The organism is Rhodopseudomonas palustris, assembly GCF_034479375.1.
GTDB classification, from domain to species: domain Bacteria; phylum Pseudomonadota; class Alphaproteobacteria; order Rhizobiales; family Xanthobacteraceae; genus Rhodopseudomonas; species Rhodopseudomonas palustris_M.
The window spans coordinates 5,209,953-5,266,586 of record NZ_CP140155.1 but is presented as its reverse complement, the minus strand read 5'-3'; the positions used below and the strand labels follow the sequence as shown (position 1 = coordinate 5,266,586).

Annotated in this window: 54 protein-coding genes (2 of these 54 running past the window's edge); 27 read left to right on the top strand and 27 right to left on the bottom strand. The window is 65.0% G+C overall.

What is annotated here, in order from left to right; translation table 11 throughout:
* From SR870_RS23960 to mdlC, 4 genes are all read left to right on the top strand, one after another.
* A protein-coding gene (locus SR870_RS23960; protein WP_322515983.1) for an acyl-CoA dehydrogenase family protein crosses the window boundary here: on the top strand, window positions 1–38 show its final stretch. Its footprint begins 1,138 nt before the window's first position; the window shows 38 of its 1,176 coding nt (coding positions 1,139–1,176); its start codon lies off the left edge, out of view; it ends in the stop codon at window positions 36–38.
* 199 nt (window positions 39–237) lie between these two features.
* A complete protein-coding gene (locus SR870_RS23955; protein ID WP_322515982.1) occupies window positions 238–1,332 on the top strand; it encodes a CaiB/BaiF CoA-transferase family protein in 1,095 nt (364 codons plus the stop codon).
* Window positions 1,333–1,346: 14 nt separating this feature from the next.
* Window positions 1,347–2,204, top strand: coding sequence for an FAS1-like dehydratase domain-containing protein (locus SR870_RS23950; RefSeq protein WP_322515981.1), 858 nt, complete (start codon window positions 1,347–1,349; stop codon window positions 2,202–2,204).
* A gap of 257 nt (window positions 2,205–2,461) precedes the next feature.
* A complete protein-coding gene (mdlC, locus tag SR870_RS23945) occupies window positions 2,462–4,084 on the top strand; it encodes a benzoylformate decarboxylase (RefSeq protein ID WP_322515980.1) in 1,623 nt (540 codons plus the stop codon).
* 184 nt (window positions 4,085–4,268) lie between these two features.
* On the opposite strand, the gene SR870_RS23940 is transcribed toward mdlC, so the two are convergent.
* On the bottom strand, window positions 4,269–5,069 hold the full coding sequence (locus SR870_RS23940; protein ID WP_322515979.1) for an SDR family oxidoreductase: 801 nt from the start codon (window positions 5,067–5,069) through the stop codon (window positions 4,269–4,271).
* Window positions 5,070–5,182: 113 nt separating this feature from the next.
* Complete coding sequence (gene trhA / locus SR870_RS23935; protein WP_322515978.1) at window positions 5,183–5,881, bottom strand: PAQR family membrane homeostasis protein TrhA; 699 nt, start codon at window positions 5,879–5,881, stop codon at window positions 5,183–5,185.
* Window positions 5,882–6,106: 225 nt separating this feature from the next.
* Between trhA and SR870_RS23930 the strand changes: the two genes are divergently transcribed.
* Entirely contained in the window at window positions 6,107–7,576 is a 1,470-nt protein-coding gene (locus SR870_RS23930; protein WP_322515977.1) for a YcjX family protein, read from the top strand.
* Window positions 7,573–8,691, top strand: a complete 1,119-nt coding sequence (locus SR870_RS23925; protein ID WP_322515976.1) for a TIGR01620 family protein — start codon at window positions 7,573–7,575, stop codon at window positions 8,689–8,691. The genes SR870_RS23930 and SR870_RS23925 overlap by 4 nt, the downstream gene beginning before the upstream one ends.
* A 213-nt stretch (window positions 8,692–8,904) precedes the next feature.
* Here the strand turns inward: SR870_RS23925 and SR870_RS23920 are convergent, their stop codons facing one another.
* Window positions 8,905–9,942 (bottom strand): glutamine synthetase beta-grasp domain-containing protein, encoded by a 1,038-nt coding sequence (locus tag SR870_RS23920; protein WP_322515975.1) that lies wholly within the window; start codon window positions 9,940–9,942, stop codon window positions 8,905–8,907.
* A 488-nt stretch (window positions 9,943–10,430) separates the two neighbouring features.
* Between SR870_RS23920 and SR870_RS23915 the strand changes: the two genes are divergently transcribed.
* Window positions 10,431–10,607, top strand: coding sequence for a DUF2735 domain-containing protein (locus SR870_RS23915; protein ID WP_322515974.1), 177 nt, complete (start codon window positions 10,431–10,433; stop codon window positions 10,605–10,607).
* A 115-nt stretch (window positions 10,608–10,722) separates the two neighbouring features.
* On the opposite strand, the gene SR870_RS23910 is transcribed toward SR870_RS23915, so the two are convergent.
* From SR870_RS23910 to cysG, 5 genes are all read right to left on the bottom strand, one after another.
* Window positions 10,723–11,658 carry a glutaminase gene (locus tag SR870_RS23910; protein WP_322515973.1) on the bottom strand — a complete coding sequence of 312 codons (936 nt, stop codon included), beginning with the start codon at window positions 11,656–11,658 and terminating at the stop codon, window positions 10,723–10,725.
* A 308-nt stretch (window positions 11,659–11,966) separates the two neighbouring features.
* Window positions 11,967–12,476 (bottom strand): DUF934 domain-containing protein, encoded by a 510-nt coding sequence (locus tag SR870_RS23905; RefSeq protein ID WP_322515972.1) that lies wholly within the window; start codon window positions 12,474–12,476, stop codon window positions 11,967–11,969.
* Window positions 12,463–14,118, bottom strand: coding sequence for a nitrite/sulfite reductase (locus tag SR870_RS23900; RefSeq protein WP_322515971.1), 1,656 nt, complete (start codon window positions 14,116–14,118; stop codon window positions 12,463–12,465). The genes SR870_RS23905 and SR870_RS23900 overlap by 14 nt, the downstream gene beginning before the upstream one ends.
* 12 nt (window positions 14,119–14,130) lie before the next feature.
* A complete protein-coding gene (locus SR870_RS23895) occupies window positions 14,131–14,445 on the bottom strand; it encodes a DUF2849 domain-containing protein (protein ID WP_322515970.1) in 315 nt (104 codons plus the stop codon).
* A complete protein-coding gene (cysG, locus tag SR870_RS23890; RefSeq protein ID WP_322515969.1) occupies window positions 14,442–15,878 on the bottom strand; it encodes a siroheme synthase CysG in 1,437 nt (478 codons plus the stop codon). The genes SR870_RS23895 and cysG overlap by 4 nt, the downstream gene beginning before the upstream one ends.
* 351 nt (window positions 15,879–16,229) lie before the next feature.
* Here cysG and cysP point away from each other — a divergent pair, with 351 nt between their 5' ends.
* The 5 genes from cysP (at window position 16,230) to SR870_RS23865 (ending at window position 21,898) form a co-directional block, all read left to right on the top strand.
* Window positions 16,230–17,240 carry a thiosulfate ABC transporter substrate-binding protein CysP gene (cysP, locus tag SR870_RS23885; protein ID WP_322515968.1) on the top strand — a complete coding sequence of 337 codons (1,011 nt, stop codon included), beginning with the start codon at window positions 16,230–16,232 and terminating at the stop codon, window positions 17,238–17,240.
* Between the two features lie 268 nt (window positions 17,241–17,508).
* Window positions 17,509–18,336, top strand: coding sequence for a sulfate ABC transporter permease subunit CysT (gene cysT, locus SR870_RS23880; RefSeq protein WP_322515967.1), 828 nt, complete (start codon window positions 17,509–17,511; stop codon window positions 18,334–18,336).
* Window positions 18,333–19,202: a sulfate ABC transporter permease subunit CysW gene (gene cysW / locus SR870_RS23875; protein ID WP_322515966.1), complete on the top strand. Its 870-nt coding sequence runs from the start codon at window positions 18,333–18,335 to the stop codon at window positions 19,200–19,202. Before cysT ends, cysW begins: the two co-directional genes overlap by 4 nt.
* A 145-nt stretch (window positions 19,203–19,347) precedes the next feature.
* Window positions 19,348–21,522: a malate synthase G gene (locus SR870_RS23870; protein WP_322515965.1), complete on the top strand. Its 2,175-nt coding sequence runs from the start codon at window positions 19,348–19,350 to the stop codon at window positions 21,520–21,522.
* Between the two features lie 175 nt (window positions 21,523–21,697).
* Window positions 21,698–21,898 carry a CsbD family protein gene (locus SR870_RS23865; RefSeq protein WP_041798596.1) on the top strand — a complete coding sequence of 67 codons (201 nt, stop codon included), beginning with the start codon at window positions 21,698–21,700 and terminating at the stop codon, window positions 21,896–21,898.
* Between the two features lie 195 nt (window positions 21,899–22,093).
* Here the strand turns inward: SR870_RS23865 and SR870_RS23860 are convergent, their stop codons facing one another.
* From SR870_RS23860 to SR870_RS23850, 3 genes are all read right to left on the bottom strand, one after another.
* Window positions 22,094–22,249 carry a Thivi_2564 family membrane protein gene (locus SR870_RS23860; RefSeq protein ID WP_322515964.1) on the bottom strand — a complete coding sequence of 52 codons (156 nt, stop codon included), beginning with the start codon at window positions 22,247–22,249 and terminating at the stop codon, window positions 22,094–22,096.
* Window positions 22,250–22,460: 211 nt separating this feature from the next.
* A complete protein-coding gene (locus tag SR870_RS23855; protein WP_322515963.1) occupies window positions 22,461–23,108 on the bottom strand; it encodes a DUF2865 domain-containing protein in 648 nt (215 codons plus the stop codon).
* 23 nt (window positions 23,109–23,131) lie between these two features.
* Window positions 23,132–23,887 carry a L,D-transpeptidase gene (locus tag SR870_RS23850; RefSeq protein WP_322518361.1) on the bottom strand — a complete coding sequence of 252 codons (756 nt, stop codon included), beginning with the start codon at window positions 23,885–23,887 and terminating at the stop codon, window positions 23,132–23,134.
* 255 nt (window positions 23,888–24,142) lie between these two features.
* On the opposite strand from SR870_RS23850, the gene SR870_RS23845 reads away from it, so the two are divergent.
* A complete protein-coding gene (locus SR870_RS23845; protein ID WP_322515962.1) occupies window positions 24,143–25,249 on the top strand; it encodes an AI-2E family transporter in 1,107 nt (368 codons plus the stop codon).
* 128 nt (window positions 25,250–25,377) lie between these two features.
* Here SR870_RS23845 and SR870_RS23840 read toward each other — a convergent pair whose 3' ends face one another.
* Together SR870_RS23840 and SR870_RS23835 are read right to left on the bottom strand one after the other, a co-directional pair.
* Window positions 25,378–25,761, bottom strand: coding sequence for a hypothetical protein (locus SR870_RS23840; RefSeq protein WP_322515961.1), 384 nt, complete (start codon window positions 25,759–25,761; stop codon window positions 25,378–25,380).
* A 426-nt stretch (window positions 25,762–26,187) separates the two neighbouring features.
* Window positions 26,188–26,994: a response regulator gene (locus SR870_RS23835; protein WP_322515960.1), complete on the bottom strand. Its 807-nt coding sequence runs from the start codon at window positions 26,992–26,994 to the stop codon at window positions 26,188–26,190.
* 219 nt (window positions 26,995–27,213) lie between these two features.
* Here SR870_RS23835 and SR870_RS23830 point away from each other — a divergent pair, with 219 nt between their 5' ends.
* Together SR870_RS23830 and SR870_RS23825 are read left to right on the top strand one after the other, a co-directional pair.
* Window positions 27,214–27,435, top strand: coding sequence for a NepR family anti-sigma factor (locus SR870_RS23830; RefSeq protein WP_322515959.1), 222 nt, complete (start codon window positions 27,214–27,216; stop codon window positions 27,433–27,435).
* The gene (locus SR870_RS23825; protein ID WP_011440284.1) at window positions 27,435–27,980 is read left to right on the top strand and encodes a sigma-70 family RNA polymerase sigma factor; all 546 of its coding nucleotides are present in this window, start codon (window positions 27,435–27,437) and stop codon (window positions 27,978–27,980) included. The genes SR870_RS23830 and SR870_RS23825 overlap by 1 nt, the downstream gene beginning before the upstream one ends.
* A gap of 142 nt (window positions 27,981–28,122) precedes the next feature.
* Here the strand turns inward: SR870_RS23825 and SR870_RS23820 are convergent, their stop codons facing one another.
* The 3 genes from SR870_RS23820 to SR870_RS23810 form a co-directional block, all read right to left on the bottom strand.
* Complete coding sequence (locus SR870_RS23820; RefSeq protein ID WP_322515958.1) at window positions 28,123–29,778, bottom strand: HWE histidine kinase domain-containing protein; 1,656 nt, start codon at window positions 29,776–29,778, stop codon at window positions 28,123–28,125.
* 194 nt (window positions 29,779–29,972) lie between these two features.
* The gene (gene ureG / locus SR870_RS23815; protein ID WP_322518360.1) at window positions 29,973–30,605 is read right to left on the bottom strand and encodes an urease accessory protein UreG; all 633 of its coding nucleotides are present in this window, start codon (window positions 30,603–30,605) and stop codon (window positions 29,973–29,975) included.
* 145 nt (window positions 30,606–30,750) lie between these two features.
* Window positions 30,751–30,996 (bottom strand): hypothetical protein, encoded by a 246-nt coding sequence (locus tag SR870_RS23810; protein WP_322515957.1) that lies wholly within the window; start codon window positions 30,994–30,996, stop codon window positions 30,751–30,753.
* Between the two features lie 152 nt (window positions 30,997–31,148).
* Here SR870_RS23810 and SR870_RS23805 point away from each other — a divergent pair, with 152 nt between their 5' ends.
* Both SR870_RS23805 and SR870_RS23800 read left to right on the top strand, forming a co-directional pair.
* A complete protein-coding gene (locus tag SR870_RS23805; protein ID WP_322515956.1) occupies window positions 31,149–31,562 on the top strand; it encodes a hypothetical protein in 414 nt (137 codons plus the stop codon).
* A gap of 365 nt (window positions 31,563–31,927) precedes the next feature.
* On the top strand, window positions 31,928–32,209 hold the full coding sequence (locus tag SR870_RS23800; protein ID WP_322515955.1) for a hypothetical protein: 282 nt from the start codon (window positions 31,928–31,930) through the stop codon (window positions 32,207–32,209).
* Between the two features lie 70 nt (window positions 32,210–32,279).
* Here the strand turns inward: SR870_RS23800 and SR870_RS23795 are convergent, their stop codons facing one another.
* The 3 genes from SR870_RS23795 to aadR form a co-directional block, all read right to left on the bottom strand.
* Window positions 32,280–34,391, bottom strand: a complete 2,112-nt coding sequence (locus SR870_RS23795) for a molybdopterin oxidoreductase family protein (protein ID WP_322515954.1) — start codon at window positions 34,389–34,391, stop codon at window positions 32,280–32,282.
* 465 nt (window positions 34,392–34,856) lie between these two features.
* Window positions 34,857–36,113, bottom strand: a complete 1,257-nt coding sequence (locus tag SR870_RS23790) for a cyclic nucleotide-gated ion channel (RefSeq protein WP_322515953.1) — start codon at window positions 36,111–36,113, stop codon at window positions 34,857–34,859.
* Window positions 36,114–36,161: 48 nt separating this feature from the next.
* The gene (aadR, locus tag SR870_RS23785; RefSeq protein WP_322515952.1) at window positions 36,162–36,881 is read right to left on the bottom strand and encodes a transcriptional activatory protein AadR; all 720 of its coding nucleotides are present in this window, start codon (window positions 36,879–36,881) and stop codon (window positions 36,162–36,164) included.
* A 185-nt stretch (window positions 36,882–37,066) separates the two neighbouring features.
* Between aadR and SR870_RS23780 the strand changes: the two genes are divergently transcribed.
* Entirely contained in the window at window positions 37,067–37,381 is a 315-nt protein-coding gene (locus SR870_RS23780) for a cytochrome c (RefSeq protein WP_322515951.1), read from the top strand.
* On the opposite strand, the gene SR870_RS23775 is transcribed toward SR870_RS23780, so the two are convergent.
* The 3 genes from SR870_RS23775 to SR870_RS23765 are packed head-to-tail and all read right to left on the bottom strand — an operon-like array spanning window position 37,344 to window position 40,451.
* The gene (locus SR870_RS23775) at window positions 37,344–38,516 is read right to left on the bottom strand and encodes an ABC-type transport auxiliary lipoprotein family protein (protein ID WP_322515950.1); all 1,173 of its coding nucleotides are present in this window, start codon (window positions 38,514–38,516) and stop codon (window positions 37,344–37,346) included. The two genes, SR870_RS23780 and SR870_RS23775, sit on opposite strands and share 38 nt — an antisense overlap.
* Window positions 38,517–38,523: 7 nt before the next feature.
* Window positions 38,524–39,300, bottom strand: coding sequence for an ABC transporter ATP-binding protein (locus SR870_RS23770; protein ID WP_322515949.1), 777 nt, complete (start codon window positions 39,298–39,300; stop codon window positions 38,524–38,526).
* A 2-nt stretch (window positions 39,301–39,302) separates the two neighbouring features.
* Window positions 39,303–40,451 (bottom strand): ABC transporter permease, encoded by a 1,149-nt coding sequence (locus SR870_RS23765; RefSeq protein ID WP_322515948.1) that lies wholly within the window; start codon window positions 40,449–40,451, stop codon window positions 39,303–39,305.
* A 163-nt stretch (window positions 40,452–40,614) separates the two neighbouring features.
* On the opposite strand from SR870_RS23765, the gene SR870_RS23760 reads away from it, so the two are divergent.
* Window positions 40,615–41,025 (top strand): hypothetical protein, encoded by a 411-nt coding sequence (locus tag SR870_RS23760; protein ID WP_322515947.1) that lies wholly within the window; start codon window positions 40,615–40,617, stop codon window positions 41,023–41,025.
* A 71-nt stretch (window positions 41,026–41,096) separates the two neighbouring features.
* On the opposite strand, the gene SR870_RS23755 is transcribed toward SR870_RS23760, so the two are convergent.
* Both SR870_RS23755 and SR870_RS23750 read right to left on the bottom strand, forming a co-directional pair.
* Entirely contained in the window at window positions 41,097–43,820 is a 2,724-nt protein-coding gene (locus SR870_RS23755) for a bifunctional acetate--CoA ligase family protein/GNAT family N-acetyltransferase (protein WP_322515946.1), read from the bottom strand.
* A gap of 127 nt (window positions 43,821–43,947) precedes the next feature.
* Window positions 43,948–44,379: a CBS domain-containing protein gene (locus SR870_RS23750; RefSeq protein WP_322515945.1), complete on the bottom strand. Its 432-nt coding sequence runs from the start codon at window positions 44,377–44,379 to the stop codon at window positions 43,948–43,950.
* 240 nt (window positions 44,380–44,619) lie between these two features.
* On the opposite strand from SR870_RS23750, the gene SR870_RS23745 reads away from it, so the two are divergent.
* Entirely contained in the window at window positions 44,620–46,185 is a 1,566-nt protein-coding gene (locus SR870_RS23745; protein WP_322515944.1) for an AAA family ATPase, read from the top strand.
* Here SR870_RS23745 and SR870_RS23740 read toward each other — a convergent pair.
* Both SR870_RS23740 and SR870_RS23735 read right to left on the bottom strand, forming a co-directional pair.
* Entirely contained in the window at window positions 46,167–47,936 is a 1,770-nt protein-coding gene (locus SR870_RS23740) for a PHA/PHB synthase family protein (RefSeq protein ID WP_322515943.1), read from the bottom strand. The genes SR870_RS23745 and SR870_RS23740 overlap by 19 nt on opposite strands.
* 256 nt (window positions 47,937–48,192) lie before the next feature.
* Entirely contained in the window at window positions 48,193–49,023 is an 831-nt protein-coding gene (locus SR870_RS23735; protein ID WP_322518359.1) for a universal stress protein, read from the bottom strand.
* A 178-nt stretch (window positions 49,024–49,201) separates the two neighbouring features.
* Between SR870_RS23735 and SR870_RS23730 the strand changes: the two genes are divergently transcribed.
* From SR870_RS23730 to SR870_RS23700, 7 genes are all read left to right on the top strand, one after another.
* Window positions 49,202–50,035 carry a universal stress protein gene (locus SR870_RS23730; protein ID WP_322515942.1) on the top strand — a complete coding sequence of 278 codons (834 nt, stop codon included), beginning with the start codon at window positions 49,202–49,204 and terminating at the stop codon, window positions 50,033–50,035.
* Between the two features lie 73 nt (window positions 50,036–50,108).
* Window positions 50,109–50,840, top strand: a complete 732-nt coding sequence (locus SR870_RS23725) for a CBS domain-containing protein (RefSeq protein ID WP_322515941.1) — start codon at window positions 50,109–50,111, stop codon at window positions 50,838–50,840.
* 149 nt (window positions 50,841–50,989) lie between these two features.
* The gene (gene fixL / locus SR870_RS23720) at window positions 50,990–52,522 is read left to right on the top strand and encodes a sensor protein FixL (RefSeq protein ID WP_416221111.1); all 1,533 of its coding nucleotides are present in this window, start codon (window positions 50,990–50,992) and stop codon (window positions 52,520–52,522) included.
* Window positions 52,512–53,129, top strand: coding sequence for a response regulator FixJ (fixJ, locus tag SR870_RS23715; RefSeq protein ID WP_322515940.1), 618 nt, complete (start codon window positions 52,512–52,514; stop codon window positions 53,127–53,129). The genes fixL and fixJ overlap by 11 nt, the downstream gene beginning before the upstream one ends.
* An 85-nt stretch (window positions 53,130–53,214) precedes the next feature.
* Window positions 53,215–53,607, top strand: a complete 393-nt coding sequence (locus tag SR870_RS23710; RefSeq protein WP_322515939.1) for a response regulator transcription factor — start codon at window positions 53,215–53,217, stop codon at window positions 53,605–53,607.
* A 196-nt stretch (window positions 53,608–53,803) separates the two neighbouring features.
* Window positions 53,804–54,493, top strand: a complete 690-nt coding sequence (locus SR870_RS23705) for a helix-turn-helix domain-containing protein (protein WP_322515938.1) — start codon at window positions 53,804–53,806, stop codon at window positions 54,491–54,493.
* A 349-nt stretch (window positions 54,494–54,842) separates the two neighbouring features.
* Window positions 54,843–56,150, top strand: coding sequence for an O-acetylhomoserine aminocarboxypropyltransferase/cysteine synthase family protein (locus tag SR870_RS23700; RefSeq protein ID WP_322515937.1), 1,308 nt, complete (start codon window positions 54,843–54,845; stop codon window positions 56,148–56,150).
* A 167-nt stretch (window positions 56,151–56,317) separates the two neighbouring features.
* Here SR870_RS23700 and SR870_RS23695 read toward each other — a convergent pair whose 3' ends face one another.
* Window positions 56,318–56,634, bottom strand: partial view of an NADH-quinone oxidoreductase subunit N gene (locus SR870_RS23695; protein ID WP_322515936.1) — the final stretch only. Its footprint extends 1,045 nt past the window's final position; 317 of the gene's 1,362 nt are visible here — the last part of the coding sequence; its start codon lies off the right edge, out of view; the stop codon is at window positions 56,318–56,320.

Here is a 56,634-nt window from a genome sequence, read left to right as displayed (position 1 = left end):
TCGCCGAGCACGTGCTCGGCATGCCGCGGTCGTATTGAGTCTCCTGCGCTGCGTGCAATGCACCCAGCCCGATCGAATCGTCATTCCGGGGCGCCGCGCAGCGGCGAACCCGGAATCCCGAGCTGTTCATCCGGCGGCGGCACGACGCCTCGAGATTCCGGGTTCGCGAGCTATCGCTCGCGCCCCGGAATGACGACAATGGTGCCGCCCACCGATGACCATCCCAAGGATTGAGCAATGCTTCCGCTCGAAGGACTGACCGTCATCGCCGTCGAACAGGCGGTCGCAGCCCCGTTCTGCAGTTCGCGGCTCGCAGACGCCGGCGCCCATGTCATCAAGATCGAACGCCCCGAGGGCGATTTCGCGCGCGGCTATGACCACGCCGCCAAGGGCCAGAGCAGTTACTTCGTCTGGCTCAACCGCGGCAAGGACTCCGCGGTGGTCGACCTCGCCACCAAGGAAGGCCGCGCCGAACTCGAAAGGCTGATCGCCTCGGCCGACGTGCTGCTGCAGAATCTGAAGCCCGGCTCGATGGACAAGCTCGGCTTCACCCGCGAGCGGCTGCGCGCCGACTATCCGAAGCTGATCATCTGCACCATCTCCGGCTATGGCGACGACGGGCCCTATGCGCATCGCAAGGCTTATGACTTGCTGATCCAGGCCGAGAGCGGCCTCGCCTCGATCACCGGCGGGCCGGAAAGCGCCTCGCGCGTCGGCATGTCGATCGTCGACGTCGCCACCGGCGCCACCGCGCATGCGGCGATCCTCGAAGCGCTGATCGGCCGCGGTCGCACCGGCCAGGGCGCCGACATCCGCATTTCGATGTTCGACGTGATGGCCGACTGGCTCACCGTGCCGCTGCTCAACGCCGAAGCCGGCAATCCGCCGAAGCGGCTCGGCCTCGCGCATCCATCGATCGCGCCCTATGGCGTGTTCACCAGCAAGGACGGCAAGGACATCCTGATCTCGATCCAGAGCGAGCGGGAATGGAAGAAGCTCTGCTCGGACGTGCTGCGCCAGCCGGATCTCGCGACCGATCCGCGGCTGTGCAGCGGCGTCGAGCGGGTGAAGAACCGCGCCTACACCGACAAGATCGTCGCCGACATTTTCGGCGCGCTGACGCGCGACGATCTGCTCGAACATCTCGCCACCGCCGACATCGCCTTCGCCGAAGTCAACACGATGGAAGATCTGTCGCAGCATCCGCATCTGCGCCGGATCGAGGTCGACACCCCGAACGGGCCGGTGACCTATCCGGCGCCGGCCGCGATCGTGGTCGGCGACGACCGCCATTACGGCGCCGTGCCGGGCATCGGCGACAAGCGCAAGTAACAAGGGCCAACACCATGACCACCCCGCTCGATATCGATCATCTGCGGCAATGGATCGGCCGCAGCGAACAGGCCACCGACACAGTCACCGCACAGCTCGTCCGTGGCCTGCGCGCGACGCTGTTTCTCGACATCGGCAAGCCCGCGGCGGGCGACGCCGCGCCGTTCACCGCGCATTGGTGCCTGGGCCAGCCGGTGTACCCGATGGATCAGCTCGGCCCCGACGGCCACCCGACCCGCGGCGGCTTCCTGCCGCCGGTGCCGCTGCCGCGGCGGATGTGGGCGGGCGGCGAACTGACCTTCATCGATCCGCTGAAGGTCGGCGATGAAGTCACGCGGACCTCGACGATCGGCGACGTGACGATCAAGCAGGGCTCGACCGGCACGCTGTGCTTCGTCACCGTCAATCACGAGATCACCACGCCGCGCGGGATCGCGATCCGCGACCGCCAGGACATCGTCTATCGCGACGTGCCGCCGCCCTCGTCGGCTCCCGCGGCCCCGGCCAAGCCGGCCGCCGCGCCGCCGGCCGCGCAGCATCGCGAAAGCCACCTCGCCGATCCAGTGCTGCTGTTCCGTTACTCGGCGCTGACCTTCAACGGCCACCGCATCCATTACGACCGCGACTACGTCACCAAGGTCGAGGGCTATCCCGGTCTGATCGTGCACGGCCCGATGCAGGCCGCACTGCTGGTCGAATTCGCCGCCAGGCTGAAAGGCAGTGTGCCGAAGACGTTCAGCTATCGCGGCGTGCAGCCACTGTTCGACGGTGCCGAATTTTCGGTCAACGCCGACGAGACGGCGAGCGGCTTCGAACTTTGGACCGCGAATGCCGACGGCGTGCCGACGATGAAGGCCACCGCGAGCTGGTAGCAGCCTTCGCACGGCGGCCGCGAAACCCCTCCCCCTTGCGGGGAGGGTCGGCCGAGCGAAGCGGAGGCCGGGGTGGGGGTGCCGCGAGCACTGCGCCTGTGTCCACCCCCCACCCGACCGGCCTTACGGCCGGCCACCCTCCCCGCAAGGGGGAGGGAAACTTGGCATCGCGGCTGACGTTGTTGACTCCCCTCGCCTCCTCCTGATTGATCGGCGCAAGCAACAATCACGGCGCGCCGTCGCCGGAGGAAACCGCCTTGCCGAAGAAGCCGAAGCCGCACGCTGCGACGACGACCGTCAAATCCGCCACGCTCGATCTGCTCCGCGCGTTCAAGATAGACAAGGTGTTCGGCAATCCCGGCTCGACCGAGCTGCCGTTCCTCAGCGACTGGCCGGACGACATCGACTACGTGCTGGCGCTCCAGGAGGCGAGCGCGGTGGCGATGGCTGACGGCTATGCGCAGGCGACGCGCAATGCCGGCTTCGTCAATCTGCATTCGGCCGCCGGCGTCGGCAACGCGCTCGGCAACATCTACACCGCGTTCAAGAACCAGACGCCGCTGGTGATCACCGCCGGCCAGCAGGCGCGCAGCCTACTTCCGTTGCAGGCATTTCTCGGCGCCGAGCGCGCCTCCGAATTTCCGCGGCCCTATGTGAAATACAGCGTCGAGCCGGCGCGCGCCGAGGATGTGCCGGCGGCGATCGCGCGCGCCTACTATGTGGCGATGCAGCCGCCATGCGGCCCGACCTTCGTGTCGGTGCCGATCGACGATTGGGCGCGGCCGGCGGCGCCGGTGCCGCCGCGCAGCGTGACGCGCGAGATCGGCCCGGAGCGCGCGGCGATGCAGGCGCTGGCGGATGCGCTTTCGTCGGCGAAGAAGCCAGCGCTGGTGGTCGGGCCGGCGGTCGATCGCGCTGCGGCGGTGGAGCTGATGGTGCAAGTCGCCGAGAAGGCCAAGTCGCCGGTGTTCGTCAGTCCGTTTTCGGCGCGCTGCAGTTTCCCGGAGCGGCATCCGCTGTTCGCCGGCTTCCTGCACGCCTCGCCAGGGCAGCTCTCCGAAACTCTCGTTCCCCACGACGTCGTGGTGGTGATCGGCGCGCCGGTGTTCACCTTCCATGTCGAGGGCCATGCGGCGATCTTCGACGGCGGCGCGGCGTTGTTCCAGATCACCGATGATGCCGAGGCCGCGTCGGTGACGCCGCTCGGCACCAGCATCGTCGCAACCATGACGCCGGCGTTATCGCTGCTGCTGGAATTGTTACCAGAGACGCAGCGTGCCGCACCGCCGGCGCGCGCACTTCCACCCACGCCGCAAGCTGCCGCGCCGATGCCCGCAGAGTATCTACTCGATGCGCTGGGCAGAGCGATGCCGGACGATGCGATGCTGGTCGAGGAAGCGCCGTCGCATCGGCCGGCGATGCAGAAATTCATGCCGATGCGCGGCCAGGACAGTTTCGCCACGATGGCGAGCGGCGGACTCGGCTGGTCGCTGCCGGCCTCGGTCGGCTTCGCGCGGGCGCATCCGGAGCGCCGCACCGTGTGCCTGATCGGCGACGGCTCGGCGATGTATTCGATCCAGGCGCTGTGGACCGCGGCGCAGCGCCGGCTGCCGCTGACCGTGGTGGTGCTGAACAATGGCGGCTACGGCGCGATGCGCTCGTTCAGCCAGGTGATGCAGGTCCGCGACGTGCCGGGGCTGGAGCTGCCGGGGATCGACTACGTACAGCTCGCGCAGTCGCTCGGCTGCGCGGCGGAGCGCGTCACGCGCTGCGAGGACGTCGCGCCGGTGTTGTCGCGCGCGCTGGCGCATGACGGCGTGTTCGTGGTCGAGGCGATGCTGGATAGCGTGGTGCCGCTGCTCTACGCGAAGAACGGGTAGGTCACTCAGCAGCGCGCGCCAAGACCGCAGCCTGCTCCCTCGCCCCGCCCTTGCGGGGAGAGGGGTGGGGTGAGGGACGACACGGGCACTGAGTCTCGGCCTCGCGGAGACGCCCCCTCACCCGCCCGGCTTCGCCGGTCGACCTCTCCCCGCGCGCGGGGAGAGGTTAGGCCGTGCGCGAGCCCTACGCCTTCGCGCCGAACGCCTCGCGCAATTTGGCCTGGATCTTGGCCATGCCGCCGATCCAGCGATCGTAGTTCTCGGTCTTCTTGCGCATGTAGTCGACCACCTGCTTGTGCGGCAGGATCAGGAAGCTCTCCTGCGCGAGGCCCTCGATCACGTCCTGCGCGACCTGCTCGGGCGAAAGGTCGCCGTCGGCGGATTGCGGGCCTTTGGGGATTCCGCGCAGCATGTTGGTGTCGACGCCCTGCGGGCACAGGATCGAGACCTTGATGTTGTGCGCCTTGTGGGAGATCGCCAGATTTTCGGCGAAGCCCACCGCGCCGTGCTTGGTCGCCGAATAGGCCGGGCTGCCGACCTGCGACAGCAGGCCCGCCGCGGAGATCGTATTGAGGAAATAGCCGCCGCCGCGCGCCTTGTAGAGCGGGATCAGATGCCGCGCGGCATAGACATGCGCCATCACGTGGATCATCCAGCTCTTCATGAACGGCTCGTCGGACGAGCCGCCGGCATTCTCCGACAGCGGATCGAAGCCGCCGCCGATGCCGGCATTGGAACAGAACAGCGCGATCGGGCCGAAGCGCCGTTCGGTCTCGTCGATCACGTGCTTGATGTCGGATTCGACCGCGACGTCGCATTTGAACGCCGCGCCGCCGATCGCCGCGGCGACCGCCTCGGCGCGGGCGGAATCGAGATCGGCGACCACGACCTTGGCGGCGCCCGCTTTGGCAAACGCCTCGCACAGCGCCTGACCGATACCATTGCCGCCGCCTGTGACGACGACGACCTTGCCCGCAACTTGCATTGGATTTCCCCCGACTGGTTGTTGTTCGGGGTGTCTTAGCGCGTATCCCGCAAAAGTGGCACCCGGTTTTGCGACCGGGATATGCGCAAAGGGAAACCGTCGCCGGCCGAGGGTTAGGCGGCCAGCACCAGGTCCATCACCGCCACATAGTGGCAGGCGGCGGCGATCAGCACGAAGCTGTGCCAGATCGCGTTCTGGAATCGCAGCCGGCGCCAGGCGTGGAAGATCACGCCGAGCGTATACAGCGCGCCGCCGGCGGCGAGGAACCACATCGCCAGATTGGGCAGCGTTTCGATCACATGCTCATAGGCGATCAACCCGCTCCAGCCCATCGCCAGATACAGCCCGACCGAAAGCTTGTCGAACTTGCCCGGCTTGAACAGCTTCAGCAGGATGCCGATCAGGGCGACGCTCCACACGCCGGCGAGCAGCGCCAGCGCGAACGTCTGGTCCTTGATCTGGCTGATGATCGGTGTGTAGGTTGCGGCGATCAGGATGTAGATCGCCGAATGGTCGAACCGCCGCAGCAGCCATTTGCGCGGGGACACCGGCCACAGATTGTAGGCCGCCGACAAACCCAGCATCGCCAGCAGACCGGCTGCATAGACCGTGACCGAGACGAATTTGGACGTATTGGCGAACACTCCGGTCAGCGTGATCAGCGCGGTCACGGCGATCAGGCCGGCGACGAGGCCCAGCACGTGGACCACGCCATCCGCAATCAACTCAGCGCGATCGTAGTTCCAGTGAACCGATCCCCTGGAGTCGATCCTGGAATGCGAATCGATTTGCTTCATCCGAAAGATCGTCATAGGCGGAGGCGACACCCTGTCTCGAATTGATCTGGCGCATTCATGGTTCACGGCGGCGATGCAATACAATTCGCGGCGCGTCCTGCCGTTCCTGACCGATTTTATCCCCCTGAAAGGCGGCGAAGCCAAGGCCCCGGGGTCCGTCGGCATCAGGTCGGATTGTCGCATCGCTCATTTTGCGGCTACCGTCGCCGGTACCCGCCTCTTGATTGAACATTAGCGCCCATGGCCTTCCGTTTTTCCCATCTGGTCGAGGAAGCATGGCTGTCGGCGCGGGCGCTGAAAGACTACAGCGAAACCATGTTCAATCCGACCATCCGGCTCGGCGTCACCGGATTGTCACGGGCCGGCAAGACGGTGTTCATCACCGCGCTGGTGCACGGCCTGTCGCGCGGCGGACGGTTTCCGATCTTCGAATCGATGTCGACCGGGCGGATCGCCAAGGCCCGGCTGGCGCCGCAACCCGACGACGCGGTGCCGCGGTTCGGCTATGAAGCCTTCCTCGCCACGCTGATGGAGCAGCGCAACTGGCCGAGCTCGACGGTCGATATCAGCGAATTGCGACTGGTGATCGACTATCAGCGCAAGAACGGCGCCGAGCGGACGCTGACGCTGGATATCGTCGACTATCCCGGCGAATGGCTGCTCGACCTGCCGCTGCTGACCAAGAGCTACGAAAAATGGGCGGCGGAGAGCCTGGCGCTGTCGCGGCAGGACCCGCGCCGCCGCGTCGCGGTGGACTGGCACGCGCATCTGGCCACACTCGACCCGAATGGCCGCGAGAACGAGCAGGAGACGCTGACCGCGGCGCGGCTGTTCACCACCTATCTGCGCGACTGCCGCAACGAGCAGTTCGCGATGAGCCTGCTGCCGCCGGGCCGCTTCCTGATGCCAGGCAACCTCGCCGGCTCGCCCGCATTGACCTTCGCACCTCTGGACGTGCCGATCGACGGCACCGCGCCGGAACGTTCGCTGTGGGCGATGATGCGGCGGCGCTATGAGGCCTATAAGGACGTGGTGGTGCGGCCGTTCTTCCGCGATCACTTCGCCCGGCTCGACCGCCAGATCGTGCTGGCGGATGCGCTGTCGGCGTTCAACGCCGGCCCCGAGGCGCTGCACGATCTCGAAGCCGCACTGGCCGGCATCCTCGACTGTTTCCGGGTCGGGCGCTCGACGCTGCTCTCCAGCGTGTTCCGGCCGCGGATCGACCGCATCCTGTTCGCCGCCACCAAGGCCGACCATCTGCACCATTCGAGCCACGACCGGCTCGAGGCGATCCTGCGCAGGCTGGTCGAGCGGGCGATGCAGCGCGCCGAATTCGCCGGCGCCAAGGTCGACGTGGTGGCGCTGGCCGCCGTGCGCGCCACCCGCGAGGCGCAGGTGCAGCGCGGCCGCGACCGGCTGCCGTCGATCGTCGGCACCCCGATCAAGGGCGAGATGGCCGACGGCGAAGTGTTCGACGGCGAGACCGAGGTCGCGACCTTCCCGGGCGACCTGCCGACCAATCTGCAGGGGCTGTTCAAGGGCGAGGATACTTTCCGCGGCCTGGCGGCGGGATCGCATCAGGATGCCGATTTCCGCTTCCTGCGCTTCCGGCCGCCGCGGCTCGATACGCGCGATCCCGAGGGGCCGGCGTTGCCTCACATCCGCCTCGACCGCGCGCTCCAGTTCCTGATCGGAGACAAACTGCAATGACCGAGCGGGTGCCTCCCCGAAGGCCGGCGACCTTCAAGCTCACCGACCCGAGCGTCGTGCTGATCGATGCCGACGACAGCGGCAGCACCAGCCGCGCCGCCGCCCAGGCCGGCGCGACGGCGTCGTCGTCGTCGTCGTCAGCATCGTCCTCGTCGTCGGCATCAGCGGCGCCGCCGCCGCGGGCGCGGATCCAGCTCGCCAGGGAAGCCGAGCCGCCGATCGTCGCGCCGAAGCCGCCGGCCAGCGTCATCAATCCGAAGAAGGGTTTCCGCTGGGGCGCGCTGTTCTGGACGGCCGCGACCGGGCTGGTGACGCTGGCGTTCTGGCTGTGGATCAGCAAGCTGATCGAGGATCTGTTCGCGCAGAGCCAGATGCTCGGCACCGTCGGCATGGTGCTGGCGCTGCTCGCCGCCGGTTCGCTCGCGATCATCGTCGGCCGCGAGGCGTTCGGGCTGATCCGGCTGGCGCGGATCGAGCAGTTGCACGCCCGCGCCGCCAAAGTGCTGGAAACCGACAACCGCGCCGAGGCCCAGGCGATTATTCGCGAGCTCCTGAAATTCGAGCACCCCAATCCGCAGCTCGCCCGCGCCCGCGCCACGCTCGAAAAGCACATCGGTGACATCATCGACGGCGCCGACCTGATCCGGCTGGCCGAGCGCGAGCTGATGACGCCGCTCGACCTCGAGGCGCGGGTGATGATCTCGAAGGCGGCGCAGCGCGTCTCGCTGGTCACCGCGATCAGCCCGAAGGCGCTGATCGACGTGCTGTTCGTGGCGATCGTCGCCACAAGGCTGATCGGCCAGCTGGCGCGGCTGTATGGCGGCCGCCCCGGCGCGCTCGGCATGTTCAAGCTGATGCGGCAGACGATATCGCACCTCGCCGTCACCGGCGGCATCGCGCTCAGCGACAGCGTGATGCAATCCGTGCTCGGCCACGGCCTCGCCTCGCGGCTGTCGGCCAAGCTCGGCGAAGGCGTCGTCAACGGCATGCTGACCGCACGGCTCGGCCTCGCCGCGATCGACCTGACCCGCCCGCTGCCCTTCGACGCCCTGCCCCGCCCGGTGCTCGGCGATCTCGTCAAAGACCTGCTGAAGAAGCGCGAGAAAGAAGAGTAGCGCCGAGGCCGGCGCTGCTTGCTCCGACCGATCAATCGAACTGACGGTCGAGCACCCGGGCGTCCGAACGAGGCGACCGCGGCGCGGCCCGGATGCCCTCGCCCCGTTCTCGCGGGCTGCGGTGAACAACCGTGTCGGCTCGCATAGATCGGCTGCGCAAACGACAACGGCCCGGACTTGCGTCCGGGCCGTGTTTGCAGTCGCCGTGGAGGCTCAGGCGGCGGCCGCGGATTTCGAGGTGGGGACTTCCGAAATCGTCTTCAGGATCTGCGACGCGATCTGGTAGGGGTCGCCCATGGAGTTCGGGCGGCGGTCTTCCAGATAGCCCTTGTAGCCGTTGTTGACGAAGGAATGCGGCACGCGGATCGAGGCGCCGCGGTCCGCCACACCGTAGGAGAACTTGTTCCACGGGGCGGTCTCGTGCTTGCCGGTCAGGCGCATGTGGTTGTCCGGACCGTACACGGCGATGTGGTCGTGCAAATTCTTCTCGAACTGGCCCATCAGCGCTTCGAAGTAGTCCTTGCCGCCGACTTCACGCATGAACTTGGTCGAGAAGTTCGCGTGCATGCCCGAGCCGTTCCAGTCGGTATCGCCGAGCGGCTTGCAGTGCCATTCGATGTCGATGCCGTAGCTCTCGCACAGCCGCAGCATCAGATAGCGCGCCATCCACATCTGGTCGGCGGCGGTCTTCGAGCCCTTGCCGAAGACCTGGAATTCCCACTGGCCCTTCGCCACTTCGGCGTTGATGCCTTCGTGATTGATGCCGGCCGCGAGGCAGAGGTCGAGATGCTCCTCGACGATCTTGCGCGCGATGCTGCCGACATTCTTGAAGCCGACGCCGGTGTAATACGGGCCCTGCGGCGCCGGATAGCCGGCCTCCGGGAAGCCGAGCGGACGGCCGTCCTTGTAGAAGAAGTATTCCTGCTCGAAACCGAACCAGGCGCCTTCATCGTCCAGAATCGTGGCGCGGGTGTTGCTGGCATGCGGGGTGACGCCGTCGGGCATCATCACTTCGCACATCACCAGAATGCCGTTCTTGCGGGTGGCGTCGTTGAACATCGCGACCGGCTTGAGCACGCAATCCGAGCTGCGGCCCTCGGCCTGCATGGTGGAGGAGCCATCGAAGCCCCACAGCGGCAGTTGCTCGAGCGTCGGATAGATCTCGAATTCCTTGATCTGCGTCTTGCCACGCAGGTTCGGCACCGGCGTGTAGCCGTCGAGCCAGATGTACTCGAGCTTGTACTTTGTCATGCGGTTCTCTCTGTTGATCTGCAAAGGGTTGTGGACCCGAAGCGGACTTGGAACCGCACCCGGCGGCCGATGTCCGGGCAATATGAAGCATTTGTTATGCCAAATTTTTGCGCCGCGGCGAAAACCGCCTCTCCGCGCGATCAACGTCGGCAGACGGCGCGGGGCGTCCACCGTACCCGCCCGAATCCCTGCTTTCAGGCCGGTATTTGCACGAAACGACAGCGCGAAAACAAAATTAACCGATCCGGCGCACGCTTTTTGGTGGCGGGGTGGTTCGGGCTGTCGGCAACCAAGCCGGCTTCGCGGAGTTGCCCCGCATGACCAGAGCGCGGGCAGATGGCGTTTTGCCTATGTTATCGGCAAACGATGATATTTCCTTGAGCATATTGCACCACGCCTGGGCGCGGCAGATATCTACAGACCGACGCAGACCGCGAACCACGGAATGCGACCGACGGAATGCAACCGAAGGAGAGAAGGAGATCAGAGTGAGCACCTTGAATCAGACGACCGCCAAAATCTACCAGTTTCCTGTCGGCGGCCGCGGAAGCCTTGCCCGGCGCCAGCCCGCCGTCGCTGATACGGGATCCCGGAATGTCGTGACTAGTTCGAGCTGGTACCACGAAGCGGCGATGCTCGAAGAACAGGCTCCCAAACCGCAATGACACCGACACCAGCGACGCCGCGGGGCGGGGTTTTCCAGAACTGACGAAGGGCCGGCGTGCAAGCGTTTCGGCCCTTTGTTTTTGCCGGCGGTCGTCGCCTTGCCAGGGTGGCGGTTCAGACGCCGAAGATCGACCAGCCGAGTCGTTTGGTCAGCGCTTCCAGCGCGATGCGGCCGAGATGGGAATTGCCCGAGGCGTCGAGCCCCGGCGACCACACGGCGATCGATGCCGTGCCGGGCGCGACCGCCAGCACCCCTCCTCCGACCCCGCTTTTTCCCGGCAATCCGACCCGATAGGCGAATTCGCCAGAGCCGTCATAATGGCCGCAGGTCAGCATCAGCGCGTTGATACGACGCGCCCGCTGCGCCGACACCACGTTGTGGCCGGTCGCGGGATTGCGGCCGTTATGGGCGAGGAAACGCCCCGCCATCGCGAGCTGGCGGCAACTCATCGCGATGGCGCAATGGTGGAAGTACACGCCGAGCGTGTATTCGACCGGATTGTCGAGCACGCCGAAGGACTTCATGTAGTTCGCCAGCGCGGCGTTGCGAAACCCGGTGCGCTGTTCGGATGCGGCGACGGACTCGTCGATGACGATCGAGGAATCGGCGGCGAGAAATTGCATGAATCGGAGAATTTCGCCGAGCGCCTCGCGCGGCTGGTGCCCGGACAGGATCAAATCGGTGACGGCGATGGCGCCGGCATTGATGAAGGGATTACGCGGGATGCCGCGCTCGCGCTCGAGTTGGACGATCGAGTTGAATGCCGAGCCGGACGGCTCGCGCCCAACCCGGCGCCACACCCGGTCGCCTGCCATGCCGAGCGCCAGCGTCAACGTGAACACCTTGGAGATGCTCTGGATCGAGAACGGCACGTCGGCGTCGCCGCCGGCGGCGACATGGCCGTCAGCGTCGATCACGACGAGGCCGAAACGCTTGGGATCGACCTGCGCCAATTCGGGAATGTAACTCGCGACCGCGCCGCGGTCGGCGCGCTGCGCCATCTCTTCGGCGATTTCAGAGACGGTGCGGTCGAGATGATCAGGGCTCATGACGGCGGAAAGAAAGGCAAGCTCCGTCGCAAAGCAAGGCCAAAGAGGATGCAGAATGCTGCTGGTGATGTGAGACGGTCGCCGCGCACACGGCCTGATCCTTCTCCCCGCGCGCGGGGAGAAGGCTGGGATGAGGGGGCGTCACCACAGGGCCGAGCGCCAGTGGTCGATAATCATCAGTCGAAAAGCAACTCGAAGGCTCAGCCGCGCGGAGGCGCCCCCTCACCCGACCCGGCTTCGCTGCGCTCAACCGGGTCACCTCTCCCCGCGCTCGGGGAGAGGTGAGGCCGCACTCGCTTTTATTCAGTCTAACCAGCCGGAGCCGTGTGGCGCTTGCGTCGGCGCTGCAGCGCGCTGAGATGGCCGTCGCCGGTCGGCTGATAGAATTCGGTGTAGCGATGCGTCGCCTCGCCGAACGCCTGCGCATCGGACTCCTTGGTGACCGCGAAAGAATCGAAGCCGTTGCGAAGCAGGAAGGTGAACTGATCGCGCAGGATTTGTCCGGTGGCGCGCAGTTCGCCACGGAAACCATAGACCTCACGCAGCCGGCGGGCCTGGCTGTGCGCGCGGCCGTCCTTGAAGGTGGGAAACACCAGCGCGATCAGCGACAGACGATCGAGCCACGGCTTCAGCTCCGCGACATCGCGATTGTTCGGCCAGATCACGCCGAGCGGCGCGTTGCGCGCTGACAGCGCCTCGGCGTCGGCGAGAAAGCGGGCGGCCGAAATCAGCACCGCGCCGCCGGCCGGCAACTCGGCATCGTCGGCGACGCTGACGAAGTCGTCGGCGACGATCGCGCCGTTCTTAACGAGTGGCATAGACGCGCTCCTTGAAGGGTTCGACGCCGATCCGCTTGACGGTGTCGACGAACAATTCCTCCGGCTTTTCGCGCAGCGCCAGATAGGCCTCGACGATGTCCTCGACCACGTCGGCGACTTCCGCATACGGCACCGCCGGCCCGATCAGATCGCCGACGCGCGCATCCTCGTCGGCGCGGCCGCCGATGGTGATCTGATAGAACTCCTGATCGTTTTTCTCGACGCCGAGAATGCCGATATGGCCGACGTGGTGATGCCCGCAGGCATTGATGCAGCCCGATATATTGACGTGCAGCCGGCCGATCAGATTGGCGGTCTCGTGATTGGCGAAGCGCCGCGTCAACTCCTGTGCGATCGGGATCGAGCGGGCGTTCGCCAGCGAGCAATAGTCGAGCCCCGGGCAGGCGATGATGTCGCTGACCAGATTGACGTTCGGCGTGGCGACGCCGAGCGCGTCGAGCGCGGCCCACAGCGCCGGCAGATCGCGCCTGGCAACATGCGGCAGCGCCAGATTCTGCTCGTGGCCGACGCGGATCTCGCCGAACGAGTATTTGTCGGCGAGATCGGCGATCGCATCTATCTGATCGGCGGTGGCGTCGCCCGGCGGGCCGCCGACCGGCTTCAGCGACAGCGTAACGATGGCGTAGCCCGGCTCGCGATGCGGCGCGACCGAGTTCCTGCGCCACGCCTCGAAGCGGGCGTCGCCCGCCGCGGCGCGTAGTTCATCCGGCATCGCCGGCAGTTTCTCGTAGGCCGGGTAGACGAAGCGCGAGCGGATATCCTCGATCATCTCGTCGTCGAGCGTCAGCGGGCCTTCGGCGACCTCTTGCCAGGCCTGCTCGACTTCGGCGGCGAATTTTTCGATGCCGAGTTCGTGCACCAGGATCTTGATTCGCGCCTTGTAGATGTTGTCACGGCGGCCGTACTGATTGTAGACGCGCAGGATCGCCTCGACATAGCTGAGGATGTCGCGGCCGCGCACGAACGGCTTGATGCTCTTGCCGATGAACGGCGAGCGGCCGAGCCCGCCGCCGACCAGCACCTCGAAGCCGGTCTCGCCCTGCTCGTTCCTGATCAGCCGCAGGCCGATATCGTGCACCTTGATCGCCGCGCGGTCATGATCCGACGCGGTGATGGCGAATTTGAACTTGCGCGGCAGGAACGAGAATTCCGGATGCAGCGCGGTGTGCTGGCGCAGGATCTCGGCCCAGACCCGCGGGTCCTCGACCTCGTCGGGTGCGACGCCCCCCCATTGGTCGGCGGTGACGTTGCGGGTGCAATTGCCCGAGGTCTGCATCGCGTGGATGCCGACCTCGGCGAGATCGGCCAGCGCGTCGGGCAGGTCCTTCAGCGCGATCCAATTGAACTGGATGTTCTGCCGGGTGGTGAAGTGGCCGTAGCCGCGGTCGTATTTGCGGGCGACGTGAGCGAGCTTGCGGAGTTGCGCCGACGACAGCGTGCCGTAGGGAATCGCGACGCGAAACATATAGGCGTGGAGTTGCAGATAGACGCCGTTCATCAGCCGCAGCGGCTTGAACTCGTCCTCGGTCAGTTCGCCGCTGAGGCGGCGCTGCACCTGATCGCGAAATTCCGCGACCCGTTCGTCGACCAGCGTCTGGTCAATCTCGTCGTAAGCATACATGAAACAAAAGCCTCAAGCGTGGGCGGGCAGCGCGATGGTAACGCCGCTCCTGCGGATCTGCTCGCGCAGATTGCCGGGAACAACGGCGCCGGTGTCGTCGATCTTGACCGGCGCGATGTAGGCGCCGACCGCGCCGACATCGTCGGCGACGGAGGCCGCCAGCAGCGCGCGCGCAGGCTCCGCCTCGCGCACGATCGCGGCATTGGCGAGCTCGGTCGACCAGCCACGATCGGCGGTGCGATAGATCACCACGCCGTCGAACGTGCGGTTCGCGGTCACCACCGACGGGCCGGTGATCTTGATCTTCTGTTGCAGCGGAGAGGTCATTCGGCGGCTACCTGATAGGTCGACACGAGTTGCTGGAGCTGTTGCCGGCGCCACGGCGCCGAATGCGCGACGACGTCGCCGATCACCAGGATCGCCGGGCCGCCATCGACCTGAGCGACCAGCGCCGGCAGATCGGCGAGCGTGCCGACAGCGGCCTGCGCGTCCGGCCGCGTCACCCGCGCGAACACGCCGACCGGCGTCTGCGGCGAGCGCCCGGCTTTCAGCAGGCCGTCGCGCACCGTGGGCGCTGCGGTCATGCCCATATAGACCACCACCGTCATCTTCTCGTCGGTGAGCGCCGACCAGTCGACAGCCTCTGCATCCACCGCCTTGTGGGCGGTGAGAAAGGTGATGCGGAGCGCCTCATGGCGATAGGTCAGCGGGACCTCGAACTGCGCCGCGGCGCCGAATCCGGCGCTTATGCCGGGCACCACCGAATACGACACGCCGGCGTCGCGCAGCGCCTCGACTTCCTCGCCGCCGCGGCCGAACACGAACGGATCGCCGCCCTTCAGCCGCACCGCGCGCTGGCCGGCCTGCGCGGCTTCGATCAGCAGCGTGTTGATCGCGTCCTGGCCGATCCCCGGCTTGCCGATGCGGCGGCCGACCGGCACCCGCGCCGCGTCGCGGCGGATCCGGTCGAGAATTTCGGGCGACACCAGTTCGTCGTAGAACACCACGTCGGCGTCCTGCAGCGCGCGCAGCGCCTTGATCGTCAACAGGTCAGGATCGCCGGGCCCGGCGCCGACCAGCGTGACGTGCCCTTCGGTATGAGCCGACACTGAACCACGCGCATAGGCCGAGGGATCGACGATCGCCTTCAACTGCTCTTCTGCAGCGTCGCTACGACCCTCGAGCACGGCAGCGCCGATCGGGCCGTCGACGACACGTTCCCAGAACCGGCGGCGCAGCGGGAATTCCGGGATCCGCGCCTTCATCGGCGAACGCCAGCGGCCGATCAGCGCGGCGAGATCGCCGATCCGCGCCGGCAGCAGCGTCTCGATCATCTCGCGCACCCGCCGCGCCACCACCGGCGACGACCCGCCGGTGCCGATCGCGACCACGACGTCGCCGCGATCGACGATCGCCGGGAAGATGAAGGTGGAGTGCGCAAGTTCATCCATCACGTTGACCGGGACGCCGAGTGCGCGGGCCTTCGCCGCGAGCGGTGCCGCGAGATCGCCGGCGCCAGCGCACATCAGCGCGATCGCGCCCGACAGATCGGCCTCGGCGGGTTCCCCCGTCATCGACGTCACGCGCGCGCGGTCGGCCTCGCTGAGGCCGGCGAGGTCGCCGTCCCCGTCGGTCACATACCAGCGGATCGTCGCGCCGGCCGACAGCAACAGCCGCAGCTTGGCGCGCGCCATCTCGCCGGCGCCAACCAGCACCACCGGCCCTGCCGCGAGATCGAGAAAGACCGGAAGAAACCGCATGAGCGCTCCGTTGCCCCTTTCGGGTTCACAAGAATTATTTTCTAGCTGGAATGCTTACAAGCCACGCGGAAAGAAAACCAATCCTTTGCAAAATGGCCCAGCTCGCTGGAATTTCCATCCCTCCGGACAGCTCGCTGGAGACGACCATTCTCCGAAGAGAGGCTGGCGCTGGCGCGGCGATCCCGCGAGTCGCGCGCAACGCACGAGCAGCCGCTTCACATGGACTGTTAGCTCGACTATCTGACGACAATCGACGCCTGACCGCCGAGGCGCCGACGACCGGGATTCGCTACGCGATCTCGTTGCGTCGAGACGACGTCCGATATCGTAGGCCAGCAATAAGGAGTTCTCGTGAACCGTTTAGCTCTTGCTCTCGTCGCCGGCCTCGGCGCACTCGTGACCGCGATGCCCGCGCAGGCGCAGACGCCGCCGGCGACGCTGCTCAACGTCTCCTACGACATCGCGCGGGAACTCTATGCCGAGATCAACGCGGCGTTCATCCCGCATTGGAAGGCCAAGACCGGCCAGGACATCAGCATCAACCAGTCGCATGGCGGCTCGTCGCGGCAGGCGCGCTCGATCCTCGAAGGGCTCGAGGCCGACGTGGTCACCTTCAATCAGGTCACCGACGTCCAGGTGCTGCACGACAAGGGCAAGCTGATCCCCGCCGATTGGGCGAAGCGGCTGCCCAATAATTCATCGCCCTACTATTCGCTGCCGGCGTTTCTGGTGCGCGCCGGCAATCCGAAGGGCATCAAGGACTGGGACGATCTGGTGAAGCCGGACGTCAAGGTCATCTTCCCGAACCCGAAGACCTCGGGCAACGCGCGCTACACCTATCTGGCGGCCTACGCCTTCGCGAAGCATAAATACGGCAACGAGGCAGAGGCGGACGCCTTCATCAAGAAGCTGTTCGCCAATGTGCCGGTATTCGACACCGGCGGCCGCGCCGCGACGACGACCTTCGTCGAGCGCCAGACAGGCGACGTGCTGATCACCTTCGAGGCCGAGACCAGCGCGATCCGCGATCTCGCCGGCGCCGACAAATATCAAGTCGTCGTGCCGCCGACCAGCCTGCTGGCCGAATTCCCCGTCAGCGTCGTCGACAAATACGCCGACAAGCACGGCACCCGTCCGCTGGCGACCGCCTATCTCGAATATCTGTATTCACCCGAGGGCCAGACCATCCTCGCCAAGGCCTATAACCGCGTCCACGACAAGTCCGTGATCGAGAAGTTCAAGGACAAGTTCCCGGAGGTGAAGCTATATCGCGTCGAGGACGAATTCGGCGGCTGGGACAAGCTCAACGCCGAGCATCTGGCCTCCGGCGCGAAGCTCGATCAGTTGTTCGGGGGGCGGTGAACAGAGTTCGTCATTCCGGGGCGCGAGCGCAGCTCGCGAACCCGGAATCTCTCTTTGCCAACATCTCGGGATTCCGGGTCTGCGCCGCTGCCGCGGCGCATCCCGGAATGACAACCGCTAGGTTTGGTCGTCATTGCGAGCGCAGCGAAGCAATCCAGAAGCGCCAGGCACGTGGCTTCTGGATTGCTTAGTCGCTTCGCTCCTCGCAATGACGGAGACACGACCGAACAGTCACCTGAATCTCATTGGCCTCCATCTGGATATCCCCTTGCGACGCAGCGTCATTCCCGGTTTCGGCCTCGGCCTCGGCATCACCGCGCTGTATCTCGGCGTGATCGTGTTGCTGCCGCTGTGCGCGCTGATTCTGAAAGCCTCCGACCTCGGCGCAACCCAGCTCTGGGCCATCCTGTCCTCCCCGCGAACCCTGGCGGCGATCCGGCTGACGGTGACGATGGCGCTGGCGGCCACGATCTTCAACGCGATCTATGGCCTGCTGCTGGCCTGGGTGCTGGCGCGCTATCAGTTTCCGGGCAAGCGGCTGCTCGATGCGCTGGTCGACGTGCCGTTCGCGCTGCCGACCGCTGTCGCGGGCCTGGCGCTGACGGCGTTGTTTTCGAAGACCGGCTGGTTCGGCGGTCCGCTCGACGCGCTCGGGCTGCAGGTGGTCTACACCCCGCTCGGCATCGCGATCGCGATGGCGTTCACCAGCATTCCGTTCGTGGTGCGCACCGTGCAGCCGGTGATCGAGGATCTCGGCAGCGACGTCGAGGAAGCCAGCCGCTCGCTCGGCGCCAGCGACCTGCAGATCCTGTCGAAGATCATTTTCCCGTCGATCTTCCCGGCACTGCTGGCCGGCGCGTCGCTGGCATTCGCGCGCAGCCTCGGCGAATTCGGCGCGGTAATCTTCATCGCCGGCAACCAGCCGATGAAGACCGAGATCGTCGCTTTGCTGGCCTTCATCCGGCTCGAGGAATACGACTACCCGGCCGCCGCCGCGATCGCCACCGTGATGCTGGCGATGGCGTTCGCGATGCTGATCGTCACCAATACGGTGCAGGCCTGGCAACTGCGCTACCTCGGACGGGGCAACGCATGACGCCGAAACCGCAACGCCCCGCGCAACCGGGCTGGATGGTGACGCCGGTCGGCGCCGGGCCGGTCGCGCGCTTCGTCGTGTTGAGCGTGGTCGCCGTGGTGACGCTGTTCATCCTGGTGGCGCCGCTGGCGGTGATCCTGACCTCGGCCTTCGCACAGGGCGTCGGCGTGTTCCTGCGCAATCTCGGCGATCCGGGCACGCTGCACGCGATGTGGCTGACCACGATCACGGCGCTGATCGCGGTGCCCGTCAATATCCTGTTCGGCCTCGCCGCGGCCTGGACCGTCACCAAGTTCGAATTCCCCGGCCGCACATTGCTGATCGCCCTGATCGAGCTGCCCTATTCGATCTCGCCGATCGTCGCCGGCGTCGCCTATCTGTTCGTCTACGGCTCGCAGGGCCTGTTCGGGCCGCTGCTCGAGCAACTCGGGATCAAAGTGATGTTCGCGCTGCCGGGCATCGTGCTCGCCAGCATGTTCGTCACAGCGCCCTATGTCGCCCGCGAACTGATCCCGCTGATGCAGGTGCAGGGCACCGACGAGGAAGAGGCCGCGGTGACGCTGGGCGCCGGCGGCTTCGCCACCTTCCTGCGCGTCACCCTGCCGAACATCCGCTGGGCGGTGCTGTACGGCGCGATCCTGTGCAACGCGCGCGTGCTGGGCGAGTTCGGCGCGGTATCGGTGGTGTCCGGCAACGTCCGGGGCCAGACAACCACGCTGCCGCTGCAGATCGAACTGTTGTACCAGGACTATAATGTCGCAGGCGCGTTCGCCGCGGCAACCACGCTGACGGCGGTGGCGGTGGTCACCATCCTGCTGAAAATGCTGCTGGAGCGGCTGGCCGGCGACGAGCATCCGTCGCTATAAGTCGCGGCCGGCGCCTGGGGCCTTCCAATGCCCTTGCCTTTGGCGCTAAAAGAGGCACCCCCGAGGCCGCCTTCCGCGGTCGTCGGCTCATTTTGACCCCTGAAACGGCCGCCGCTTTGCGCCCTTTCTCGCGAGACATCCTCATATGAATCGTATCGATGCCCACGGCTTGAAAATTGCGCCCGTCCTGTTCGACTTCATCGCCAAGGAGGCCGCGCCGAAGACCGGCGTCGCACCCGACGCCTTCTGGGCCGGGCTCGCAGCGATCGTCCGCGATCTGACGCCGAAGACGGTCGCGCTGCTGCAGCATCGCGACGGCCTGCAGGCCAGGATCGACGCCTGGCACCTCGCCAACAAGGGCAAGAAGCAGGACATGGCGGCCTACACCGCCTTCCTGAAGGAGATCGGCTATCTGCTGCCGGAGCCCGCGACCGTAGCGGTCGAAACCGCCGACGTCGACGAGGAAATCGGCAAGCTCTGCGGTCCGCAGCTCGTGGTGCCGCTGTCGAACGCGCGCTACGCGCTGAACGCCGCGAATGCGCGCTGGGGTTCGCTGTATGACGCGTTCTACGGCACCGATGCGATCCCGCAGGAGGCCACGCAGGCCAAGGGCTACGACAAGGCGCGCGGCGACAAGGTGATCGCCAAGGCCAAGGCGTTCCTCGACCAGGCCGCGCCGCTGGTGGCCGGCAGCCACAGCGACGTCACCGCCTACAGCGTGATCGCCGGCCAGCTTTCCGCCAAGCTCAAGAGCGGCAACGCCACCGGCCTGAAGAACCCTGCGCAGTTCGCCGGCACGCTCGGCGACGCCGCGTCGCCGAGCGCGGTGCTGCTGGTCAACAACGGCCTGCACATCGAAATCAAGGTCGACCGGACCAACACCATCGGCAAGGACGACCCGGCCGGCGTCGCCGACCTGGTGATCGAATCCGCGGTCTCGACCATCCTCGACATGGAAGACTCGGTCGCTGCCGTCGACGCCGAGGACAAGGTGCTGATCTACCGCAACACCCTCGGGCTGATGGACGGCACGCTGTCGGCCGATTTCGACAAGGGCGGCAAGACCGTGACCCGCGCGCTGAATGGCGACCGGACCTACACCGGCCCGGACGGCAAGGACATCACCCTGCACGGACGCAGCCTGCTGCTGATGCGCAATGTCGGCCATCACATGTGGACCGACGCGGTGCTCGACAGCGACGGGGCGGAAATCCCCGAGGGCTTCCTCGACGCCGCGATCTCCGGCCTGCTGGCGATCCACGACCTGAAGGCGCTCGGCAAGACCCGCAACAGCCGCACCGGCTCGGTCTACATCGTCAAACCGAAGATGCACGGCCCGGACGAAGTGGCGCTGACTTGCGAGCTGTTCGGCCGCGTCGAAAAGATGCTCGGCCTGAAGGAGAGTACGCTGAAGGTCGGCATCATGGACGAGGAGCGCCGCACCACGGTGAACCTCAAGGCCTGCATCCAGAACGCGTCCAAGCGCATCGTCTTCATCAACACGGGTTTCTTGGACCGCACCGGCGACGAGATCCACACCTCGATGGAAGCGGGCCCGATGATCCGCAAGAACGAGATGAAGGCGCAGCCCTGGATCAAGGCGTACGAGGACTGGAACGTCGACACCGGCCTGATCGACGGCCTGCCCGGCCATGCCCAGATCGGCAAGGGCATGTGGGCGGCGCCCGACAAGATGGCCGACATGCTGACGCAGAAGATCGGCCATCCGCAGGCCGGCGCCACCACCGCATGGGTGCCCTCCCCGACGGCCGCCACACTGCACGCGCTGCACTACCACCAGGTCGACGTGCTGGCGCGTCAGCAGGAACTCAAGAAGGCCGGCCCACGCGCCAAGCTCGACGATATCCTGACCATCCCGGTGTCGAATTCGAACTGGGCGCCGGACGATGTCCGCCAGGAGATCGACAACAACTGCCAGGGTATCCTCGGTTACGTCGTGCGCTGGATCGATCAGGGCGTCGGCTGCTCCAAGGTGCCGGACATCCACGACGTCGGCCTGATGGAAGACCGCGCCACGCTGCGGATCTCCAGCCAGCACCTCGCCAACTGGCTGCATCACGGCGTCGTCACCAAGGAGCAGGTGCTTGAATCGCTGAAGCGGATGGCGGCGGTGGTCGACAAGCAGAACGCCGGCGATCCGCTGTACCGGCCGATGGCGCCGGACTTCGACGGCGTCGCCTTCGAGGCCGCCTGCGACCTGATCTTCAAGGGCCGCGAGCAGCCCAACGGCTATACCGAGTTCATCCTGCATATCCGCCGCCGCGAAGCCAAGGCTGCGCATCTGCAGGATCTGACCTGATCAGGTCAAACTTATCGGCCCGCCGACAAGCAAGGCCTCTCCCGCAAGGGAGGGGTCTTTTTACGTTCGGTAACCTGTTACTTGGCGCCGAGATTCGGGCGACCGCTTGCCGCAGACGGTCCGGGAACCTTCGACACAGCCGTCCGTTGATGAGCATCTACAACGGAGAATGATGATGAATTGGGACCGCGTTGAAGGCAACTGGAAGCAATTCAAGGGCAACGTCAAAGAGAAGTGGGGCGAACTGACCGATGACGATCTCGACAAGATCGCCGGCCGCCGCGACCAGCTCGAAGGCAAGCTTCAGGAGCGTTACGGCTACGCCAAGGACAAGGTGAGCAGCGACGTCGATGATTGGTTCAAGACTCTGCGCTGATGGCGCATTTCGTTTGAACGGAGTGAGCCCCGGCGCAAGCCGGGGCTTTTCTTTGTGCGATTGTTCGGAAATGAACCAGCGGCGCGTTGCGCCGATATGACATCGCGCTCGATACGAAAACGGGGCGCACGCATCGCGCACGCCCCGCCTGTTTGATTCCGACCGTACGCTCGGCGTTCGCGTCACACCATTTCGCTAGAACACCGCCAGATACTTCAGCAGCGAAATGATGCCGACAATGATCACGATGACACGCGCAATCTGCTTGGCGCGCCCGTCCAGCGGCAGCAGGTTGATCAGATACAAAACCAGAATAACGACGAGAAACGTAATCAGAATACCGACCAGCATCGCAAGATCCTTTCAGCCCGCGGCCCACCCGCGCTGAACTAACGGCGAGCGGGCAAGTCGGTTCCATGAGCGGAACTGATTGTGGCTGCACGGTAGCGTCGGCAGGTTCACGGTCGAAATCTGCGCTGGCCGAACTTGGGGCTAGTCAAGTGACATGGTTTCCGGCGACCGGCAGAGCTGCGGCAGGGACTACGACGACCAGCCGTCTCCGTCAGTTCGCGGCGACAACCGGCACCTTGCCGTAACCGGCGCGAATCGACGCCGGCGCAGGCGAGTAATTCAGCGCGCCTTCGCGACGGTCGGGCCGACCGGCGACCTTCAGACCGTCCTCACTGGCGACGATGTCGCCCTTCCGGACGGTCGGATCGTCTTCGATCTTGATCTTCGCCAGACCGAACTGATCCTTGCCGTTGCAGGTGCAGCCGGCGACGATCTCGTTGCGGTATTTGAAGGCGTTCGGAAGCTCCGAATAGGGCTTGCCGTTCGATGTACGAGCACCGTCGATATCGGAGCCATACACCACCTTGGTTTCGCTGGCGGGGCAGAAGCTGTTGCAGGTCGCGTCCTTGCTTTCACCGCCGGTCGCCGCGATCGGGAAGTAGCGGCCGTCGCAGGTGCGGACGCAGAAGGCCTGGCCACCGCTGGAATATGTCCGCGCCGGGCGGCGCGCCCTGGGCGCGTAGTCGCCCTCGCTGGCGAACGGGAAGGCCCGCTCCGGAACGTAGTGGCGTGCCGGAGGCTGGAAGCCATGAAACAGCGCCGAGAAGAAATCCTGCGCCTGCGCGCTCGACGCCGTTCCGGCCAGCGACATCATCGCGACGCCGCAGATCCCGATTGCCTTTGCAGTTGAGCGACGCATCGCGACCTCCGGTCGGGTGGACATTAGTCGAGCGACGTCACCGCAATGTTCATCGCATGCCGGCCCGGTCGCGCCTTGCGGGCTTCGCGGTTCGGAGAGGATTTCGGCAGTACCACGACCCGAGCGCCGACCCTGGTGCGGCTGAACAGGTCCGCGACATCCTCGTTGGTCAGACGGATACAGCCCGACGAGACGAACCTGCCGATGGTCGAAGGATCGTTGGTGCCGTGGATGCGATATTCGGTCGAGCCGAGATACATCGCCCGCGCGCCCAGCGGATTGCCCGGGCCGCCGGCCATGAAGCGCGGCAGATAAGGCTGGCGCGCGATCATCTGCGCCGGCGGATGCCAGTCCGGCCACTCGGCTTTGCGGGTAATCGTCTGAGTGCCGGCCCAGGTGAACCCTTCGCGGCCGACGCCAACTCCGTAGCGGATCGCGCGGCCACCGCCGAGAACATAATACAGGTACGTATTCGCGGTATCGATCACAATGGTCCCGGCCGGCTGATTGCTGTCATAGGCGACCACCTGACGGCGCAGCCGATCCGACAGCTGCGCATCTTCGTCATCGCTCAGCGCCGCGTCCGGCGAAGTGGCCAGCGGAGCCGCCAGCACCTCGTCATCGACCCCGAACGGACCGGCCTGAGGCGCTGCAGCGTAGCCCAGCATTTGTGCCGAAGCGGCACCGGACAGCGAGACCGTGATCAGCAGGGCAGCCGCGAAGGCCACCAGCGGACGCGTCACCGAATTGCTCCGCAGTGCATTTCCGGAAGTAATCATGGCGATGTCCCTGCCTTGTGGCTCGCACCGTTGTGATGCTGCTAACAAACGCGATGAGCCCTTCGGAGTTCCCCGTAGGCCAGGACCCGCCTGACAACGCTGTACGCTCGGCCACCCTGGGCGCCGCCGATATCCCACCCGGAACTTTCGCGAGCACTTCATGTTGAGGCACCGGGCTGCTGCGCACCCGATGCGGAATCCGCCCGGTCGACAGCCCTTCCCTTCACGATCCGTCGAATGTAGCGGGGCGATCTGGTGAGAACTCTTCCCGTGGAGCCTGCGGGCACCCCGCTTCCCGACAGCAAGGAGGAGCAACCTCCGCTGATCCGGCGGACCGAGGTCGTCGCGTTCGCTCTGGTGGCCCTGGTGATCATCGTGGTGATCGGGCTTCTCTACGTCGCCAAGCCGTTCTTCCTGCCGATCGTCACCGCCTTCGTGGTGGGCACGATGCTGTCGCCGGCCGCGACCTTGATGGAGCGCTGGCGAATTCCGCGCGCGGTCTGCGCGGTGCTGATCGTGGCGCTGGCACTGGCGGGGGTCGGCTTCATGGTGGCGCTGATCTCGGTGCCGCTGATCGACTGGACCAGCCGGCTTCCCGAACTCGGCGTGATCCTGCGCGACAAGCTGAGCTTCTTCGAGCGACCGATGGGACTGTGGCGACAGCTTCAATCGGCCCTGGGCGGCACTGAACCGGCGGTGTCTGCACCATCCCAGATGCCGCAGATCGACTGGATGCAGCCGACGCTGGAATTCCTGTCACCGACCCTGACCGAATTCCTGCTGTTTCTCGTCACCCTCGTGCTGTTCATCGCGAGTTGGAAGGACCTGCGCCGCGCTTTGGTGATGAATTTCGGCGGCCGCGGCGCGCGGCTGCGCACCTTGCGCATCCTCAATGAGATCGAGCAAAGCCTCGGCGGCTATCTGCTGACCGTGACGATCATCAACCTGTGCTACGGGGCCGCGACGGGCGTCATTTGCGCCCTCGCCGGGATGCCGAATCCGGCCGGGCTCGGCGCGCTCGCCGCGACGCTGAATTTCATCCCGGTCATTGGGCCGATCGTGATGTTCGTCATCCTGACCCTGGTCGGGATCATCAGCATGCCCACGATGGGCGCAGGCCTGCTGGCTCCGCTCGGCTTTGCCGTCCTGACCTTCGTGGAAGGACATTTCATCACGCCGACCATCATCGGGCGGAGGCTGGAGCTGAATGCGCTCGCGGTCTTCATCGCGCTGGCGTTCTGGACCTGGCTATGGGGCCCGATGGGCGGCTTTCTAGCCTCGCCGCTGCTGATCGTCGGCCTGGTCCTGAAGGAGCATCTGGTCGCCGAGGACACCCCGCAACTGCCGGGCCGCGACGACTGATCGTCAGCGACCGGGCCCTGCGGGTGGATCCTCGAAGCTCCGCTCCGCCAGAACCGCAACGCCGTAGGACGAAAAAACCCGCCACCTTGCAGGTGGCGGGTGCGAACTCGGTTGCTCGAATAGCAGGATCAGGTCACGCATCGACCGGGTTCGAGCCGCTTGGCCACCTCCGTCAACACGCTGACCACCGGCTCACACGCGACCATCGTTCGGCGCGGGGAAACAGGTGCCGGCTGCTGCGCGCGAATGCGCGTGGCCTGGCCTACCTGCGTATCCGGCACACGGACCAGCACCGACTGATCGACCAGATTGACGCCGAACGTCTGGCCCGGCTCGACCTGCCGGGCCAAGGCTCCGCGATCGGCCTTGTTGCTGCGGTTGATTTCCTGGGCCGTCGAGGCATCTCGCTGCAGGCGGACCTGACCGAGGTCGCCGCCAACCGCCAGCTGTGCCACGCCGAGCGTGCCCGTGATCGCAATGGCGCCCAAAATTCCCCGCACGATTAGTGACATGGTATCTTGCCGCTCTTTTTACGCGGCAGGATTGCCGCTTTCGTTCTTTCGGCGGCTTGTCAAGCCCGCCACACCAATTAATCGTTTGGGCGCGGGCAGGGTTCGATAACGATCGATCAACTAAGTGTGTGAAATTTTCCGGCGCGGCTTCGGAACATCAGACCAGCCATGAAGGTTGTGCCCGCGCCGGTTAGTCCCCCTGCCCCAATTGACCGGCAATACAGGGCGCAGCTGTGGTGATGCCAGCTGCGCCCTGTTCTTTGCTTTGCTCTCCTGACTGGATCGAGCGAGTTCGAGATTCCGGCGAGTGCCGGAGAGCGCAGATCGTGGCGGTCGGAAATACGCTCGCAATGGACCTTACAAAGAGGCCGCCCGCGCTTGCGCGCGAGCGGCCTTGTGCAGCAGATCGGCTGCCGAGATCAGTTGTCAGGATGCGGCGGCGTTCGGCGTCCGGTTGCGCGAATTGCGCTGGAAGAACAGCGCCTGACTCGCCACCGCAGAAACCATCGCCGGCTGGAACGGCTTCGAGATCAGGAACGCCGGCTCGGGGCGCTCGCCGGTCAGGAACCGCTCCGGATAGGCGGTGATGAACACCACCGGCACCTCGAAGGTCTTCAGCAACTCGTTGACCGCGTCCAGGCCGGAACTGCCATCGGCGAGCTGGATATCGGCAAGGATCAGACCCGGTTTCTTGGAGCGCGCCAGGGCGATCGCGTCCGCATGGGTGCGGGCGACACCGATGACATTGTGGCCGAGATTCTTGACCAGGCTTTCCAGATCCATCGCGATAAAGGTCTCGTCCTCGATGATCAGGACATCGGTGGCGATCTCCTCGGCCATCTCCCGGCCCGCCGTATCGGCGAGTTGACGGATTTCCCCAACGTCGGTGTGGAGGACGAAGGCCACTTCTTCCTCGGAAAACCCCTCCAGCGACAACAGCAGGAACGCCTGCCTCGGCAGCGGAGTGATCGCCGAGAGGCGACGTTCGGACGGCATGGGCAGCGAGCGGACCTCGGAGTCGTCGTTCAGTGCTACCGAATTCCAGATCTGAGCAAATAGGCGAAACAGCCCCGCGCGCGGTCCATGTCGTTCGTCGAGCAGTGCCGGGTCCTGAAGCAGCGCTTCCAGCATTGCACCAACATAGGCGTCACCCGACGCCTGGTTGCCGGTCAAGGCTCGCGCATAGCGACGCAACAACGGTAAGTGCTCAGCAACCAACTGCGATCTCGACATCCCCACTCCAATCTCGAATCTGGTCTCGGCCGATATCGGCAGGGCGGCCGGCTCCCTAAGGCTACCTACGCCGAAGCTGGGGAAAAGTTCCATCCAACCGGGGAACTTTACCGCTGCGGCTGAATTAGGCTCCCAGTGACACCGCAACACCTTCAAAAATCAAGGTAAACCCCAGTGATTTCAGGGGGACTTGACCACGGGGAAGACATTGGATCAGTCATGAAAGATTTCAAGGCTCAGACAACGAGGAAGTCGTCGCCTGGCAGCAAAGGTGGCCTGAATCAGGAGATTCAGGCTCGGATCGGCCATCAGCTGCGCGCCATGTACGATGATGTGGTCAGGCAAGGGGTGCCAGATCGGTTTGCCGACCTGATCAAACGGCTGGACGACCCCCAGCAAGGCAGCCCGGCAGCAGCGACCGACAGCGAGAGGAGGGACTAATGCCTCTCACCGATTCTCTTCGAGACGACATACTGGCTGCCGTGCCGAGTTTGCGCGCGTTTGCGATCTCGCTCAGCGGCAACGGCGATCGCGCCGACGACCTCGTGCAGGAGACCTTGCTACGGGCGTTGGCCAATATCGACTCGTTCCAACCGGGATCGAATCTGCCGGCGTGGCTGTTCACGATTCTGCGCAACCTGTTCCGCTCCGACTATCGGAAACGGCGGCGCGAGGTCGAGGACGCCGATGGCAGTTACGCCAAGACGCTGAAATCTCAGCCGGGTCAGAACGCGCATCTGGAATTCGAAGAATTCCGAGCGGCGCTGGAGAAGCTTCCGCAGGACCAGCGCGAAGCACTGATTTTGGTCGGCGCTTCGGGATTCTCCTACGAAGACGCTGCCGCGATCTGCGGCTGCGCGGTCGGCACCATCAAGAGCCGCGTCAACCGCGCGCGCTCGAAGCTGAGTGCACTGCTCTATGTCGACGGCGCCGAAGACTTCGGTCCCGACGACACGGTTCGGGCCGTGATCGGAAGCAACGGCTGACCAGCGCAGCCCTCGCACCCGGCACCCTGGATATCGCAACGCGAAGCTGGCCTTCGGGCCTCTTCGTAGTTGCGGATCCCAGTCGAACCAGCGATCAGCCGGCCGTCGGACTGATCGACTCGATTGCCGCTGTTTGCGCGTTTCAATTCCGGCGGAGTGGCGCCGAGATCTGCCCGGTGCGGTCCCGCTCGTTGATGTCCACGACCGTTTCCATCGGTGCCGTCAGCTCATAGACATAGCTGACATCGGTGAAGTAGCGCTTGGCGGTGCCACCGAGCGCTTCCGGAGCGACCCGATCGAGCAGGATGACCCCGAATTCGCTGTCGGGACGACGCGTCGACTCGCTGGTGTTGAACTCCTCCCAGCGGAAGTTGAACACCGAGTCGGCCCCCTCGCCCGTCACCTCCCAGCTCGCGACGATATGCGGGTGCTTGCCGACCAGCGACAGCCCCTCGTCGGAGTGCGAGGCGAGTTCGAAGAACAGCAGCGACAGGCTCTGCGCCGCGCGAGCGCTGACCGCGATGTCCGCGCCGTTGACCGCGATGCGGTCGGTATGGGGGATCGCTCTCGGCTCGAAAAGTCCTTTGAGCATCACGCCTTGCCACTGACTTTCGCTGAGCAGAGAGACGACGTTGGACATCGCATGAATGCGGCCGATCAACAGTTCGCGGGCGACGTCCAGGTCCGACCCGTGCCGCAACGTCCGCGTCACGATCGATTGGATGACGGCGAGGATATTCTTGACCCGATGATTGAGCTCGTCGATCACCGCGGTCAGTCGGCGCTCGAAGCCGATCCGCATCTCGATCTCGCGCCGCAACCTGACGTTGCTGTTGCTGACGTAGCCGAACAGGCCGCAAATGATGAAGGTCAGTGCCAGACCGATCGCCGCGACGATCGCTGCCACCTGCTGAGCACGAACGAACGGATTGACCCGCGCGTAGTAGGCCAGCGACCAATCGCGGTCGCCGAAGGTCATCGTCCGGACCATCGTCGGCTTCTCGCCGTTGGGGTTCGCCGGCCGCTCGCTGACCCGGCCGCGCTCGTCGGCAATCAGCTCGATGTTCGGCTGCCGCGGATCCGCCAGCACCACGGAGAACATCGACATGTCGTCGTTGGTGAGCAACAGCGCCGAGAGGTCATAAGAAAAGGTGATGAATCCCACCGCAACCGAAGCGTCTTCGGACATCACCGGCGCCGCCAACACCACTCCGATCGGGCCCTGGGCTCCTCCAAGGCGCAGCGGGTCGGAGGCTTCGGGCTTACCGGTGTCGAGCGAGCGCGCGAACATCCGACCGAGAACCGGATGGTCGTCGAGCGATCGTCCGGGCAGAGCAACTGTTTCGGCATTGCGCGGCTCGATATCCATCACCACGTCGACCGGCTCGCGGAGCGTCGCCGGATCGATGGCAGTCCCGTCGGAATGGCGGATGGTGGTATCGGAGAAGCCGGCCTTGGCCAGTTCCGCCTGCGCGGCAGCGAACTCTTCAGGCTTGAGACGGACGATCCAGCTCGCCAGCAGGAAGTCGGTCTTGAAGGCATAGATCGACGAGCGGAGCGGCTGCAGCATGTCCGCCTTGATCACCGCCGGCGTGCGGAAGAGGCCCGAAGCAACTCTGCCGAGCAGTTCGCGTTCGGTCAGTCGATCTTGCACCTGACTGGCGTGGACATCGATAGCCCGCCCCAACGCAATCCGCTCGACCGCCGATTCCTGTTCGTAGATTCGATTGGCCGCGAAGCCGGACAGCAATATCCCGACGACGGCGATCAACGCGATGATGGAACCCAAGCGAATCAAGCTTCTACTCAATCAACGAATGGAGGGCAGATACCAATGCCCTTCCATGTCCATCGACAGCGCCGACGCCCGCGACGATCCTGCGAGCCATTCGTCGCGAGACAGCGGGACCATGGAGGGTAACCATCCTTGCAGCTTCCTGTCAGGCCCGAAGCGCACCAACGTCGCCGGTTTCGATTTGTTCCCGCGGCAAATCAGGCGGCCGGAGACCTCGACATCAAGCCGCCCTTGGCCTCGATGAAAGCCAAAATGCGGTCGAGCCCCTCGTGTTTCTTCAGATTGGTCATCACGAACGGCCGCTCTCCGCGCATCCGCCGGGCGTCGGTATCCATTTTTTCGAGTGACGCGCCGACATGGGGGGCCAGGTCGATCTTGTTGATCACCAGCAGGTCCGACCGGGTGATGCCGGGGCCACCCTTGGACGGAATCTTGTCGCCGGCAGAAACGTCGATGACATAGATCGTCAGGTCGGCGAGTTCGGGAGAAAACGTCGCAGCGAGGTTGTCACCGCCGGATTCGATGAGCACGAGGTCGAGATTGGGAAACTTGCTCCGCATCTCGGCCACGGCGGCCAAGTTCATCGATGCGTCTTCGCGGATCGCGGTATGCGGGCAGCCGCCCGTCTCGACCCCAGCAATTCGATCGGGCGTCAGCGACCCGGATCGCACCAGGAACTCGGCGTCCCATTTGGTGTAGATATCGTTGGTGATCGCGGCAATATCGTAGCGCTCGCGCATCGACTTGCACAGCAGATCCATCAGCGCGGTCTTGCCGGAGCCTACCGGGCCGCCGATGCCGACGCGCAGAGGGCCGTGATGAGCTGACATGGATGTTTCCCGATGAGGCAGGCTTCTCGAGCCGAGGAAGCAGCGCCAAAGGGGAAGGCACCGCACGGCGGTGCAAATAAGAACGATGCGGCCGGAGATTGCAAGTCGCCGACCGCTCCGAGGCTGAAACCGCCCGGTTGTCGGCTCATGCGGCCTTCGTCGCAGCCTCCTTGGCTCCGACGTCCTTCGCTACGCCATCCCTGGTCTTTCCATCACTTCGTGAATCGGCACCCGCCTTCTTGGCCGGCTTGCCGTAGCGGGAAAGCGCTGCGAGCTCGGCTTCCAGCTCGGCCTGACGCGCGGCGACCTTTTCCGAAAGTTTCAGCGTCGCGTCATCGCGCAGCGACGCCAACTCCTCGATACTGAGCGCGTCGAGATCGATTTTCGCCATCGAATTGTTCTCCCGATTGTGAGATTGGGCTATCGGGTACCGCTTTTCGCCGCAAGCGAGAGGCAGAATTATCCACCGGTTGCAGAACCGCACCTGCATTGCGGATTGACGTCCGGACAGCAGTGGAATCAATGATGCAATCGGGGACCACAATGACGTCGACGAAGCCACCGAATTGCGAGTTCGTAGCGCGACCTGCAACGCCCGAAGGCGGCCCGGTCGCTGCGGCATCCCAAAATCAGGCCGGGTCGCACCCGCAACCGGCAGCGCAGGGCCAGCTACCGACTGCATCCTCCCTCAGCGCCGATACCAATCGCGCCACCTCGGCGGCGAAAAGCACTGCGACGGTCCCGGATCCTCGATCCCAGGACTTGAAAGCCGCGGCGCCGGCCGCAACTCCCAGTATCATGACAAGCGCGGCTGACGAACGGGCCGTAATCCTCAAACGCATTGCTGCATTCCGAAATTTGCAGACCAAACTGCGTCAGGACCGCGAAAAGTACTACGATCAGACGCTGGCCCGCACACGCTCGCTGCTGTCTCAGCCGATCAAGCCGCGCCGCTGAGCCGCTGCCCTCGCGCCGCCCTGGTTAGTCTCACTACGTCTTTGGTTGCACAATATCCCGCAATACGGGCGCATCGCACCGAATTTCACGCGGTATCCGCGCTCGATCGTGACGAATCAGCGCACCCGGGAAATGCTGCGTAGCGGCGCTTCGTCTCGCGAAAACGCACGTGCGGACGTTCGATGATCAGGGACAACCCCTGCATTTACTACCTAAGCCGTGCTGATTTTCGCCAAAATCTCAACTAACCACGCCTTAATCGAATGCTAACCGATGCAGCGCCGATGAGTTAGAATTCGTGAAATTGAGAATTGTCGAGACGAAACGAGTGTAGTAGAAGGACGCTTCACTAAAGGAGCCTACGCGTGGCAAAGAAAGCTAAAGCAAAGACTGCGAAGACCGCAAAGACCGCAAAGACCGCAGCAAAGTCGAAGAAGGCGAAGACCGTAGCGAAACCCGCTACCAAGGCCGCCAAGAAGACGAAGATCACCCGGCGCGAGTACACCAAGGAAGACATCAAGGAGTTGCGCGCGCATTCGAAGGCGCGGACCCCGGTCGCGCAGATCGCCAAGATGACCAAGCGGACGGTCGGTTCGCTGCGTCAGAAGGCGCTCAAGCTCGGTATCGGTCTCGGCCACCAGCGCTGAGCCCGGCAAAACCCGCCTCGCGAAGCGATCAACGACTGCCGATCGACGGCTCCCGCCGCCTCTTCGGACTTCAGTCGCGCTTCGCGAGCGGCGGTAAAGCCTTCTTCACCCATACTTTATTGTCGTGAAACGCGGCACCGCCGTGCGGCGCGACCGAGTCTGCGCTGGTCAATACGTTGATCCCGCGACCGCCCGCATGTGCGCTGTTGGGAAAGACCGACTCCGCGATCAGTACGCCGCGGCGCAATCCGCCGTCGAGCTTGGCGGTGAGCGTGGTCTCGCCCCTGATATTGCCGAGCGTGACGGCATCCCCATCCCCGACCCCGATCGTTTCAGCATCCGCCGGGTGTATCAGCACCGTCGGCGCGCCTTCCCGCGCACGTGACGACGGCGTCTCGTTGAACGTCGTATTGAGAAAGCTCCGCGCCGGGCTGGTCGCCAGCCGGAACGGATGGGCGTGATCGGTTTGCTCGGTCACCGACCAGTGGTCGGGCAGACTCGGCATCGACTGCCACGGTCCAAGCTTGATCTGCCGCGGCACGTTGACGTGACTCCAATCCGCACGGAAATGGAATTTGCCGTCGGCATGCGCGAAGCCGTCGAGGAAGTGAGCGGTGCGAAACTCCGGCTGCAGGTCGCGCCATAGATCCGCTTCGAGCTCCTCGATCGTTCCCCGACCGCTTTTTTTCAGGGTTGCGTCGATCACCTCGCGCGGCGTCATCGCGAATGCGGGATGACGGATGCCGAGCCTCGCCGCCAGTCCCTGCAGGACTTCGTGGTTGGACCGGCATTCGCCGGGCGGCTCGACCAGTCTTGCGCCGACGGAGATATGCTGGTGGCCGCCGCCGTAATACAGATCGTCGTGCTCGAGGAACATCGTCGCCGGCAGCACGATGTCGGCCATCGCTGCGGTCTCGGTCATGAACTGCTCGTGTACGGCGACGAACAGATCATCCCGGGCGAAACCCTCGCGGACGAGCGTTTGCTCCGGCGCGACCGTCATCGGATTGGTGTTCTGAATCAGCATCGCCTTGATAGGCACGCCGCCGCCGAGCGCCTCGGCGTCACCGGTGAGGATGCGGCCGATCTTGGACTGATCGAGCACGCGGGTCGTCGGGTCGAGCGTATCGAGCCCTTCGATCAGCGTCTTGTCGAAGCCGAAAATCGCGCCGTTGTTGAAGAAGGCCCCGCCGCCTTCGTATTGCCACGCACCGGTGACCGCCGGAATGCAAAGCGCCGCATGCATCTGTGCCGCGCCGTTGCGGCTGCGGGTGAAGCCGTAGCCGAGCCGGAAGAAGCTGCGTTTGGTCTCGCCGATCGCACGCGCGAACGCCTCGATCTCCGCCACCGGCACGCCGCAGATCTCCGACGCCCATTCCGGTGTCCGGGTCGCCAGATGCGTCTCCAACTCGTCGGGGCAATCGGTGTAGCGGGCGAGATAGTCGCGGTCGGCGTAGCCGTCTCGAAACAGCACGTGCATGACGCCGCAGGCAAAGGCGCCGTCGGTGCCCGGACGCAGAATGATCCGGATATCCGCCTGCTTCATGGTGTCGTTGTCGTAGATATCGACCGCGGCGATCCGCGCGCCGCGCTCTTTGCGAGCACGCGCCGCGTGGGTCATCACGTTGACCTGGGTGGAGACCGCGTTGGTGCCCCAGATCACGATCAGGTCCGACTTCGCCATCTCGCGCGGATCGACACCGACGATCTTGCCCGTGCCGACGGCGTAACCCGACCAGGCGATATTGGAACAGATCGTCGAGTAGAACCGCGAATACTTCTTGACGTTGGTGAGCCGGTTGATGCCGTCGCGCATCACCAGACCCATGGTGCCGGCGTAGTAATACGGCCAGACCGACTCCGCACTGAACTCCGCCTCAGCAGCGTTGAACCGGGCCGCGATCTCGTCCAGGGCGTCGTCCCAGGTGATCCGTGCGAACTGCCCCGATCCTTTCGGGCCGGATCGGCGCATCGGATAGGTCAGCCGTTCCGGGTGATGGATGCGTTCGGCGTAGCGCGCAACCTTGGCGCAGACGACACCGGCCGTGTAGGTCTGCTGCTTCGATCCGCGCACCCGGCCGATGGTCGAGCGATCGATCACCTCGACGTCGAGCGCACAGGCCGACGGGCAATCGTGGGGGCAGGTCGAATGACGGATTTCGATTTCGGCGCGCTGGTTCATTGAAAAATGGTAGCATGTTAAGCCGCAACTGAGAATGGCCCCTCAGAACGCAGCCATCTAGCGCGGCCCGGATTTTCCGACCGGCCGCGCAACTTCCCGGCCGCTCGGCTGTTACCGCCTCGAATAGCAAACGGGGCGCCGGTGCATCAGGCAAAACTCTTCCAGTTCGAACGGCTTGCGAAGGAAGTCAGCGCCTGGCGCGCGGTCCCAGAAGACGAGCGGGCGCCGGCGGCAGCGTGGTGGTGGGGATCGGCGATCGAACTGCGTTCGGAGACCGGACCGATGCCACCGGAGATGTGTGCGGTCTTCGGGGCGCCGGAAGGGGCGTCTTATGCAGACGCCGCTGCACGGCTGATGGATTGGATCGCCCCCCAGAATCGCTGGCCTTCCCCAATGAGTTCCCGAGCAAGCCGAAACGCCACGCTGCGGAGACCGAAGAAGCTCCGCCCGCGGCCGCCCCGTAGCTCAGACGGTCTTTTCCAGCGGCTCTTCCTTCGCCGGCGTCACGTCGTCCTGCCCCTCGACATCGGCAATCTCCAGATTGAGATTGTCGCCGGTGCGGCCTTCGACGATCTCGTTGATCTTGCGCGCGATGCCCGGCTCTCGGCTGACCAATGCGCGGAGATCGGCAGCGTCGAGCACCAGCAGGCGAGCCCGCGATACCGCCTTCACCGTCGCCGATCGCGCGGCCCGCTTCAGAACTGCGATCTCGCCGAAAAAATGGCCGGTGGCCAGCCGGACCCGCCGCCCCTTTTCGGCCGGGCCCAGTTCGATCTCGACCTCGCCTTCGGCGATGAAGTACATCGCGGTAGCCGGCTCGCCGCGACGGAAGATCACGTCGCCGTGGTCGACCTGACGCGCCTGCAGCAACTGCATGATGTGGGCGATATCGCCGGCGGTGAGGTGGGAGAACAGCGGCACGCGGGCGACCATGCTCCAGTTGACGATGAAATCGCGGCGGTGGATCACCTGCGAAAAGGCGGTCGCGACGATCCCGACGGGCAGCGCGATCATGATCAAACCTCCGACGATGGTGATCGATGCGATCATCCGCCCGACATTGGTTGCGGGCACGACATCGCCGTAGCCGACCGTCGTCAACGTCACGATCGCCCACCACATCGCATCCGGAATGGTGCCGAGCTTCTCCGGCTGGACCTGCCCCTCCGCGATATGCATCGCCGTCGCGGACAGCAGCGTCGCGCAGGCCAGGATGACCAGGCAGGCGAACAATGCGCGGCGCTCACTCTCCAGCACCTCGAGCAGCGACCGCATGCCGGACGAATAGCGGGCGAACTTCAGCACCCGCAGCACCCGCAGCAGGATCAACACGCGCAGATCGCCGGGACCGACCAGCGCCACCCATAGCGGCAGAACAGCGAGGAAATCGATGATCCCCTGCGGGCTGATGATGTAGGACCAGCTTGCGCGCCAGGGGCTCATCTGCCGAAAGGGAAGATGTTCGGGCGCTATCCAGATCCGAATGTAGTATTCGACCGAAAACACCACCAGGCAGAGCAGTTCCGTCACCCTGAGCGGCAGATCATAATCGTCGCGCAGGTCGGGCACCGACTCCAGCACGGTGACGCCGATGCTGAGGAGGAGGAAGAAAACAATGCCGCGGTTGACGGTCCGGCCGACGCCCGAGTTCCGAGCGTGCGACTCGAGGATCTCGTAGACGTACTGCCTTGCTCGGAGACGGAGCGGCCGGGCGTCGGGCATCGATGGAACCTCGAACGATCCCGGGCGCGACGCCGCCAGACGGCCGGTTCAGGCTGCGGCGAGCGCGTCGAAGCGCTTTGGATCCAGTACGCGAACCCCGTCCGGCACGATCACGATGAGCTTTTCCCGCTCCAGCTTGGTGAAGGTGCGGCTCACGGTTTCGATCGTCAGTCCGAGGAAGTCGGCGATGTCCTGCCGCCCCATCGGCAGGCTGACGGTCTTGGTGACGCCTTCCAGCCGCGCCAGCCGATCACGCCAGCCGACCAGGAAGGCCGCAACCTTCTCTTCGGCGGAACGGCGGCCGAGCAACAGCATCTGATCCTGTGCGAGGCTCAGCTCGCGGGTGGCGAACTCGTTCATCCGCATCAACATGTGCGGCCTGTTTTCGATGAAGCGCAGAAACGGACCGCGGAAGAATTTGCAGACGGTAACGCCGCCGATCGAATCGGCCGAGAATGAGTACCGCGCGGACGGCGCCATGCCGAGAAAATCGCCCGGCAGCGCGAATCCGATGATCTGGCGGCGGCCGTCGGGAAGCAGCTTGTAGAGCCGCGCGATACCTTCGACCAGACTGTAGACTGCGTCGGCGGTTTCGTCTTCGGAGAACAAGGCCTCCTTCGCGCCGTAGCGAACATGCTGCGCGAGGCGCTCGAACTCCTCGTGCTCGACCTGCTCCAGCTCGCCGCAGATCGCCAGCGGGCGCACTGCGCAGTGCGTCGCGCAACGAAAACCGTCGCAAGTCGAGTTCGGAAAAGCGAGGTGCGGCATCCATCACTCCATGCGGTCGTCAGATCAAATTCCTTGCCGCGCACTGCCGTCGATTGATCGCCATGCGGCCGTAAGGTCAATATGTCGCCAAATCGTCAAGTTGGCTTGACACAGATCAAGGCCGGCCCTTCCGCCGCCATCAATGGTCGTAGGCGCCCTTGCGGCTTCCCCAGACCGAGCGCCCGATGCGGATTGTTGCCGTTTGTCTCGCGATTTTGCTTCCGATGATCACCACAGCTTCAGCCGCCACCAAGGCTGAGCGCCGTGGGCTGAGCTTTGCCGAGTCCAATTGTGCACGCTGCCATGCGATCGGCCGTACCGGCGCCAGCCGATTGAAGCAGGCCCCGCCATTCCGTTCGCTACATGATCGCTATCCGATCGAGAGCTTGGCCGAGGCATTTGCCGAAGGTATCTACACCGGACATTCCGATATGCCGGCGTTCGAGCTCGATCCGGATCAGATCAACGACCTCTTGGCGTACTTGAAGAGCCTGGAGTAGCCGGCCTGCCCTCGGCTGCGCTGCCGCTCGACAGACTATCGACGGTCCATGGAATAAGCTCCTTGGCGGCGGCATCGAACGCCTTCTCGAAAGCGGCGACTGCCGCAGCAGGCTCCGGTTTGTCGAGCTTGGCCGATTGTTGAAACAGCCGCGCAGCGACCAGCTTACCGCTTTTGTCGATGATCTTGGCGCCGAACGAGACGTCGGCGCTCGGCGCGCTTTCGTCAGCGACTTGAAAGCTTCTAATGTCGATAAGCAACTGATAGTCCGGCGTCACGGCATCGTTCGGCCGCAGCGGCGGTTGGGCGATGTCATAGTTCTCGAAACTCTGGATCAGCTTCTCCTGCAGCATCTTCGGGATGCTGTCGCTCCACTGGGCGCCGGCGAAGGCCGGCAGGTCGAGGCTGGGCGCAACCAGCATCTTCTGGCTGTCGTAGAGCACCACCGTGGTCGGCTCGGGAATCGTGAGTTGGCCCTTCATCGATCTGACCGGCGGCGAAAAGCCCGAGGCGGGCTTCAGATCGTAGACGACCTTCTTAACGACCGGCTCGTCGGCACCGGTCATGCGCTCGACGCCCCCGAGTATACCGTCGAGCTTGCCGGTCCTGCTCGACAGCCATTCGGAGAAGGTCTTCAGATTCCCGATCGTCTCCTTGAGCGGCTGTGAATTCTCGCCGAGGACCGAATCGACCTTGCGCAGCGCCTCTCGCGCGGCCTGCGTCATGCTCATGCCCGCGCCCGGCTCGGCGATCAGGGTCGTGGCGATCGCGGATCCCGTGAGATCCTTGCCGCCTTCCAGCGCGACGACCGGGACACCCGTCAGCCCCTGGAAGTCGAGGCCGACCTTGGTGTCCGGCCGCACCGGCGTGCCGGTCGCCACCGCGATCGTCGCATTGACGCGGCGCGGATCGTCGGATGCGAGTCCGAGCTCAGTGACCTCGCCGACGCGGATGCCGTTGAACAGCACGGCGGCGCCGACCAGCAGGCCCGGCACCGGATCGCGAAACTGGATGTGATAGCTGGTGCGCGCGCCGATGCCGCTGGTGTTGTGCAGCCAGAACACGAAGCCGAAAGCAGCGAGAATGGCCGCGAGCACGAACGCACCGACGACGACGAAGGGAGCACGGGTTTCCATGGGCGTCCTAGTCCTGTTTGGGGCGCAGCATCGCCGAGCGCTTGCCGTGGAAATAGGCCCGCACCCAGGGATGTTCGGATTGCAGCAAGTCGGCCATCGGCCCGATCGCCACGATCTTGCCGTCGGCCAATGCCGCTACGCGGTCGCAGACCACGTTGAGGCTGGCGAGATCGTGAGTCACCATGAACACGGTGAGACCGAGCGTGGTCTGCAGCGTCTTGATGAGTTGATCGAAATCTCCGGCGGCGATTGGATCGAGCCCGGAGGTCGGCTCGTCGAGAAAAACGATGCCCGGATCGAGCGCCAGCGCGCGCGCCAGCGCGACCCGCTTGGTCATACCGCCGGACAGTTGGGCCGGAAATTTGTCCCAGTCGTCCGGCGCCAGCCCGACCATCTCCAGCTTTGCGGTCGCGATCTCGTCCTGCAGCTTCTCCGAAATCTCCAGGGTCTCGCGCAGCGGAAATTTCACGTTCTGCCGCGCGGTCAGCGACGAGAACAGCGCGCCCTGCTGGAACAGGATGCCCCACGTCGAGGCGATCGACGTGCCGCGGCCGAGCCCGCGTTCGGTGTCGCGACCCATCACCGTGATATGGCCGCCCTGCTTCGGGATCAGGCCGATGATGGTTCGCATCAACACCGACTTGCCGCCGCCGGAGGCGCCGACCAGGCCGAGAATTTCGCCGCGGCGGACGTCGAGCGACAGATGATCAATCACCGTCTGGTGGCCGAAGCCGACCACCAGATCGGAAACGCGGATGGCGTAGAGTTCGGCGAGCGCGTCCATCGCTACATCCCGATCGAGGCGAAGAACACGGCGAACAGCCCATCGAGCACGATCACCAGAAAGATCGACTTCACGACCGAAGTGGTGGTCTGCAGGCCGAGCGACTCCGCGCTGCCCTTGACGCGGAGCCCTTCGCTGCAGGCGACGATGCCGATCACCAGCGCCATGAACGGCGCCTTCCAGATGCCGACTTCGAAACTGTTCAGCGAGACCGCCTCGTGCAGCCGCGCGATATACACCGCCGGCTGCATGCCGCCGTAGAACCACGCCGTCAGCAATCCGCCGTAGAGCGCCGCCATCGAGCCGATGAAGGTCAGGATCGGCAGCGCGATCACCAGCGCGATGATCCGCGGCAGGATCAGCACCTCGACCGGGTCGAGCCCCATGGTCGACAGCGCGTCGATCTCCTCGCGCATCTTCATCGAGCCGAGCTCGGCCGTATAGGCGCTGCCGGAGCGGCCGGCGACCATGATGGCGACGATCAGCACGCCGATCTCGCGCAGCACCAGGATGCCGACCATATCGACGACGTAGGATTCGGCGCCGAATTTGCGGAAGTGAAAAATGCCCTGCTGCGCGATGATCGCGCCGATCAGGAAGGTGATCAGCATGACGATCGGGATCGCCTGCCAGCCGACGCGATAGACCTGATAGGTCAGCGAGGTCAGCCGCAGCGACCGCGGCCGGCGCAGCACGCCGAGCAGCGCGACGCCGAGCGCGCCGAGCATCGCGAGGAAAACCGAAACGTCCTGCGTCGCGCTCCAGGCCGAGCGTCCGATCTGGTCGAGCCGGGCGATGATCGGATTGACCTTGGGCCGGGGTGTGGGCCCGCGACGGTTGACCTGACGGACCTCCTCGATCAGCCCGGCATAGCGATCGGCGACGCCGACGAAATGCGTGGTGCGACCGGCCTGCGCGGCGTCGCGCGACACTTTTTCCAGCAGCCAGGCGCCGATGGTGTCGATCTCCACGACCTCGGTCATGTCGATCTCGAGAGACTTGGCGGCGGCGACCTGCGCCGCCACGCCGTCGAACAGCCGCTCCAGCACCGCCGAGTGGGTCGCGATCCAGGCGCCGCCCGGATGCAATTCCAGCACATCGCCGTGGATCGCTGCATTCAACACCGGTGCAGAACTCACGGCCGCTCCCATCCGGTCTTCAGTGCTGCCATCCGATGCTCCATCGCGATTTCCGGCCGCCGGCGCGGCCACCTCGAACCGCAGCTTGCGTCGCGAAATGCGGTTGATGCAAATCAATTATCGCGCGTCGACGTCTCGTAAGCTCGTCGACCGCAGCAACGACAGGATCGATCCGATGACCAAGGGCTCTCCGTCCGCCATCCTTAATACTTCGTTGCCCGCGCGTTTTCGCCAGATCCGGCTCGAGCTCGCGCGCGAACCCGGCCATCCCGAAGGCGAATCGCAGATCGCCTATGTGATCGTCGCACCCCTCGACGAAAACGACCACATCGACGCCGAGACCTGGAAGAAGCACCGTGAGGCCTGCCGCGTGGCGCGGCAGCGGCCGCAGCAGCCCGACAGGCTCGGCCATCTGATCCATCGCCCGGGCGGATCGTGGGCGTTTCAATACGACGCCACCGCCAACATCCCGGACGAGGCCGGCTATCACTTCGGCGACGAAAAATTCGTCCAGGGCGAATATGTCTCGATCCGCGAGGAAGGCGACATGCATACGTTCCGCGTGGTGTCGGTGAACCGGCTCTAGGACGCCCTCGCAATCGAACAGGATCGACGCCCCTCGACATTCCATCGCCGGGCGCCGTCGACGGCTAGCGCTCACGCCTTCGCAGCGGCGCGGGCGGACTCGTCGTTGAGCGGCAGCGTCACGTTGAGGATATCCGGCTCGGAGTGATCGGTCTTGGCCTCGAAGCCGAGCTGGCGACACATCCGCAGCATCGCGGTGTTCTCCCGCAGCACCTGACCGCAGACGAATTTCAGCCCTTCGGCGCGGGCGTATTCGATGATCAGCTTCATCAGCGCCCAGCCCAGGCCTTTGCCTTTCAGATCGGAGCGCAACAGGATGGCGTATTCGCCGCTCTCGTAGATCGAGTCCGAGTGAATTCGCACCACACCCAGAGTCTCGCCGGTCGCCTCGTCGAGCGCGATGAAGGCCATCGCGCGGGCGTAGTCGAGCTGGGTGAGCCGCGCGATGAAGGCGTGGCTGAACTCTTTCATCGCCGCGAAAAACCGCAACCGCAAATCTTCGGGCGTGACATGCGTCAGGAATTCGTGAATCGCCGGCTCGTCATCGGGCCGCAGCGGACGCGCCAATACCCGCCAGCCGTCCTTCATTTCCAGATGTCGCTCCCATTCGGAGGGATACGGCTTCACCGCGAAGGTGGCGTTGCCGAGGCCGGCGAATTTGCGCGTCGCCTTGCGCACCACGACGCGGGCATCGATCACCACGACGCCATTCTCGTCGGCGAGCAACGGGTTGATGTCGAGCTCGTGGATCTCCGGCAGATCCGCCGCCATCTGCGACAGCTTGACCAGCGTCAGCGCCACCGCACCGTCCTTCACCGCCGGCACGTCGCGATAGGCCTGCAGCAGCTTCGACACCCTTGTGCGTGCGATCAGCGAGCAGGCGAGCGGCAAATCGAGCGGCGGCAGCGCCAGCGCCCGGTCGTCGATGATTTCGACACCGGTGCCGCCATGGCCGAATACGATCACCGGGCCGAAGGTCGGATCGTCGGCGATGCCGACGGTCAGCTCGCGCGCCTTGCGGCGCAGGATCATCGGCTGCACCATCACGCCGTCGAGCCGCGCCGTCGGCCGCAGCTTCGCGGCGCGCACCAGAATCTCGCCGACAGCCGTGCGCACGGCCTCGGCGCTGGTGAGATTGAGCACGACGCCGCCGACGTCGGATTTGTGAGTGATGTCGCGCGACATCACCTTGACCACGACGGTGACGCCCTGCGCCAGGAACGGCTCCGCCCACGCCACCGCGGCGTCGGCATCGGCGGCGGCCAGCGTCGGGACCATCGGGATCTGATAGGCGGCGAACAGCGCGCCGACCTCGATCGGGTCGAGCCAGGAGCGGCCCTCGGCCAGCGCTTTTTCGATCACCGCACGCGCAGCCTCGCTGTCCGGATCGAACTCCTTCGGCAGGCTCGGCGGCACCTCCGTCAACAGTTGCGCGGCCTCGCGATAGCGCACCAGATTGATGATGCTGCGAACCGCGTCGTCCTCGGTCGGATAGTTCGGGATCGCGGCCGCGTCGAACGCATGCGTCACCGAATCGTCGGCGCCGACCCAGACGGCGAACACCGGCTTGAAGAAGCTGCGGCGGATACGCTCCTCGCCGACCAAGCGGATCACCGCCTTGGCGATCTCGCTGGACGACGCCATCGCGGTTTGCACATTCATCACCAGGATCGCGTCGTTCTCGGGGTCGGCGAGCAGCACGGCCAGCGCGGCGGCGTAACGCTCGGCATCGGCGTCACCGGTGATGTCGATCGGGTTCGAGCCCGACCAGGTCGGCGGCAACACCGCGTCGAGCTTGTCGCACACGTCCTTCGATAGCGTCGCCGGGATGCCGCCGAGTTCGGCCAGCCGATCGACCGCGAGCACGCCGATGCCGCCGCCATTGGTGAGAATCGCAACCCGCTTGCCGCGCGGCGCGCTGACGCGGCCGAGCGTTTCGGCGCAATCGAACAATTCGCGGAGATCGAACACCCGCAGCATGCCGGCGCGGCGGAACGCGGCGCCGTACACGGCGTCGGCGCCGGCGAGCGCGCCGGTGTGGGTCGCGGCCGCCAAGGCGCCATGCGCCATCCGCCCCGATTTCACCACCACGACCGGCTTGACCCGCGCCGCCGCCCGCGCCGCCGACATGAACTTGCGGGCGTCGGTAATGGCCTCGATGTACAACAGGATCGCGCGGGTCTCGAGGTCGGCGGCGTAGAAGTCGAGCATGTCGGCGATGTCGACGTCGAGCTGATCGCCGATCGAGACGATGCCGGAGAAGCCGATGTCCTTGACGGCGGCCCAGTCGACCATGCCGGCCGCGATGGCGCCGGACTGCGAGATCAGCGCCAGATGACCTCGCCGCGGCATATGTGCGGCGAAGCTGGCGTTGAGATTGGAGCCCGGCACCATGATGCCGAGACAGTTCGGACCGATCAGCCGGACCCCCGATTTTCGCGCGGCGCGATTGGCGGCCTCCGCATAAGATCCCTTGCCGCGCCCCATCTCGGCGCTGATGACGATCGCCCCCGCAACGCCGCGTTCACCGGCTTCGGCGATGATTTTCGCCACCGTCCGCGACGGCGCGGTGATGACGATGAGGTCGGGCACGAACGCCAGATCACCCAGCGAACGGACGGTCTTGAAACCGCCGATCTCGGAATAGCGCGGGTTGACGACGCCGATCTCGCCCTTGAAGCCGGCGCTGCGCAGATTGTCGAGCACCGCGCGGCCGAGCGACGCTGGCCGCGGGCTGGCGCCGATCACCGCCACTGCGGCGGGCGCCAGGAGATTGTTCAATCGATAAGTCGACATCTCACCTCGGCACCGGGCAGCCGGCGGCCGATGTCAAACGTTGCATCGCGCCTAGTCTGCACGCAGCCTTGTAGTACAAATGCGGCGGCGTTTCCAACCGACCGACCGCGGCCCAGCGCCGCGCCGGCTAGGACTTTGCCTTGGTGAAGCTCGCCAATGCCCTGATCACGTCCTCACGCGAAATCATGCCTTCCAGCTTGCGATCGGCGTCCAGCACCGGGATGCTGCGGGTCTGGTGCTCGACCATCAATTGCAGCACGCGCGTCAGCTTGGTGTCGGCGTGAACGTAGATGAAATCCGGCGTCATGATGTCGCCGACGGTCCGGTTCATCAGGTCGTCATAATGCGGCAGCATCTGGGTCGGGTGAAACGCGAAGCAGTTGAGAAAGTCGTATTTCGTCACCAGCCCGATCGCGCGTGAACCTTCCACGACCGGATAAGCGTTGTAATCGTCGCGTTCGAACTGGTCCTCCAGCTCGCGCATCGTCATTTCCCGCGCCACGGATTTCACCGAGCGGGTCATGTGGTCGGCAACTGTTGCCTCGAGAAATTTGTACAAGACCAGATTCCAATCGGTCGGGCTTCGATCGCGGACGTAGCAGAGTGTATCGAGGCACCTGCTAATCGCCCTTTCCGGCAAATTGACCGCAGCCTTGCGGAATTGAATTGATCAAGGTCAATCCGACGCCGTTTTCCCGAACGTCTTGTTATTCATGCAACAATGCCCAACATGGCGGCACGGCAACCCTGCGGCCGTGATCCATTTCCGGACAGTTCGGATATTCTCCTAGTAGTCACCATGGCAGAACCGATCCCCGCATCCGGCCCGGTCCGGCAGGAAGAAATTTTCCGGTTCGTCGCCGATCCGGCTTCGCATGGCGGCGAGCCAGTGACGCGAATCGACACGCATGGCGCCGCCGTGTTCCTGGCCGGCGACCGTGCGCTGAAAATCAAACGCGCGGTGCAGTTCCCGTTTCTCGACTATTCGACGCTGGAACGGCGCAAGGCAGCCTGCGACCAGGAACTCGCGGTCAACCGGCGGTTCGCGCCGCAGATCTATCGCCACGTTCTGCCGATCACACGCGAGACCGACGGAACTCTGCAAATCGGCGGCGCTGGCGAGCCGGTCGAATGGGCCGTCGACATGGCGCGTTTCGACGAACGGCGCACGGTCGACCATCTCGCGGCCGATGGAATGCTGGATCCGAATCTCGTCACCGCCATTGCCGACGTAATCGCGGCATCGCATCGCGCCGCGCCCGAAGCCGCCGCCGCGCCCTGGATCGCCTCGATCGAGCCGATCATCGCCGACAACACCGCGTCGTTCGAGGCCGGCGGATTTCCGGTCGATCAGGTCGCCACGCTCGATCGCGCCAGCCGCGCCGCGTTCGACCACTGTCGCAGCCTGCTGGAGCAGCGCGGCGCACAAGCATTCGTGCGCTGGTGCCACGGCGACCTGCATCTGGCCAACATCGTGCTGATCGACGGCGCGCCGGTGCTGTTCGACGCGATCGAATTCGATCCCGTGATCGCCTCGGTCGACGTGCTGTACGACCTCGCCTTCCCGCTGATGGACTTCGTCCATTATGATCGCTGCGATGCCGCCGCCGAACTGTTGAACCGCTATCTGGCGGTCACGCCCCCGCAGAACGGCGACGCGCTCGGCCTGCTGCCTCTGTTGCTGTCGATGCGCGCCGCGATCCGCGCCAAGGTGATGCTGTCCCGGCCGGCCAGCGACGCCGGGACGATGCGCAGCAACCGGAAGATCGCAGACGCCTATTTCGCCCTCGCGGGGCGCCTGATCGCGCCGCCGGCGCCGCGGCTGATCGCGGTGGGCGGACTGTCGGGAACCGGCAAATCGGTGCTGGCCCGCGCGCTGGCTGGTCATGTCACGCCGTTGCCCGGCGCCGTCGTGCTGCGCTCCGATGTCGCGCGCAAGCGGCTGTTCGGCGTCGGCGACATCGAGCGATTACCGGCTACCGCGTATTCGCCAGAGGTGACCGCACAGGTCTATCGCGGCCTCGGCGAGCGCGCCGCGCATATTCTGGCGCAGGGGCATTCGGTGATCGTCGATGCAGTCTTCGCCAAGGCCGAGGAGCGGCAGGCGATCGAAGGCATTGCGACAGACGCCGGATGTACGTTCCTCGGACTGTATCTCGCCGCCGATCTGAAGACCCGGATCGACCGCGTCAGCCGCCGCACCGGCGATGCGTCGGACGCGACGCCCGACATCGTCCGGCAGCAACAGGCCTACGAACAGGGCGCGATCGGCTGGACCGAGATCGACGCCTCCGGCACGCCGGACCTAACGCTGGCCCGCGCCGTCGGGACGCTTGGTCGCGGCGATCAGGCCTGCAGCACGTAGCGGCCCGGCGCATCCGGCAACTCGTCCGGATTCGCGCCCGGCAGCCCGGTCCGCGGCGGCGGCACCGGTTCGCCCGAACGGGCGCCGAGCCATTGCACCCATTCGGTCCACCACGAGCCTTCGGCGTGCGGAGCCTGCTCGATCCAGTCGTCGGGCCCGACATAGGGGCCGTCGGCCTCTTTGGTCATCACCTGATAGCCTCGCGCCTTCGGCGACGGCGGCGAGACGATGCCGGCATTGTGGCCCCCGCCGGTCAGGCAGAACGTGATCTCCGCGTCCGCGAGCAGATGAATCTTGAAGGCCGAGCGCCACGGCGCGACGTGATCGCGCAAGGTGCCGACCACGAACATCGGCGTGTGGATGTCGGACAGCGCGATCGCTCTGCCCTCGACCATATAGCGGCCTTCGGCGAGGTCGTCGTCGAGGAACAGCTTGCGCAGATATTCCGAATGCATCCGGTACGGCATCCGGGTCGCATCCGCATTCCACGCCATCAGATCGTTCGGCTCGGAGCGCTCGCCCATCAGATAGTCGCGCACCATCCGCGACCACACCAGATCGTTGGAGCGCAGCATCTGGAACGCGCCGGCCATCTGCGTGGCGTCGAGCACGCCGTGCTTCCACATCACGTCCTCGAGGAATGCAACCTGGCTTTCGTTGATGAACAGCGTCAGTTCGCCGGCCTCGGTGAAATCCGTTTGCGCCGCGAACAGCGTGATCGACTTCAGGCGCGTATCGCCGTCGCGCGACATCGCCGCCGCCGCGATCGACAGCAGCGTGCCGCCGAGGCAATAGCCGACCGCATGAATCGGCCGGTCGGGGACGATAGTGCCGACGGTCTCGATCGCCGCCATCACGCCGAGCCGGCGATAGTCCTCCAGCGCGATGTCGCGATCCTTCGCGGTCGGATTGCGCCACGAGATCATGAATACCGTGAAGCCATTCTCGGTCAGGTATTTCACCAGCGAATTGTGCGGCGACAGGTCGAGGATATAGTATTTCATGATCCAGGCCGGCACGATCAGGATCGGCTCCGGCCGAACCTCGGCGGTCGCGGGCGCATACTGGATCAGCTCGATCAGATCGTTGCTGTACACCACCTTGCCGGGCGTCACCGCGACGTCGCGTCCGACTTCGAAATCGTGCTTCAGCTCGGTCTCGTGGGACATCGATTGCAACAGGTCTTCCCACCAGTTGCGCAGGCCGGCGGCGAGATTGCGGCCCTCCGAATCGAGCGTCTGACGGATCACCTCCGGGTTGGTGACGGCGAAGTTCGAGGGCGCGAAGACATCGAGCATCTGTCGAACGGAGAATTCGACGATTTTCTCGTTCTGCCGCGACACGCCGCGGACTCCGGTGGTGACGTCGTGCCACCACTCCTCGGTGAGCAGAAAGCCCTGCGCCATGAGGTTGAACGGCGGCTGCAGCCACTCCGGGCCGGCGAAGCGGCGATCCTGCGGCTGCGGCGCAATCAGCGCCCATGGCGGCCCGGGATGCACCGCGGCCTCCGCCAGTTGCGACGCGCGCTGCAACGCATCGTGGGCGAGATCGAGCCGGCGCGCCGGCGCCCAGAACAGATGTGCCAGCCAGTCGGCATAGGCGAGCGACAGCGCGGTCGGCGACAGCCCGCCGGTCAGCGGCGCCAGCGTCGCGTGCAACGCGCGATCGCTGTCGTTCGGGGCGGCATGCTTCAGCGGCGCCTGTGTCGACTGCGATTCGGCGGGAAGCGCGTGGACCTTGGTCTGAAGCATCATCACCTCGATTACGGACGCATCGGCTCGATGTATTGCGGACCGCCGGCTGGCGACAGGCCCGCGCTGTCGACATATAGGATGACCACGCCGTCATCGCGCGGTCACACACCCGGAGAAGGCAGCCCACTCCTCGAATGGTTAAGGAGGCGTAGCGACCCGGCACGACAGCGGCGGACCAGCCCCCGCAGGGCTTCGGCGTCAATCAATGCGGGCCTCACCGTACGCCTGTCTGCGCGCGGCCGGACAATTGCCCTCAGCGCGCGAGGAAGGCGCAGCGGCCGGTTTGCTCGATCAGGTACTGCGTGACGCCGCCGAGAACCCATTCGCGGAAGCGCGAATGACCGTAAGCGCCAGCAATCACGATGCCGGCGCCGTTCCGCACCGCAACCGAATCGATTTGCCGGGCGACGTCGCCGGCGGCCACCGGCACCTCGCCGACGGCGTGGATGTGGTGTCGCGACAACCAGTCGACGACATCGTGGACCCCCGCGAGCGCGTCGGCGCGATCGCCGTCCTCCTCGACGATTTCGACGACGGCGACGTGACTGGCCTGACGCAGTAGCGGCAGCGCGTCGACGACGGCGCGCCGCGCCTCCGGATTGTCTTTCCACGCCACCAGAACGCTGGACAGATCGATCCGGCAGACATCGGCAGGCACGACCAGCAAAGGCCGCCCGATCTGCATCACCAGATCGCCGGGGTCCGCGACTGCAAACGGATCGCTCAGTGGACCTCCCGTCGCGGCGCCGACGACCACGATGTCCGCAGCGCGCGCCTGCTGCACGATGTGCTTGGCCGGCTGCGCGATCGCCGAGCGCCAATGCAACTCGCGAGCATGGCCATGCATCGCCTTACGGAACTCGGCCTCCAGCTCGTCGAGGCGTTGCCGGATCTCCGCACGGCCTTGCTCCAGCATCTGCTCGGCACGATCTCCCGAGGTATAGTACAGCGGCGGGCTGAGGTCGGAGGCCGCGATGCCGATCAACCGGGCTTCGAACCGCTCCGCCAGTTCGGCCGCGATCCCGAGCGGACACGCATTCGGCCGATCGCACGACAGGGCGACCATTACCGTCGAATACGTCATCGATACCTCCCGACTCCGGCCACCCTGAACTAATCGGCGGTCCGCTTTCATTTCTGCAACACAGCCCTGTTTCTGCAACAGAGCCGATGCGGCACGATGAGCTAGATCAAAGTATGGCACCTGCGGGCCGGTATATTCCGCGGCAGATCGACATAAGCCTCACGCGGAGAGCATTGCCATGCTGAATGATATTGTCGTCCATGTTCCGGCCGACCGGCCGGCCGACGGCGTTGTCGATTGCGCCGTCTCCGTCGCAAAGGCTTTCGATGCGCATCTCGACGGCATCGTCTGCACTTACCAACCGATCAATCCGGCGGTCGTGGTCGGCGCCTCGGCGGCCTACTATGCCGCGGTCAATCAGTACAATACGGACAATGACGAAGCGGCGGCCCGTCTCGATCAGTTCGAGATCGCGGCGCGCGCCGCGGGCATCACGCATGGCGCACGCAGTATCTGCGACACGCCGGTGCTCGCCAACGAGTCGCTCTCCGAAATCTCACGGCTGTACGATCTCAGCATCGTGCCGCAGCCTGATCGGGCCAAGCCGGGCCACCAGGATCCGCTGCCGGAGAGCATCCTGTTCAACTCCGGCAAGCCTTTGCTGATGGTGCCCTACATCCACTCCGGACCGATGGCGCTCGACAGGATGCTGATCTGCTGGGACGGCGGACGCCAGGCCGCCCGCGCGGTCCACGACGCCATGCCGTTCCTGCGCCGGGCCAAGGCCATCGACGTGCTGGCTGTCAACGAAGACGAGGAGGAAGTCGGCCAGGCATCGACCGACGCGCTGCTGGCGCATCTGTTGCGCCACGACCTGGCCGCCACCGCGCACCACTTCACCTCGCCCCCGACCAATATTCACAACACCATCCTGTCGCTGGCGGCCGATATCGGCGCCGACATGCTGGTGATGGGGGGCTATGGTCATTCGCGGCTGCGCGAGATCATCCTCGGAGGTGTCACCCGGGGCATCTTCAAGTCGCTGACGCTACCGGCGCTGATCTCGCACTGAGCCGGATGATCGGCCGCCGGCGACGGCGGCAGAGCAAGGGACGGGCACCGCCGTGCCGAAGGGGATCCAGAACATGCGTGCGCACCAGATCATGACGGCCAATGTGGTGACGATCGGGCCCGAAGCCTCGATCGTCGACGCCGCCAATGCCATGCTCGAGCATCACGTCAGCGGCCTGCCGGTGGTCGACGGCGACGGCCGACTGATCGGAATCATCTCGGAGGGCGATTTCATCCGCCGCGCCGAGCTCGGCACCCAACGCAAGCGCAGCCGCTGGTTGCGGCTGCTGCTCGGGCCAGGCACCTGCGCGGCCGACTTCGTGCACGAGCACGGACGGAAGGTCGGCGAGGTGATGACCCACCATCCGCACACGATCAACGAGGATACCTCGATCGAAGCCATCGTCAGGACGATGGAGAAGCACCACGTGAAGAGACTGCCGGTGATGCGCGGCGACCTGCTGGTCGGCATCGTCACCCGCAAGAACCTGCTGCGCGCGGTCGCCAATCTGGCCCGCGAAGTGCCCGACCCGACCACGGCCGACGACAAGATTCGCGGGAAGATCGTGGCCGAGATCGAACGCAACGACTGGCGGCCGTTCGGACTGAGCGTCATGGTGCGCGACGGCGTCGTACATCTCAACGGCGTGATCACCGAGGAGCGCTCGCGCCAGGCCGCGATCGTCGCCGCGGAGAACGTCTGCGGAGTCCGGGAGGTCCACGACCACCTGTGCTGGGTCGACACGATGTCGGGCTTCTATCTGAACTCCCCCGAGGACGACCGCTCCGCCAAGAAGGCGGTCTGAGCGGCCCGCAGACCCGCAAGGGCTTGACAGACCTGACTGATGCGGCAAACCGACGGTTTGCCGCATCGAATCTCGTTTGTGCATTGCGCTCGTTGCGGACCAGAACACCGATATGATAAGAGCAATTCAATGAGTTGCGAAGGTAACGCGTGACGGATCCAGCTTCATCGTCATCGGAAGCCCTGGCGCGCGATCGGCGGCTGGAGCAGGGCATCGATCATTACGGCGTAGGCAGTTGGGAACTCAATCTCGCCACGCGGGAATTGGTGTGGTCTGCGACGACGCGGCGCCTCTACGGTGTCGCGCAAGACGCCCCGATTGATTTCGAGACTTTCGTGTCGCTGGTCGATCCGGAAGACCGCGATCGTGTGGCGCTGGCATTGCTGCGGTCGATCGACCGCGGCGAGCATCTCGATATCATGTACCGGGTCGCCCACCGCGGCCAGCCCGGGCACTGGTTGCGCGCCCGCGGCGGCCTCGTCGAGGAGAACGGCACCGCCGGCTATCTCTGCGGCATCGTGCTCGACATCGATCAACAGAAGGTGCTCGAGCAGGAACTGCGCCTGCAGCAGAACCAGCTCCGCTCGATTCTGGACACCGTGCCGGACGCGATGATCCTGATCGACGGCCGGGGCATCATGCGGTTCTTTTCGAGCGCCGCCGAGCGGATGTTCGGGCTGTCCGAGAAAGAGGCGATCGGCCAGAACATCAGCGTTCTGATGCCCCGCCCCGACGCCTCCCGCCACGACAATTACATCTCGCGCTACAACTCCACCGGCGAACGTCACATCATCGGCATCGGCCGCATCGTCACCGGTCAGCGCAAGGATGGAACCACCTTCCCGATCCATCTGTCGATCGGCGAGATGGAATCGGGCGGCGAGCGATATTTCACCGGCTTCATCCGCGATCTCACCGAGTATCAGCAGACCCAGGCGCGCCTCCACGAACTGCAGGCCGAACTGGTCCACGTCTCGCGGCTCACCGCGATGGGCGAAATGGCGTCGGCGCTGGCGCACGAACTGAACCAGCCGCTGTCCGCGATCAGCAACTACATGAAGGGATCTCGCCGACTGCTCGCCGGCAGCCACGATCCGAACGTCTCCAAGATCGAAAACGCGATGGAACGCGCCGCCGAACAGGCGCTGCGCGCGGGACAGATCATCCGCCGGCTGCGCGATTTCGTCGCCCGCGGAGAATCCGAAAAGCGGGTCGAAAGCCTCGCCAAGCTGATCGAGGAGGCCGGCGCCCTGGGCCTGACCGGCGCGCGCGAACAGGGCGTGATGCTGCGCTTCAAGCTCGATCCGGCGAGCGACATGGCGCTGGTCGACCGGGTTCAGATCCAGCAAGTGCTGGTCAATTTGTTTCGCAACGCTCTTGAAGCGATGGCCAATTCGGAGAAAAAGGAACTGGTCGTCTCCAACGCTCGCGTTGCCGACCAGATGATTGAGATTTCCGTCGCCGACACCGGCAGCGGGTTCCACGAGGACGTGAAATCAAGTCTGTTTCAGACCTTCTTCACCACCAAAGAGACCGGAATGGGTGTCGGATTGTCGATAAGCCGCTCGATCATCGAGGCACATGGCGGCCGGATGTGGGCTGAATCAAACCCCTCGGGGGGAGCAACCTTCCGCTTCACGTTGCCGGCCGCAGCCCAAGAGGACCTCGCCGATGCCACGTAGGGGCAACGTGTATGTCATCGACGACGATCAGGCGATGCGGGACTCGCTCGACTTCCTGCTTGGATCGGCGGATTTCGACGTGAGGCTGTTCGAGTCGGCGCTCGACTTCCTCAACGAAGTGCCGAGCCTGCCGTTCGGCTGCATCGTCTCCGACGTCCGGATGCCCGGCATGAACGGCATGGACCTGCTGAAGCAACTCAAGAACGACCGCACGCGGCTGCCGGTGGTGATCATGACCGGGCATGGCGACGTTCCGCTGGCGGTCGAAGCGATGAAGCTCGGCGCGATCGATTTCATCGAGAAACCGTTCGAGGACGACCGTCTGATCGGGATGATCGAAACCTCGCTGAAGCAGGCCGGCGACGAAGCCAGAAGCGAGGCGGTGTCGCAGGATATCGTTGCGCGAATCCAGTCGCTGAGCCCGCGCGAACGGCAGGTGATGGACGGGCTGATCGCAGGCATGTCGAACAAGGTGATCGCCCGCGAGTTCGATATCAGCCCGCGGACGATCGAGGTCTATCGCGCCAACGTCATGACCAAGATGCAGGCCGGCAGCCTGTCGGAACTGGTTCGGATGGCGATGCGCGGCGGCGTGATCAGGGATTGAGGCAGATCAACCTGCCTCGCACGCCAGCAACTATTCTCCCCTGCATGAAAGAATTGCAGTCAGGTCAGGTGCGTGGGACGAGCTGATGACCACCACGCCCTCAAAATCTGTTGTCTATGTCGTTGACGACGATCAGGGCGTGCTCGGATCGCTGCGGTTCCTGCTGGAAACCGACGGCTTCGAGGTTCGCACTTTTCGCAGCGGCCCGGCGTTGCTCGACGCGCTCGACGAAGGTCGCGCCGACTGCATCGTCGTGGACTACAAGATGCCAGGCATGAACGGCATCGACCTCGCCCAAAAGTTGCGTGACCGCAAGATTTCGACCCCTGTGGTGATGATCACCGGCTATCCGGACGAGAGCATTTCCACCCGTGCCGCCGCCGTCGGCGTGCAGCATGTGGTGCTGAAGCCGCATCTGGAAGACAGCCTGGTCTTCCACATCCGCGGCGCCCTGCTGGGCAGCGACGCGACCGCCTGAGGCGCACATCGCCGTTCGCCGTGCGACCGCACATTGATTTTTATGACTTTTTCTCCCGCAAGCGCGGAGATCGATACCTTCCTCCGTAATTCTACTTAGGTAGACCCCCTTAAGATATGGGGCGAAATACCTGGCCGCCGGAATCTTCAATACAACCACGCCATCCGATCCCGATACCCCGATAGGAGATGGCAAGATGCTGAACCAGTCGCTCAGGGCCCCGACCGTCGCCAAGGCTCCGGTTGACCCTTCCTGCTCCCCGGCTGATCAGTTCTTTGCAAGCACCGGCCACGCCGGCCTGATCGCCTCCGAGTTTTCCTACAAGAAGGAAGAGGAAATCTACGGCGAGGACGAGCCGTCGGAATACGTCTACCAGGTCGTGTCGGGCGCGGTCCGCAGCTACAAGCTGCTCTCCGACGGCCGCCGTCAGATCGGCGCCTTCTATCTCCCCGGTGACGTGTTCGGGCTGGAGTCGGGACCGACCCATCGCCTCACCGCGGAAGCCATCGTCGACACCACCGTTCGCCTGTTGAAGCGCCGCAGCCTCGAACAGGCTGCCGCCACCGACGTTCACGTCGCCCGCGGCCTGTGGTCGATGACCGCTGGCGAGCTGCGCCACGCCGAAGATCACATGCTGCTGCTCGGCCGCAAGAATGCGATGGAGCGCGTCGCCAACTTCCTGCTGGAAATGGACCGCCGCCTCGCCGTCGCCGGCATGATGGCGCTGCCGATGTGCCGCCGCGATATCGGCGACTATCTCGGCCTCACCCTCGAGACCGTGTCGCGTGCGCTGTCGCAACTGCAGAGCCAGGGCATCCTCGGCTTCTCCGGCGCCCGCCAGATCGAGCTGCGCAACCGCCAGCAGCTCCGCAACCTCGACGCCTGATCGCTTCCACGCAGAAGCGATGGCAAGCCTCGCCATCGTATCCGGCCTCATGCATCTCTCCAGAATTGGCCGCCAGAAATGGCGGCCTTTTTGTTGCGACAAGGACGCGACGGCGCAGGAGCGCGCGCCCAGATTCGCGAAAGAATTTTCTCTTAAAGAGCCATCGAACTAAAGAACGAACGCGTCATAGCCGCAATATTTCCGATTCATAGATTTTTATTTCAGGAAGTGAATTGACTTGGGACGACGGCCCCGACCTGATGGACGTCCCGGCGAACCTCAGCGTCGACCCGATGCAGACCCGACGCCACGACGGTTTCGCCTTTCAAATTTGTCGAAGGATTCCGTCATGACCGAAAAGCTTCACCCTGAAACCCTCGCGCTGCACGCGGGCTGGCGCGCCGATCCATCGACCGGTTCGGTCGCAGTGCCGATCTTTCAGACGACGTCCTATCAATTCAACAACACCGAGCACGCGGCCAACCTGTTCGCGCTGAAGGAACTCGGCAACATCTACACCCGGATCGGCAACCCAACGACCGACGTGCTGGAGAAGCGCGTCGCGGCCCTGGAAGGCGGCGTCGCGGCACTCGCAGTGGCGTCGGGCCAGGCGGCTTCGGCTTTCGCGATCCAGAACCTCGCTCGCGTCGGCGACAACGTCGTCAGCTCGACCGATCTCTATGGCGGCACCTGGAATCTGTTCGCCAACACGCTGAAGGACCAGGGCATCGAGGTCCGCTTCGTCGATCCGGCCGATCCGCAAGCCTTCGAGCGCGCCACCGACGACCGCACTCGTGCCTACTACGCCGAGACGCTACCGAACCCGAAGCTCGCGGTGTTTCCGATCGCCGAAGTGGCCGCGATCGGCCGCAAGCACGGCATTCCGCTGATCGTCGACAACACCGCCGCGCCCTTGCTGGTGAAGCCGCTCGAACACGGCGCCGCGATCGTGGTCTATTCGGCGACCAAATATCTCGGCGGCCACGGCACCTCGATCGGCGGCCTGATCGTCGACGGTGGCAATTTCGACTGGGAGACATTCCCGCAGCGCCAGCCGGCCCTCAACACGCCCGACCCGAGCTATCACGGCGCGGTCTGGGTCGAGGCGGTGAAGCCGATCGGCCCGGTCGCCTACATCATCAAGGCCCGCACCACGCTGCTGCGCGACATCGGCTCGGCGTTCTCGCCGTTCAACGCCTTCCAGATCCTCCAGGGCCTCGAAACGCTGCCGCTGCGAATTGAACGCCATGTGCAGAACGCCCAGGCCATCGCCGACTATCTCGAGAAGCGGCCGGAGGTCACCAAGGTGATCCACCCGTCGAAGCAGACCGGCGTCGCGCGAGAGCGCGCCGACAAGTATCTGAAGGGCAAGTTCGGCGGCCTGGTCGGCTTCGAACTCGCCGGCGGCCTCGACGCCGGGCGCAAGTTCATCGATGCGCTGCAGTTGTTGTATCACGTCGCCAATATCGGCGACGCGCGCAGCCTCGCGATCCATCCGGCGACGACCACGCACTCGCAGCTTTCCGTCGAGGACCAACTCGCGACCGGCGTGTCGGACGGCTATGTCCGGCTGTCGGTCGGCCTCGAACACATCGACGACATCATTGTCGATCTGGAGCGCGGCCTCGCCGCGGGACGCCTCGCCAAGGCGGCGTAAGTTTGGACTAATATACGCTCCCTCTCCCCAAGCACAGCGCGCTCCCTCTCCCGCTTGCGGGAGAGGGTTGGGGTGAGGGCGATACAAACACTCACTCAGCAAGCATGGAGCGGAGTGCCCTCACCCGGATCGCTGCGCGATCCGACCTCTCCCGCAAGCGGGAGAGGTTAAGGCAGGGCGAGCCTCACCACATCAATTAGCACCGCCGGCGCTGTGCCGAACAGCACGATCAGCACCACGCACACCGCGATCAGTCCCTGGTCGAGCCGCGGCAACGGCTCGGCCTCTTCGTGCAAATGGCCGAAGAACGGCGCGGTGAAGAACCTGGCGTAGTAGAAGAAGCCGAGCGACGCGCCGGCGACGGTGATCGCCAGCAGCGTCCACAACCCGCTATCGACCAGCACGTGCAGCAGATACAGCTTGCCAATGAAGCCGCCCGCGGCCGGCAAGCCCGCCAGCGACAGCAGCGACAGCGACAGCGCGA

Bases quoted from the DNA above. Each gene is read 5' to 3' on its own strand.
- SR870_RS23955 (WP_322515982.1), top strand. From the start codon at position 238: ATGCTTCCGCTCGAAGGACTGACCGTCATCGCCGTCGAACAGGCGGTC.
- SR870_RS23950 (WP_322515981.1), top strand. From the start codon at position 1,347: ATGACCACCCCGCTCGATATCGATCATCTGCGGCAATGGATCGGCCGC.
- SR870_RS23940 (WP_322515979.1), bottom strand. From the start codon at position 5,069: ATGCAAGTTGCGGGCAAGGTCGTCGTCGTCACAGGCGGCGGCAATGGT.
- trhA (WP_322515978.1), bottom strand. From the start codon at position 5,881: ATGACGATCTTTCGGATGAAGCAAATCGATTCGCATTCCAGGATCGAC.
- SR870_RS23930 (WP_322515977.1), top strand. From the start codon at position 6,107: ATGGCCTTCCGTTTTTCCCATCTGGTCGAGGAAGCATGGCTGTCGGCG.
- SR870_RS23925 (WP_322515976.1), top strand. From the start codon at position 7,573: ATGACCGAGCGGGTGCCTCCCCGAAGGCCGGCGACCTTCAAGCTCACC.
- SR870_RS23920 (WP_322515975.1), bottom strand. From the start codon at position 9,942: ATGACAAAGTACAAGCTCGAGTACATCTGGCTCGACGGCTACACGCCG.
- SR870_RS23910 (WP_322515973.1), bottom strand. From the start codon at position 11,658: ATGAGCCCTGATCATCTCGACCGCACCGTCTCTGAAATCGCCGAAGAG.
- SR870_RS23905 (WP_322515972.1), bottom strand. From the start codon at position 12,476: ATGCCACTCGTTAAGAACGGCGCGATCGTCGCCGACGACTTCGTCAGC.
- SR870_RS23900 (WP_322515971.1), bottom strand. From the start codon at position 14,118: ATGTATGCTTACGACGAGATTGACCAGACGCTGGTCGACGAACGGGTC.
- SR870_RS23895 (WP_322515970.1), bottom strand. From the start codon at position 14,445: ATGACCTCTCCGCTGCAACAGAAGATCAAGATCACCGGCCCGTCGGTG.
- cysG (WP_322515969.1), bottom strand. From the start codon at position 15,878: ATGCGGTTTCTTCCGGTCTTTCTCGATCTCGCGGCAGGGCCGGTGGTG.
- cysW (WP_322515966.1), top strand. From the start codon at position 18,333: ATGACGCCGAAACCGCAACGCCCCGCGCAACCGGGCTGGATGGTGACG.
- SR870_RS23870 (WP_322515965.1), top strand. From the start codon at position 19,348: ATGAATCGTATCGATGCCCACGGCTTGAAAATTGCGCCCGTCCTGTTC.
- SR870_RS23865 (WP_041798596.1), top strand. From the start codon at position 21,698: ATGAATTGGGACCGCGTTGAAGGCAACTGGAAGCAATTCAAGGGCAAC.
- SR870_RS23860 (WP_322515964.1), bottom strand. From the start codon at position 22,249: ATGCTGGTCGGTATTCTGATTACGTTTCTCGTCGTTATTCTGGTTTTG.
- SR870_RS23855 (WP_322515963.1), bottom strand. From the start codon at position 23,108: ATGCGTCGCTCAACTGCAAAGGCAATCGGGATCTGCGGCGTCGCGATG.
- SR870_RS23850 (WP_322518361.1), bottom strand. From the start codon at position 23,887: ATGATTACTTCCGGAAATGCACTGCGGAGCAATTCGGTGACGCGTCCG.
- SR870_RS23840 (WP_322515961.1), bottom strand. From the start codon at position 25,761: ATGTCACTAATCGTGCGGGGAATTTTGGGCGCCATTGCGATCACGGGC.
- SR870_RS23835 (WP_322515960.1), bottom strand. From the start codon at position 26,994: ATGTCGAGATCGCAGTTGGTTGCTGAGCACTTACCGTTGTTGCGTCGC.
- SR870_RS23830 (WP_322515959.1), top strand. From the start codon at position 27,214: ATGAAAGATTTCAAGGCTCAGACAACGAGGAAGTCGTCGCCTGGCAGC.
- SR870_RS23825 (WP_011440284.1), top strand. From the start codon at position 27,435: ATGCCTCTCACCGATTCTCTTCGAGACGACATACTGGCTGCCGTGCCG.
- ureG (WP_322518360.1), bottom strand. From the start codon at position 30,605: ATGTCAGCTCATCACGGCCCTCTGCGCGTCGGCATCGGCGGCCCGGTA.
- SR870_RS23810 (WP_322515957.1), bottom strand. From the start codon at position 30,996: ATGGCGAAAATCGATCTCGACGCGCTCAGTATCGAGGAGTTGGCGTCG.
- SR870_RS23805 (WP_322515956.1), top strand. From the start codon at position 31,149: ATGACGTCGACGAAGCCACCGAATTGCGAGTTCGTAGCGCGACCTGCA.
- SR870_RS23795 (WP_322515954.1), bottom strand. From the start codon at position 34,391: ATGAACCAGCGCGCCGAAATCGAAATCCGTCATTCGACCTGCCCCCAC.
- SR870_RS23790 (WP_322515953.1), bottom strand. From the start codon at position 36,113: ATGCCCGACGCCCGGCCGCTCCGTCTCCGAGCAAGGCAGTACGTCTAC.
- aadR (WP_322515952.1), bottom strand. From the start codon at position 36,881: ATGCCGCACCTCGCTTTTCCGAACTCGACTTGCGACGGTTTTCGTTGC.
- SR870_RS23780 (WP_322515951.1), top strand. From the start codon at position 37,067: ATGCGGATTGTTGCCGTTTGTCTCGCGATTTTGCTTCCGATGATCACC.
- SR870_RS23775 (WP_322515950.1), bottom strand. From the start codon at position 38,516: ATGGAAACCCGTGCTCCCTTCGTCGTCGTCGGTGCGTTCGTGCTCGCG.
- SR870_RS23770 (WP_322515949.1), bottom strand. From the start codon at position 39,300: ATGGACGCGCTCGCCGAACTCTACGCCATCCGCGTTTCCGATCTGGTG.
- SR870_RS23765 (WP_322515948.1), bottom strand. From the start codon at position 40,451: ATGGGAGCGGCCGTGAGTTCTGCACCGGTGTTGAATGCAGCGATCCAC.
- SR870_RS23760 (WP_322515947.1), top strand. From the start codon at position 40,615: ATGACCAAGGGCTCTCCGTCCGCCATCCTTAATACTTCGTTGCCCGCG.
- SR870_RS23755 (WP_322515946.1), bottom strand. From the start codon at position 43,820: ATGTCGACTTATCGATTGAACAATCTCCTGGCGCCCGCCGCAGTGGCG.
- SR870_RS23745 (WP_322515944.1), top strand. From the start codon at position 44,620: ATGGCAGAACCGATCCCCGCATCCGGCCCGGTCCGGCAGGAAGAAATT.
- SR870_RS23740 (WP_322515943.1), bottom strand. From the start codon at position 47,936: ATGCTTCAGACCAAGGTCCACGCGCTTCCCGCCGAATCGCAGTCGACA.
- SR870_RS23735 (WP_322518359.1), bottom strand. From the start codon at position 49,023: ATGACGTATTCGACGGTAATGGTCGCCCTGTCGTGCGATCGGCCGAAT.
- SR870_RS23730 (WP_322515942.1), top strand. From the start codon at position 49,202: ATGCTGAATGATATTGTCGTCCATGTTCCGGCCGACCGGCCGGCCGAC.
- SR870_RS23725 (WP_322515941.1), top strand. From the start codon at position 50,109: ATGCGTGCGCACCAGATCATGACGGCCAATGTGGTGACGATCGGGCCC.
- fixJ (WP_322515940.1), top strand. From the start codon at position 52,512: ATGCCACGTAGGGGCAACGTGTATGTCATCGACGACGATCAGGCGATG.
- SR870_RS23710 (WP_322515939.1), top strand. From the start codon at position 53,215: ATGACCACCACGCCCTCAAAATCTGTTGTCTATGTCGTTGACGACGAT.
- SR870_RS23705 (WP_322515938.1), top strand. From the start codon at position 53,804: ATGCTGAACCAGTCGCTCAGGGCCCCGACCGTCGCCAAGGCTCCGGTT.
- SR870_RS23700 (WP_322515937.1), top strand. From the start codon at position 54,843: ATGACCGAAAAGCTTCACCCTGAAACCCTCGCGCTGCACGCGGGCTGG.